The 57671-nt window shown below is 70.4% G+C and carries 42 protein-coding genes, 1 tRNA gene and 4 pseudogenes (1 of these 47 running past the window's edge); 29 read left to right on the top strand and 18 right to left on the bottom strand.

Features of this window, described 5'->3' with window-relative positions; all coding sequences use genetic code 11:
- Window positions 1-323, top strand: the 3' portion of a protein-coding gene (locus ADK36_RS43470) for a GatB/YqeY domain-containing protein (protein ID WP_030053725.1). The gene continues 142 nt to the left of window position 1, outside the view; the window shows 323 of its 465 coding nt (coding positions 143-465); its start codon lies beyond the left edge, outside the window; it ends in the stop codon at window positions 321-323.
- 162 nt (window positions 324-485) lie between these two features.
- Here ADK36_RS43470 and ADK36_RS43465 read toward each other — a convergent pair whose 3' ends face one another.
- Entirely contained in the window at window positions 486-2780 is a 2295-nt protein-coding gene (locus tag ADK36_RS43465; RefSeq protein WP_048585621.1) for a transglycosylase domain-containing protein, read from the bottom strand.
- A gap of 563 nt (window positions 2781-3343) precedes the next feature.
- Between ADK36_RS43465 and wblA the strand changes: the two genes are divergently transcribed.
- Window positions 3344-3682: a transcriptional regulator WblA gene (gene wblA / locus ADK36_RS43460; RefSeq protein ID WP_048585622.1), complete on the top strand. Its 339-nt coding sequence runs from the start codon at window positions 3344-3346 to the stop codon at window positions 3680-3682.
- Between the two features lie 61 nt (window positions 3683-3743).
- On the opposite strand, the gene ADK36_RS43455 is transcribed toward wblA, so the two are convergent.
- Window positions 3744-5141 carry an ArsA family ATPase gene (locus ADK36_RS43455; protein WP_048585623.1) on the bottom strand — a complete coding sequence of 466 codons (1398 nt, stop codon included), beginning with the start codon at window positions 5139-5141 and terminating at the stop codon, window positions 3744-3746.
- A gap of 52 nt (window positions 5142-5193) precedes the next feature.
- Complete coding sequence (locus ADK36_RS43450; protein WP_048585624.1) at window positions 5194-6171, bottom strand: ArsA-related P-loop ATPase; 978 nt, start codon at window positions 6169-6171, stop codon at window positions 5194-5196.
- A gap of 106 nt (window positions 6172-6277) precedes the next feature.
- Here ADK36_RS43450 and ADK36_RS48570 point away from each other — a divergent pair, with 106 nt between their 5' ends.
- The 3 genes from ADK36_RS48570 to ADK36_RS43440 all read left to right on the top strand — a co-directional run bounded on the left by ADK36_RS48570 (window position 6278) and on the right by ADK36_RS43440 (window position 7804).
- Window positions 6278-6439, top strand: coding sequence for a DUF4177 domain-containing protein (locus tag ADK36_RS48570; RefSeq protein ID WP_003975360.1), 162 nt, complete (start codon window positions 6278-6280; stop codon window positions 6437-6439).
- On the top strand, window positions 6436-6903 hold the full coding sequence (locus ADK36_RS43445; RefSeq protein WP_048585625.1) for a RidA family protein: 468 nt from the start codon (window positions 6436-6438) through the stop codon (window positions 6901-6903). The genes ADK36_RS48570 and ADK36_RS43445 overlap by 4 nt, the downstream gene beginning before the upstream one ends.
- A 79-nt stretch (window positions 6904-6982) precedes the next feature.
- Window positions 6983-7804 (top strand): nucleotidyltransferase domain-containing protein, encoded by an 822-nt coding sequence (locus tag ADK36_RS43440; protein WP_048585626.1) that lies wholly within the window; start codon window positions 6983-6985, stop codon window positions 7802-7804.
- A 51-nt stretch (window positions 7805-7855) separates the two neighbouring features.
- Here ADK36_RS43440 and ADK36_RS43435 read toward each other — a convergent pair whose 3' ends face one another.
- From ADK36_RS43435 to ADK36_RS43425, 3 genes are all read right to left on the bottom strand, one after another.
- Complete coding sequence (locus ADK36_RS43435; RefSeq protein ID WP_048585627.1) at window positions 7856-8686, bottom strand: MBL fold metallo-hydrolase; 831 nt, start codon at window positions 8684-8686, stop codon at window positions 7856-7858.
- 49 nt (window positions 8687-8735) lie between these two features.
- Entirely contained in the window at window positions 8736-9608 is an 873-nt protein-coding gene (locus tag ADK36_RS43430) for an NUDIX hydrolase (RefSeq protein WP_053201544.1), read from the bottom strand.
- A gap of 356 nt (window positions 9609-9964) precedes the next feature.
- Entirely contained in the window at window positions 9965-10639 is a 675-nt protein-coding gene (locus tag ADK36_RS43425) for a Crp/Fnr family transcriptional regulator (protein ID WP_030046018.1), read from the bottom strand.
- A 341-nt stretch (window positions 10640-10980) separates the two neighbouring features.
- Between ADK36_RS43425 and nth the strand changes: the two genes are divergently transcribed.
- The 3 genes from nth to ADK36_RS43410 all read left to right on the top strand — a co-directional run bounded on the left by nth (window position 10981) and on the right by ADK36_RS43410 (window position 14106).
- Window positions 10981-12009 (top strand): endonuclease III, encoded by a 1029-nt coding sequence (gene nth / locus ADK36_RS43420; protein ID WP_078942562.1) that lies wholly within the window; start codon window positions 10981-10983, stop codon window positions 12007-12009.
- A gap of 105 nt (window positions 12010-12114) precedes the next feature.
- On the top strand, window positions 12115-12810 hold the full coding sequence (locus tag ADK36_RS43415) for an NUDIX hydrolase (RefSeq protein WP_048587447.1): 696 nt from the start codon (window positions 12115-12117) through the stop codon (window positions 12808-12810).
- A gap of 96 nt (window positions 12811-12906) precedes the next feature.
- Window positions 12907-14106 carry a MarP family serine protease gene (locus ADK36_RS43410; RefSeq protein WP_053201539.1) on the top strand — a complete coding sequence of 400 codons (1200 nt, stop codon included), beginning with the start codon at window positions 12907-12909 and terminating at the stop codon, window positions 14104-14106.
- 52 nt (window positions 14107-14158) lie between these two features.
- Here the strand turns inward: ADK36_RS43410 and ADK36_RS50855 are convergent, their stop codons facing one another.
- From ADK36_RS50855 to ADK36_RS43385, 6 genes are all read right to left on the bottom strand, one after another.
- A complete protein-coding gene (locus ADK36_RS50855; protein WP_078916826.1) occupies window positions 14159-14341 on the bottom strand; it encodes a hypothetical protein in 183 nt (60 codons plus the stop codon).
- A 127-nt stretch (window positions 14342-14468) separates the two neighbouring features.
- Window positions 14469-15419 (bottom strand): alpha/beta fold hydrolase, encoded by a 951-nt coding sequence (locus tag ADK36_RS43405; RefSeq protein WP_048587445.1) that lies wholly within the window; start codon window positions 15417-15419, stop codon window positions 14469-14471.
- Window positions 15416-15919, bottom strand: a complete 504-nt coding sequence (locus tag ADK36_RS43400) for a phage holin family protein (protein ID WP_048587444.1) — start codon at window positions 15917-15919, stop codon at window positions 15416-15418. Before ADK36_RS43400 ends, ADK36_RS43405 begins: the two co-directional genes overlap by 4 nt.
- Window positions 15920-15996: 77 nt before the next feature.
- The gene (nhaA, locus tag ADK36_RS43395; RefSeq protein WP_053201537.1) at window positions 15997-17442 is read right to left on the bottom strand and encodes a Na+/H+ antiporter NhaA; all 1446 of its coding nucleotides are present in this window, start codon (window positions 17440-17442) and stop codon (window positions 15997-15999) included.
- A gap of 245 nt (window positions 17443-17687) precedes the next feature.
- Window positions 17688-19646 carry an acetate--CoA ligase gene (gene acs / locus ADK36_RS43390; RefSeq protein ID WP_053201534.1) on the bottom strand — a complete coding sequence of 653 codons (1959 nt, stop codon included), beginning with the start codon at window positions 19644-19646 and terminating at the stop codon, window positions 17688-17690.
- A 355-nt stretch (window positions 19647-20001) separates the two neighbouring features.
- Window positions 20002-22599 (bottom strand): SulP family inorganic anion transporter, encoded by a 2598-nt coding sequence (locus ADK36_RS43385; protein WP_053201532.1) that lies wholly within the window; start codon window positions 22597-22599, stop codon window positions 20002-20004.
- Between the two features lie 371 nt (window positions 22600-22970).
- Between ADK36_RS43385 and ADK36_RS43380 the strand changes: the two genes are divergently transcribed.
- Window positions 22971-24242, top strand: a complete 1272-nt coding sequence (locus tag ADK36_RS43380) for a lipoprotein (RefSeq protein WP_048587256.1) — start codon at window positions 22971-22973, stop codon at window positions 24240-24242.
- Here ADK36_RS43380 and ADK36_RS43375 read toward each other — a convergent pair.
- Window positions 24232-25242 carry an ATP-binding protein gene (locus ADK36_RS43375; protein ID WP_053201530.1) on the bottom strand — a complete coding sequence of 337 codons (1011 nt, stop codon included), beginning with the start codon at window positions 25240-25242 and terminating at the stop codon, window positions 24232-24234. The two genes, ADK36_RS43380 and ADK36_RS43375, sit on opposite strands and share 11 nt — an antisense overlap.
- Window positions 25243-25343: 101 nt before the next feature.
- On the opposite strand from ADK36_RS43375, the gene ADK36_RS43370 reads away from it, so the two are divergent.
- Complete coding sequence (locus ADK36_RS43370; RefSeq protein ID WP_048587252.1) at window positions 25344-26168, top strand: hypothetical protein; 825 nt, start codon at window positions 25344-25346, stop codon at window positions 26166-26168.
- A 428-nt stretch (window positions 26169-26596) separates the two neighbouring features.
- On the opposite strand, the pseudogene ADK36_RS43365 reads toward ADK36_RS43370, so the two are convergent.
- Window positions 26597-27422, bottom strand: a pseudogene (locus ADK36_RS43365) (HAD family hydrolase).
- Between the two features lie 558 nt (window positions 27423-27980).
- Here ADK36_RS43365 and ssd point away from each other — a divergent pair.
- The 7 genes from ssd (at window position 27981) to ADK36_RS43330 (ending at window position 33872) form a co-directional block, all read left to right on the top strand.
- Complete coding sequence (gene ssd / locus ADK36_RS43360) at window positions 27981-29108, top strand: septum site-determining protein Ssd (protein ID WP_053201528.1); 1128 nt, start codon at window positions 27981-27983, stop codon at window positions 29106-29108.
- Between the two features lie 383 nt (window positions 29109-29491).
- Entirely contained in the window at window positions 29492-30694 is a 1203-nt protein-coding gene (locus tag ADK36_RS43355) for a TadA family conjugal transfer-associated ATPase (protein ID WP_048587255.1), read from the top strand.
- A 141-nt stretch (window positions 30695-30835) separates the two neighbouring features.
- Window positions 30836-31696: a type II secretion system F family protein gene (locus tag ADK36_RS43350; protein WP_053201527.1), complete on the top strand. Its 861-nt coding sequence runs from the start codon at window positions 30836-30838 to the stop codon at window positions 31694-31696.
- 39 nt (window positions 31697-31735) lie between these two features.
- Window positions 31736-32536 carry a type II secretion system F family protein gene (locus ADK36_RS43345; protein WP_053201525.1) on the top strand — a complete coding sequence of 267 codons (801 nt, stop codon included), beginning with the start codon at window positions 31736-31738 and terminating at the stop codon, window positions 32534-32536.
- Window positions 32537-32726: 190 nt separating this feature from the next.
- Entirely contained in the window at window positions 32727-32936 is a 210-nt protein-coding gene (locus ADK36_RS43340) for a DUF4244 domain-containing protein (protein WP_048586722.1), read from the top strand.
- Between the two features lie 70 nt (window positions 32937-33006).
- Window positions 33007-33336: a TadE family type IV pilus minor pilin gene (locus ADK36_RS43335; RefSeq protein ID WP_053201548.1), complete on the top strand. Its 330-nt coding sequence runs from the start codon at window positions 33007-33009 to the stop codon at window positions 33334-33336.
- Window positions 33337-33413: 77 nt separating this feature from the next.
- On the top strand, window positions 33414-33872 hold the full coding sequence (locus ADK36_RS43330; protein ID WP_048586727.1) for an Rv3654c family TadE-like protein: 459 nt from the start codon (window positions 33414-33416) through the stop codon (window positions 33870-33872).
- Here the strand turns inward: ADK36_RS43330 and ADK36_RS43325 are convergent.
- Entirely contained in the window at window positions 33835-36504 is a 2670-nt protein-coding gene (locus tag ADK36_RS43325) for a DEAD/DEAH box helicase (RefSeq protein ID WP_234330095.1), read from the bottom strand. The two genes, ADK36_RS43330 and ADK36_RS43325, sit on opposite strands and share 38 nt — an antisense overlap.
- An 83-nt stretch (window positions 36505-36587) precedes the next feature.
- On the opposite strand from ADK36_RS43325, the gene bldG reads away from it, so the two are divergent.
- The 11 genes from bldG (at window position 36588) to ADK36_RS43270 (ending at window position 53260) form a co-directional block, all read left to right on the top strand.
- Complete coding sequence (gene bldG, locus ADK36_RS43320; protein ID WP_003975386.1) at window positions 36588-36929, top strand: anti-sigma factor antagonist BldG; 342 nt, start codon at window positions 36588-36590, stop codon at window positions 36927-36929.
- A 121-nt stretch (window positions 36930-37050) separates the two neighbouring features.
- Window positions 37051-37488: an ATP-binding protein gene (locus ADK36_RS43315; RefSeq protein ID WP_048586721.1), complete on the top strand. Its 438-nt coding sequence runs from the start codon at window positions 37051-37053 to the stop codon at window positions 37486-37488.
- A 356-nt stretch (window positions 37489-37844) separates the two neighbouring features.
- Window positions 37845-40250, top strand: a complete 2406-nt coding sequence (locus ADK36_RS43310) for a sodium-translocating pyrophosphatase (protein ID WP_048586720.1) — start codon at window positions 37845-37847, stop codon at window positions 40248-40250.
- A gap of 214 nt (window positions 40251-40464) precedes the next feature.
- Window positions 40465-41055 carry a hypothetical protein gene (locus tag ADK36_RS43305; RefSeq protein WP_048586719.1) on the top strand — a complete coding sequence of 197 codons (591 nt, stop codon included), beginning with the start codon at window positions 40465-40467 and terminating at the stop codon, window positions 41053-41055.
- Window positions 41056-41091: 36 nt separating this feature from the next.
- Window positions 41092-42618 carry a DUF7059 domain-containing protein gene (locus tag ADK36_RS43300; protein ID WP_048586718.1) on the top strand — a complete coding sequence of 509 codons (1527 nt, stop codon included), beginning with the start codon at window positions 41092-41094 and terminating at the stop codon, window positions 42616-42618.
- 432 nt (window positions 42619-43050) lie between these two features.
- Window positions 43051-43248, top strand: a complete 198-nt coding sequence (locus ADK36_RS50850) for a hypothetical protein (protein ID WP_048586717.1) — start codon at window positions 43051-43053, stop codon at window positions 43246-43248.
- 249 nt (window positions 43249-43497) lie between these two features.
- Window positions 43498-46332 carry a type I DNA topoisomerase gene (topA, locus tag ADK36_RS43290; RefSeq protein WP_048586716.1) on the top strand — a complete coding sequence of 945 codons (2835 nt, stop codon included), beginning with the start codon at window positions 43498-43500 and terminating at the stop codon, window positions 46330-46332.
- Window positions 46333-46529: 197 nt separating this feature from the next.
- A complete protein-coding gene (tmk, locus tag ADK36_RS43285; protein ID WP_053201524.1) occupies window positions 46530-49790 on the top strand; it encodes a dTMP kinase in 3261 nt (1086 codons plus the stop codon).
- A 218-nt stretch (window positions 49791-50008) separates the two neighbouring features.
- Complete coding sequence (locus ADK36_RS43280; protein WP_048586714.1) at window positions 50009-51214, top strand: DNA polymerase III subunit delta'; 1206 nt, start codon at window positions 50009-50011, stop codon at window positions 51212-51214.
- A gap of 118 nt (window positions 51215-51332) precedes the next feature.
- Complete coding sequence (locus tag ADK36_RS43275) at window positions 51333-52979, top strand: alpha/beta hydrolase (protein ID WP_078942541.1); 1647 nt, start codon at window positions 51333-51335, stop codon at window positions 52977-52979.
- Window positions 52980-53183: 204 nt separating this feature from the next.
- Window positions 53184-53260, top strand: a tRNA-Thr gene (locus ADK36_RS43270).
- Between the two features lie 44 nt (window positions 53261-53304).
- Here ADK36_RS43270 and ADK36_RS51715 read toward each other — a convergent pair.
- The 3 pseudogenes from ADK36_RS51715 to ADK36_RS43250 form a co-directional block, all read right to left on the bottom strand.
- Window positions 53305-55053, bottom strand: a pseudogene (locus ADK36_RS51715) (tyrosine-type recombinase/integrase).
- Between the two features lie 2 nt (window positions 55054-55055).
- A pseudogene (locus ADK36_RS43255) lies at window positions 55056-55901 on the bottom strand (DNA primase).
- A pseudogene (locus ADK36_RS43250) lies at window positions 55898-56128 on the bottom strand (DNA methylase); the annotation flags it as partial. The pseudogenes ADK36_RS43255 and ADK36_RS43250, both read right to left, overlap by 4 nt.
- 621 nt (window positions 56129-56749) lie before the next feature.
- On the opposite strand from ADK36_RS43250, the gene ADK36_RS43245 reads away from it, so the two are divergent.
- Window positions 56750-57394, top strand: coding sequence for a hypothetical protein (locus ADK36_RS43245; RefSeq protein WP_053201520.1), 645 nt, complete (start codon window positions 56750-56752; stop codon window positions 57392-57394).
- Window positions 57395-57671: the final 277 nt, after the last annotated feature.

Genomic DNA, 57671 nt, shown 5'->3' with positions numbered 1-57671 from the left:
CCGACGACGAGGTGCAGAAGGTGATCACCCGCGAGGCGAAGAAGCGCCGTGAGGCGGCCGACGCCTTCGCGCAGGGTGGTCGCGCCGAGCAGGCCGAGCGGGAGAAGGCGGAGGGCGAGATCCTCGCCACCTACCTGCCGAAGCAGCTCAGCGACGACGAGCTGAACCAGATCGTCGCCCAGGCCGTCGAGGAGGCCAAGGCGGCCGGCGCCGAGGGCCCGCGGGCCATGGGTGCCGTCATGAAGATCGTGAACCCGAAGGTCGCGGGTCTGGCCGAGGGCGGCCGCGTCGCCGCGGCGGTCAAGAAGCTGCTGGCCGGCTGACGCTCACGCAGCAGGGCAGGCCGTAGGCGACGAAACGCCACAGCCGACGAGACCCCACAGGCAGCCCAACCCACAGGCAACGGCCCCTGTCCCCTCGTACGAGGGGACAGGGGCCGTTGCCCTGTCACGGACCCGGACTCTCAGGCCGGCCGGGCCACCGCCTCAGTCGCGGCCCCCGTTGGCGTTCCCGTTCGACTGGCCCTGCCACCAGCCCTCGGGGATCGAGAAGGTCGGCGTCGGGAACGTTCCGCCGTCCGTGCCGCCGTTGTTTCCACCGTTGTTTCCGCCGCCGATCAGGCCACCGATGAGGCCGCCGTCGTCGCCGTTGTTCCCGTCGTCGCCGTTGTCGTCGCCGTCGTCGTCACCCCGGCCCTGGTCGCGGTCCTCGTCGTCGGGGATATGGACCCTGTTGAACTGGTCGACGGGCTTGCCCTCAAGGGCGCCGATCATGGCGTCCCGCCAGATCGGCCCGGGGACCCGGCCGCCGTAGACGAGGTCGTGGTACTCGCCGCCGATGTAGATGTTCTGCATCTTGACCTTCTGGGTGGCGCTGCCGACCCAGACGGCGCCCGAGAGGTTCGGCGTGTAGCCGACGAACCAGGCGTTGCGGCGTTCGTCCGTCGTACCCGTCTTACCGGCGCTGTCGCGGTCGGTGAGACCGGCCTCCTTACCGGTACCGGAGTCGACCACGCCCTGCAGCAGGTTGTTGATGGTGTCCGCGGTCTGCTCGGACATCGCGCGCGAGCACGTCGACTTGGGCACCTCCAGCGACTTCTGCTGGCCGGCGACCTTCTGCGAGATCGACTCGATGGCGATCGGCGTGCAGTACATGCCGCGGGAGGCGAAGGCGGCGTACGCGCTCGCCATCGTCAGCGGGGAGAGGCCGACGGAGCCGAGGGCGATGGCCGGGCGCTCGGGGAGCTTGTCGCCGTTGCCCTGGCGGACCTGGAGCTTGTCGGTGATGTTGACCACCGGGCACAGGCCGATGTCGGCGATCATCTGCACGAAGTAGGTGTTGACCGACAGCTCCATCGCCTTCTTCAGGCGGTAGGGGCCGCGTTCCGACTCACTCTCGTTCTCCAGCTTCTCGCCGCGGAGGTTGGTCCACGGCGTGCTGTCGCAGGTCTGGACCGGGCTCGGGTACTCCATCTCGTACGGCGACGAGTACTCCTGCGTCGGCGGCCGGCCCTCCTCCAGCGCGGCCGCGGCGACGAACGGCTTGAACGTCGAACCGGTCGGGAAGCCGAAGTTGGAGCCGCCGTACGCCGAGTCGACCGAGTAGTTGAGCTCGGTCTCGTTCTTGCCGTAGCCGTACGGCTTCGACTGGCCCATACCGAGGATCTTGCCGGTGCCGGGCTCGACCAGGGTGGTCGCGGCGGCGACCTTGTCGTCCTGGTTGACGTGCTCCTTGAGCGAGGCCTGGACCGACTTCTGCGCCTGCGGGTCGAGGGTCGTCGTGATGGTCAGGCCGCCCCGGTTCCAGATCTTGGCGCGGGCCTCGCGGTTCTTGCCGAAGACCGGGTCGCTCTTGAAGACCTTCTCGACGTACTTGCAGAAGAAACTGGCGCCCTTGACCGCGGTGATGCATCCGTTGTGGGGCTTGCTGACCTTCAGGCCCAGCGGCGCCTTCTTGGCCTTGTCGGCCTCCTCCTGGGGGACGTCGCCGACGTCGGCCATGCGCTGGAGGACGATGTTGCGCCGCTTGGTGGCCTCGGCCTCGTCATTGATGGGGTCGTAGCGGCTCGGCGACTGGACGATGCCGGCGAGCAGCGCGGCCTCCGGCAGCTTGAGGTTCTTGGCCGACTTGGAGAAGTAGCGCTGGGCGGCGGCCTCGACGCCGTACGCCTGCTGGCCGAAGAACGTGATGTTCAGGTAGTTCTCGAGGATCTTCTTCTTGCCGAGCTCTTCCTCGACCTGGATCGCGTACTTCAGTTCCTTGATCTTGCGGCCGAGGGTCTGCTGGGTGGCCTGCGCGACCTTCGTCGGGTCGTCGCCGGCCTCCTCGACGAAGACGTTCTTCACGTACTGCTGGGTCAGCGTGGACGCGCCCTCGCTGACGCCGCCGCTCTGGGCGTTGCGGTTGAGGGCGCGCAGGACGCCCTTCAGGTCGACCGCGCCGTGCTGGTAGAAGCGGGCGTCCTCGATCGCGACGATCGCCTTCTGCATGTACGGCGAGATGTCCTTGAGGTCGACCACCGTACGGTCGCGTGAGTAGACCGTGGCGATCGTGCCGCCCTTGGCGTCGAGGATCGTGGTGCGTTGGCTCAGCGGTGGCGTCTTGAGGTTGGCCGGGAGTTCGTCGAAACTCTCGACCGAACCCTTGGCGGCGAGCCCCAGCGCGCCGACTGCGGGCAGTGCGATACCGGCCAGCACGGCTCCCGCGAGCACACTGACACCGAGGAACTTGGCGGCCTGCTGGGTTGGCGACAGACCACCGCCCGAGCGCTTCTTTGGCATGGGGGCAGCCTAAACCGTAGAGATGAGCGAACCGAGGGCCGACCGTGCGGGAGCGTGCGACGGGAACGCAACGGGAAGGCGATGGGAACGGCGAGGCGACGTGAGCCATGGTGGCCATGGCACGCCAAAATCGGCCGCCCACCTGCGAGCGCAGCTCGCTGAATGGATGCAGCCCATTTCCCGGACAGGCGTGCAGGCCTTGGCCTAAGCTGCTCTCAACTGTCACAGCAGTGCGGCCACGTATCAATACGTCCGGCGACCCCGAATCGTTGCGGAGGTTCCCCACTTTTTTGGTGGGCACGTGTCCGAATCCGCCTTGTGTGTCATCCGGCGTCCGTTGTGACTCAACAGAACTGTCCCGGTTTGCCGGGAAGGTCACGTATGTCGCCAGCTCACTCCCCCGGGTGATCTGCCGCTTACGCATAGTCCGTTCGGGCCATTCAAGATTGGGCCCGAAGGGGGTGTTGCGCTGTGCCCACCTTCCGTAACGTCCTCAACTGGCGGCGGTGAATATGCCGCTGCCGCCGTGGGGGAGCCTCGATTCGGGAGAGGACGGCGCCGGTATGGGCTGGGTAGTCGACTGGAGTGCGCAGGCGGCCTGCCGCACTACCGATCCGGATGAACTGTTCGTTCAGGGAGCAGCGCAGAACAGGGCCAAGGCGGTGTGCACCGGATGCCCGGTGCGTACGGAGTGCCTGGCGGACGCGCTGGACAACCGCGTCGAGTTCGGCGTGTGGGGAGGAATGACGGAGCGGGAGCGCCGCGCACTGCTGCGCAGGCGGCCCACCGTGACCTCCTGGCGCCGGCTGCTGGAGACGGCGCGTACGGAGTACGAGCGGGGGGCGGGCATCCTGCCGCTCGACGACGACGAGGTGTACGAGGACTACGCGGCGGTGGGCTGAGGAGCCAGGACCGGACTCCCGGGCCTCCCTGGGCGGGGCCCGCAGGACTCGTCGGACTCCCTCAGGCGTCGGCCGCGGGATCAGGCAGCTCCGGCCGATGGGCCGCGAGCCGGTTTCCGATGTCCCGCAGCCCAGCGAGGTCGTGCACATCGCCGGGCAGCGCGGCTACTTCGGCGACCGCCACCTCGGGGTGCAGCGCGGTGAAACGGTCACGCGTGCGCTGCTCGCGGGAGAGCAGCCGCATGCGGTCGGCGTGCAGCTTCAACAGGCCTGCCGTGAGTTGGTCGACGGACCGCTCGACATGTGGGGTGACGGACTTCGGTTCGTCCGTGGCCGCGGTGCGCTCGGTGTCCGTGGCGGCGGGGGAGCCTGCGTCAGGAGCCGGTGCTTCGGAAGCGGCCGATGCTGAACTGCCGTACGTGTCGGGGGAGTTACGAAGTCCAGCTTTCCCGCCCTCCTGATCCACAATGCGGGGCTCTTCAAGATTTTCCGCGGCGGCGAGCGCCCGCTCGGCGGACAGCCGGTCGGCGCCGCTGCCGTGGACCCGGTTGAGCACGAGACCGGCCAGCGGCATGTCCTCGGCGGCCAGCCGCTCCACGAAGTACGCGGCCTCGCGCAGCGCGTCCCGCTCCGGCGCGGCCACCACCAGGAACGCCGTCCCGGGCGCCTGAAGCAGCTTGTACGTCGCGTCCGCGCGCGTGCGGAAACCCCCGAACATCGAGTCCATGGCCGCCACGAAGGTCTGTACGTCCTTCAGCAACTGCCCGCCGAGCAGCTTGCCGAGCGCTCCCGTCATCATCGACATGCCGACGTTCAGGAACTTCATCCCCGCCCGCCCGCCGACCTTCGCCGGGGCCAGCAGTACGCGGATGAGCTTGCCGTCCAGGAAGGACCCGAGCCGCTTGGGCGCGTCCAGGAAGTCCAGCGCCGAGCGCGACGGGGGCGTGTCGACGACGATGAGGTCCCACTCGTCCCTGGCCCGCAGCTGGCCCAGCTTCTCCATCGCCATGTACTCCTGCGTGCCCGCGAAGCCGGCCGACAGCGACTGGTAGAAGGGGTTGCCCAGGATCGCGGACGCCCGCTCCGGGTCCGCGTGCGCCTCGACGATCTCGTCGAAGGTGCGCTTCATGTCGAGCATCATCGCGTGCAGCTCGCCGGCGCCCTCGACGCCTTTCACCCGGCGCGGGGTGTTGTCCAGCGAGTCGATGCCCATCGACTGGGCGAGGCGGCGGGCCGGGTCGATGGTCAGCACGACCACCTTGCGCCCCCGCTCCGCGGCCCGCAGCCCCAGCGCCGCCGCGGTCGTGGTCTTGCCGACGCCGCCCGAGCCGCAGCACACCACGATGCGGGTCTTCGGATCGTCGAGCACCGGGTCGAGGTCGAGCACGCGCGCGGGGGAGAGGTGCGGGGGGTGGTGGCGGGCGGCGTCGTGCGCGTGGGCCGGTTCCGGACGACTCATGACATCCCCTGCTTCCGACGTACCGCGTACAGCTCCCGACTTGTGAACGGACTCATGACAGGCCCTGTTCCCGCAGCTCGCCCGCGAGTTCGTACAGGCCCGCCAGATCCATACCCTCGGCGAGCAGCGGCAGTTCGTGCACCGCAAGCCCCAACTCGGCCAGGACCGACCGCTGCTCGTGCTCCAGCGCGTACCGCTCGGCGTACTCGTCGGCCTGCGTCAGCAGCGGGTCCACCAGCCGCTCGGCGTTCCCGCCGCGCCGCGCCCCGCCTAGCCCGGCCGAGGACAGCGACTTGGCGACGGCCGCGCGCGGCACACTGCGTACGAGTTCCAGATCGGCCGCGTCCAACACCTCGGGCCGCACCATGTTCACGATGACCCGTCCCACCGGCAGTCGCGCCGCCTGTAGCTCGGCGATGCCGTCGGCGGTCTCCTGGACGGGCATCTCCTCCAGCAGCGTCACCAAGTGCACGGCCGTCTCGGACGACTTCAGCACTCGCATCACGGCCTGCGCCTGATTGTGTATCGGCCCGATCCTGGCGAGCCCGGCGACCTCGTCGTTGACATTGAGGAAGCGGGTGATGCGCCCGGTGGGCGGCGCGTCCATGACGACACAGTCGTAGACGAACCGCCCGGCCTTGTCCTTACGCCGCACGGCCTCGCAGGCCTTGCCGGTGAGAAGTACGTCTCTCAGCCCCGGCGCGATGGTGGTGGCGAAGTCGATGGCGCCGAGCTTCTTCAGGGCCCGGCCCGCGCCGCCCATCTTGTAGAACATCTGGAGGTAGTCCAGAAGGGCCAGTTCGGGGTCGATGGCGAGGGCATACACCTCCCCGCCCCCAGGAGCGACGGCGATCTTCCGCTCCTCGTAAGGCAGCGCCTCTGTTTCGAAGAGCTGCGCGATGCCCTGCCTGCCCTCGACCTCGACGAGAAGCGTCCGCTTCCCCTCGGTGGCGAGGGCGAGCGCGAGCGCGGCGGCGACCGTGGTCTTTCCGGTCCCGCCCTTGCCGCTGACGACCTGGAGCCTGCTCACGCCTTCGAGCCTAACCAGTCGCCGCGCGAGTCACGCGGCAGCCTGTGGATAACTTGGACGTGGTCGGCCGCATGGCCCCCTCCGGGCAACGGATAAAGTCGGCCACATGACCAAGTGGGAATACGCAACCGTGCCACTGCTCGTCCACGCCACGAAGCAGATTCTGGACACCTGGGGCGAGGACGGCTGGGAGCTCGTCCAGGTCGTGCCCGGGCCGAACAACCCCGAACAGCTCGTGGCCTACCTGAAGCGGGAGAAGCAGGCGTGAGCGGGGTCGAGGCGAAGCTCGCAGAGCTGGGCCTGACGCTCCCGGAGGTCGTTCCTCCGCTGGCCGCGTACCAGCCGGCTGTCCAGTCGGGCGTGTACGTCTACACCGCGGGCCAGCTCCCCATGGTGGAGGGCAAGCTTCCGGTCATCGGCAAGGTGGGCGCCGAGGTCACCCCCGAGGAGGCCAAGGAACTCGCCCGCATCTGTGCCCTGAACGCCCTCGCGGCCGTGAAGTCGGTGGCGGGCGACCTGGACCGCATCGCGCGAGTGGTGAAGGTCGTCGGGTTCGTGGCGTCGGCGTCGGACTTCACGGGGCAGCCGGGCGTCATCAACGGCGCGAGTGAACTCCTGGCCGAGGTCCTCGGTGACAAGGGCGTTCACGCGCGCAGTGCGGTGGGCGTGGCCGTGCTTCCGCTGGACGCGCCGGTGGAGGTCGAGGTTCAGGTGGAGCTGACGGAGGCGTAGCCCTTCGGCGGTGGGGACGGTGTGTCGCAGCCTGCCCGGGATCCTCCGGACGGGCTGCGTATCAGGGCACAGTGGCCCCATGGCCGAAACCGTTCTCCACAGAGGGCTCGACGCCCAGGGGTACATCGCGCGCGAAGGGTCCCTCGGGCGGGTTCCCCGTCCGTTCCGGCCCGTCGTCGCCGCCGCGCGGCACCGCCTGCTCGATGTGTTCGGGGCGCGGCTGCACAGCGCCTACCTCTATGGGTCCGTTCCGCGCGGCACCGCGCGCGTGGGGCGCAGCGACCTGGATGTGCTGGTCGCCCTGTGCGAGGAGCCGACCGAGGCGGACCGGGCGGACGCGCGCGTGCTCGACGAGGGGCTGGACACCGAGTTCGCGCAGATCGACGGGGCCGGGACGCTGCTGTACAGCCGCAGGCGGCTGCTGAGCGATCTGGAGACCCACGACCTGGGGTGGTTCGTCGCCTGCCTGTGTACGCCCCTTCTCGGGGACGATCTCGCCGAGTGTCTGCCGCGCTACCGGCCCGACGCGCTGCTCGCGCGCGAGACCAACGGCGATCTCGGCCTCCTGCTGCCCCGATGGCGGGAGCGGATCGCCGGGGTCGATGACAGCGAGGACGCGCGGAGGCCGCTCGTGCGGTTCATGTCGCGGCATCTGGTGCGTACGGGGTTCACGCTCGTCATGCCTCGCTGGAGCGGGTGGACCAGTGACCTGAGGGAGATGGCGGAAGCCTTCGGGGCGTACTACCCGGTGCGGGCCGAGTCGATGCGGACGGCGGCCGTGCTCGGGTACGAGCCCACGGGCGACGCGGGTGTACTCCGGTCCTACGTCGATGATCTCGGGCCGTGGCTCGCGCAGGAGTACGCGCGCGTGCACGGCGTCAAAGCGCCGCGGCCCCTGTGAGGGGGCCCAGCGAGGGGGCTTTCAGGTGACGCGCGGTGGTTCGGCCGCTCGCTAGATGAGGCCGTGCTCCTCCAGATAGTCCAGCTGCGCCCGTACCGACAGCTCTGCCGCCGGCCACAGGGAGCGGTCCACGTCCGCGTACACGTGGGCGACGACCTCGGCGGGGGTGCCGTAGCCGTCCTCGACGGCCGTCTCGACCTGGGCGAGGCGGTGGGCGCGGTGGGCGAGGTAGAACTCGACGGCGCCCTGGGCGTCCTCCAGGACGGGGCCGTGGCCCGGGAGGACGGTGTGTACGCCGTCGTCGACCGTGAGGGACCTGAGGCGCCGCAGCGAGTCCAGGTAGTCGCCCAGGCGGCCGTCGGGGTGCGCCACGACCGTCGTGCCGCGGCCCAGGATCGTGTCGCCGGTCACGACTGCGCGGTCGGCCGGGAGGTGGAAGGAGAGCGAGTCGGCGGTGTGGCCCGGCGTCGGGACGACGCGCAGTTCCAGCCCGCCGACGCTCACCACGTCCCCGGCGGCCAGTCCCTCGTCGCCGAGTCGCAACGCCGGGTCGAGGGCACGCACGCGTGTGCCGGTCAGTTCGGCGAAGCGTACGGCGCCCTCGGCGTGGTCCGGGTGGCCGTGCGTGAGCAGGGTCAGGGCGATGCGCTTGCCGGACTTCTCGGCCGTCGCGACGACGTTGCGCAGGTGTCCCTCGTCCAGGGGGCCCGGGTCGACGACGACGGCCAGGTCGGAGTCGGGCTCGGAGAGGAGCCAGGTGTTGGTGCCGTCCAGGGTCATCGCGGAGGGGTTGGGCGCGAGGACGTTGACGGCGCGGGGGGTGGCGGGGCCGGAGAGAACCCCGCCTCGCGGCTGGCCGGGGAGGGCGGCTGCGTCCGTCATACGAGGGGGCCTTCCGGAGCTGGGGGCGGTGCGGGCGGTGCGGGCACGGTCATGCGGGGGCTCCGCCGGTCGGGATGTGTTTGGTGAACTCGTCGTGACCGGGCCAGGACAGCACGATCTCGCCGTCCTCCAGGCGGGCCCGCGCCAGGACGGGCGTGAGGTCGCGGTCGTGGGCGGCGGCGAGGGCGTGCGCGGCGGTGTCGTACGGGATCAGCTGACGCAGCGTCGCGATGGTCGGCGGCATCATCAGCAGCTCGCCCTTGTCGTACGAGGCGGCGGCTTCCGCGGGGCGGATCCACACCGTGCGGTCGGCTTCGGTGGAGGCGTTGCGGGTGCGCTGGCCCTCCGGGAGAGCGGCGACGAAGAACCATGTGTCGTAGCGGCGGGGTTCGAACTCCGGGGTGATCCAGCGGGTCCAGGCGCCGAGGAGGTCGGAGCGGAGGACCAGGCCGCGGCGGTCGAGGAACTCGGCGAAGGAGACGTCCCGGGCGACCAGGGCCGCGCGGTCCGCCTCCCAGTCCTCGCCGGTGGTGTCGCCGACGACGGAGTCGTCGGTGGGCCCGGCGAGCAGGACACCCGCCTCCTCGTACGTCTCCCGCACGGCCGCACAGACGATCGCCTGAGCCGCCGCCTCGTCGACCCCGAGCCGCTGTGCCCACCACGCGCGCGTGGGGCCCGCCCAGCGGATCGGATGCTCGTCGCGCGGGTCGACGCCGCCGCCGGGGTAGGCGTATGCCCCACCCGCGAAGGCCATGGACGCCCGGCGGCGCAGCATGTGCACGGCGGGACTGGCTTCGGCGTCGGCGTCCCTGAGCAGCATGACGGTGGCCGCGCGCTTCGGGACGACGGGGGTGAGACTCCCGTCCGCGAGCGCACGGATGCGGTCCGGCCACTCCGGTGGGTACCACTGCCCGTTTGCCATGGGCGGAGGCTATCTCCTGGTGTGCGGATGTTCGAGGGGTGGCCGGGGCGGTGGGGGGTGCCTGCGGCGGGCTGGTGCCGGTGTGGTGGGGGTTCGCGGCTGTGCCTGCGGCGCCTGTGCGGGTTGGGTGGGGGTGCGGGTGCGTTGTGGGGCGGGGCCGTGTCGGGGGGTGTCCGTCCTCGGTCCGGTGCGCTGGCGTACTGCCAGGAGGTCCTGTTTCTTGACACCGGACTCTGCGGGCGGACGCCCCCCGACACGTCCCCTCGCCGCCGTACGCGGCTGCCGCGCCGTGGGGGTGGAGGACCAAACGCGACCGGGCCCCGCCTCGTGGTGAGGTGGGGCCCGGTCGCGTACGGCTAGCGTGAGCGCTTGGCCAGGCGCTCGACGTCCAGCAGGATGACCGCGCGGGCCTCCAGGCGAAGCCATCCGCGCTGTGCGAAGTCGGCCAGGGCCTTGTTGACCGTCTCGCGCGATGCGCCGACCAGCTGGGCCAGCTCTTCCTGCGTCAGGTCGTGCACGACGTGGATGCCCTCTTCGGACTGCACGCCGAAGCGGCGGGAGAGGTCCAGGAGGGCGCGGGCCACGCGGCCGGGGACGTCCGAGAAGACGAGGTCGGACATCGCGTCGTTGGTGCGGCGCAGGCGGCGGGCGACGGCGCGCAGCAGCGCGGTGGCCACCTCGGGGCGCGCGTTCAGCCAGGGCTGGAGGTCGCCGTGGCCCAGGCCCAGCAGCTTGACCTCGGTCAGCGCGGTGGCGGTCGCCGTGCGCGGGCCCGGGTCGAAGAGGGACAGCTCGCCGATCAGCTCGCCGGGGCCGACGACGGCGAGCATGTTCTCGCGGCCGTCGGGGGACGTGCGGTGGAGCTTGACCTTGCCCTCGGTGACGACATAGAGCCGGTCGCCCGGGTCGCCCTCGTGGAACAGGGAGTCGCCACGGGCGAGGGTCACCTCACTCATGGAGGCGCGCAGTTCCGCGGACTGCTCGTCGTCGAGAGCCGCGAAGAGCGGGTTGCGCCGCAGAGGGTCGTCCACGAGTTCTCTCCTTGTCGACCTGCTCAGGGGATCTTTCCCCTACGTACCAGGGGACCGTGCTCCCCATTTTGCCGGACGGTCCAAACAGTGTGATCTGTCACAAGGATGCCGCACAGGTGTCCCGAGGTAAGCGGCAGGGGTCCAATTGGGGGCTGATCTTCAGGGGTCAGGGCGGATGTCACTGCCGGGCTCTAGGCTGGCCGGGTGTCCAAATCGCCGGTGAGAGCACAGGCCAAGGGGGCTGGGCGGGTGGTTGTACGTCGTTATTCCGCTGTGGGCGAACAGGGTCCTGGCGGCGGAAAGAAAGCGACAAAAGGGGCAACAAGGCGGCGGGTGAAGTGATGGCAGGTGGCGAGAAAGCGGCGGCGAACGAGGCCTCGGGGGTGGACGAGGCGGCGGGCGTGAGCGAGGCGGCGGCGGTGAAGAAGTCGGCGGCCAGGAAGAGGGCCGCGCCGGTGAAGAAGGCCGCGTCTGCGAAGAAGGCGACCACCAAGAAGGTGAACGCCAAGAAACCCGACGTCGTCCTTGAGCGGGCCACCGCCGTGGTCAAGGGCGCCTCTTCTGTTAGAGCGGCGAGTGCGAAGGGGGTTGCGGCCGAGTCCCGTACCGGGCTCGTGCGTCGTGCCCGGCGTATTAACCGTGAACTCGCCGAGATCTACCCCTACGCCCACCCCGAACTGGACTTCGTCAACTCGTTCCAGCTGCTGGTCGCCACGGTTCTGTCCGCCCAGACCACCGACCTGCGCGTCAACCAGACGACGCCCGCGCTCTTCGCCAAGTACCCCACGCCCGAGGATCTCGCCGTCGCGAATCCGGAGGAGGTCGAGGAGATCCTCCGTCCGTGCGGTTTTTTCCGGGCCAAGACCAAGTCCGTCATGGGTCTGTCGAAAGCGCTGGTGGAGAACCACGGCGGCGAGGTCCCCGGTCGGCTCGAAGACCTGGTCAAGCTGCCCGGCGTCGGTCGTAAGACGGCCTTCGTGGTGCTCGGCAACGCCTTCGGCCGCCCCGGCATCACCGTGGACACGCACTTCCAGCGGCTGGTGCGGCGCTGGCAGTGGACCGAGCAGACGGACCCCGACAAGATCGAGGCCGAGATCGGCGCGCTGTTCCCGAAGAGTGACTGGACGGATCTCTCGCACCATGTGATCTGGCACGGCCGCCGCATCTGCCACGCCCGCAAGCCCGCGTGCGGTGCCTGCCCCATAGCGCCGCTCTGCCCGGCGTACGGCGAGGGCGAGACGGACCCGGAGAAGGCGAGGAAGCTCCTGAAGTACGAGAAGGGCGGCTTCCCGGGCCAGCGTCTCAACCCCCCGCAGTCCTATCTGGACGCCGGCGGCAAGCCCGCCCCGCCGCTGGGGGCGGCCGGATGACCGGCGAGACGGGTGGAGCAGGGCGTCGCCGTACGGTCGTACGGGACGGCCGGAACGATCTAGGTGCCGTCGGGCGTTGGACTGGGCAGGACGACGGGGGTGGCGATGACGCGGGCGAGTGATACGCAGGACGGGCCGGTGATGCTGAGCAAGGACGGGCTGCCGGGCTGGCTGGACCCGGTGGTGCGGGTCGTCGAGACGGTCGAGCCGGTGCAGCTGAGCCGGTTCCTGCCGCCGGAGAACGGCGCGGGGCGGCAGTCCGCCGTACTGATCCTCTTCGGGGAGGGTGAGTGCGGGCCCGAGCTGCTGCTGATGGAGCGGGCCAGCTCGCTGCGCTCCCATGCCGGCCAGCCTTCGTTCCCGGGCGGCGCCCTCGACCCCGAGGACGGTGACCCGCAGGCCGACGGGCCGCTGCGGGCCGCTCTCCGCGAGGCCGAGGAGGAGACCGGGCTCGACCCGAGCGGTGTCCAGCTCTTCGGCGTTCTGCCCAGGCTGTACATCCCGGTCAGCGGGTTCGTCGTCACGCCCGTGCTGGGCTGGTGGCGCGAGCCGAGCCCGGTCGACGTCGTCGATCCGAACGAGACGGCCCGCGTCTTCACCGTCCCCGTGGCGGATCTCACGAATCCGGACAACCGGGCCACGACCGTCCACCCCAGCGGCCACCGAGGTCCGGCATTTCTGGTCGAATCGGCACTGGTGTGGGGTTTCACCGCCGGGATCATCGACCGCCTGCTCCATTTCTCGGGCTGGGAGCGGCCTTGGGACCGCCACAAGCAGGTCCCGCTCGACTGGCGGTCATGACAGGGTGTCTGCCGTGCTGTGTTTTCCCGGGGGTCAACCCCTGGACCCCCGGCCGAGCTGGTGGGACCGGAGAGTGAAGAGGCGAGGCCTGAAGCGGTGAACGTGCTGGACATCCTGTTGCTGGTCGCCGCCGTGTGGTTCGCGATCGTGGGCTATCGCCAGGGCTTCGTCGTCGGCATCCTGTCGGTGATCGGCTTCCTCGGTGGCGGTCTCGTGGCCGTGTACCTCCTCCCGGTCATCTGGGACGCGCTGACCGACAACGCCGAGGTGAGCACCACCGCCGCCGTCGTAGCGGTCGTCGTCGTCATTGTCTGCGCCTCCGTCGGCCAGGCCCTGACCACCCACCTCGGCAACAAGCTGCGCCGGTACATCACCTGGTCCCCGGCCCGCGCCCTGGACGCCACCGGCGGCGCCCTCGTCAACGTCGTCGCGATGCTCCTCGTGGCCTGGCTGATCGGCTCCGCCCTCGCCGGGACGACGCTGCCGACGCTCGGCAAGGAAGTCCGTAACTCCAAGGTGCTGCTGGGTGTCTCGCGGGCGTTGCCCGACCAGGCGGACACCTGGTTCGCGGACTTCTCCTCCGTGCTGGCGCAGAACGGCTTCCCGCAGGTCTTCAGCCCGTTCGCGAACGAGCCGATCAACGAGGTCCAGCCGCCCGACCCCGCCCTGGCCAACAGCCCGGTGGCCACCCGCGCCCAGCGATCCATCGTCAAGGTGATGGGCACCGCGCCGAGTTGCGGCAAGGTCCTGGAGGGCACCGGCTTCGTCTTCGCCGACCGCCGCGTCATGACCAACGCGCATGTCGTGGGCGGCGTCGACGAACCCACCGTCCAGATAGGGGGCGAGGGCAAGAGATACGACGCGACGGTCGTCCTCTATGACTGGGAGCGCGACATCGCCGTGCTCGACGTGCCTGACCTGGACGCGCCCGTACTCCAGTTCACGGCCACCGACGCCCAGAGCGGCGACAGCGCGATCATCGCGGGCTTCCCGGAGAACGGGGCGTACGACGTGCGTGCCGCGCGCGTGCGCGGGCGACTGCCGGCCAACGGCCCCGACATCTACCACCGGGGCACGGTGCGCCGTGACGTCTACTCGTTGTTCGCGACCGTCCGCCAGGGCAACTCCGGCGGCCCGCTGCTCACGCCCGAGGGCAAGGTGTACGGCGTGGTCTTCGCCAAGTCCCTCGATGACGCCGACACCGGCTACGCGCTCACCGCGGACGAGATCCAGGAGGACATCGTCAAGGGGCGTACCGCCAACCAGCAGGTGGACAGCGACAGCTGCGCGCTCTGACGGTCGGTCCAGGCCCGGCGACGCCGGGATGATCCAAACGGCAGGGCCTGGGTCAGCCGCGCGGGTGGCGCAGGCGTACCGAGACCCAGCGGGCCCGGCGGCGCAGAATGCGCGGAATGCCCACCCTCAGGTCCGAGCCCGCCATCTGCGGGGCGCTGCCTCGCTGGTGGGAGCTCAGCCCTCCGGCCGAGCGTCGATTGCGTGCTGCGTCACTGTAGTCGTGCGTCCAGCCCATACCCCGACGTCTGCCCCCGCCCCAAGGTCGATAACCGCCCCCAGGGCCCCCAATTGGCCTATGCGCCAGGCAATTGGCTGTTCGTAGTACACGTGTTCAGATCCGGATACCGGGCGCGTCGGCGCGGTCACCGATCGGGTTCGGGATCTTTCAGCCAATTGATCAGCTCGGTGGAGAAAGCGACCGGGTCTTCCTCATGCGGGAAGTGCCCGAGCCCGTCGAACAGCCGCCAGCGGTACGGCGCTTCGACGTACTCGCCCGAACCTGCCGCGCTCCGGGTGCGCATCACGGGGTCGAGGGAGCCATGCAGGTGGAGGGTCGGCACACGTACCGGCCGCTTCATGCGCCGGTTGAACTGGATGCCGTCGGGGCGGGCCAGCGAGCGCACCATCCAGCGGTACGGCTCGATGGAGCAGTGCGCCGTCGACGGGATGCAGATCGCACGGCGGTACGTCTCCACCGCCTCGTCGTCGGGCAGGCGCGGGCCCGACCAGTCCCGGATCAGCCGTGCGACGAGCGCCCCGTCGTCGGCGGTCAGCTGACGTTCGGGAATCCAGGGCCGCTGGAATCCCCAGATGTAGGAGCTCGCATTCGTCTGCTTGACGTCCGAGAGCATCGCCGAGCGCCAGCGCCGGGGGTGCGGCATGGACGCGACCGCGAGCCGGCGGACCAGCTTGGGGCGCATCACGGCTGCCGTCCACGCCAGATATCCCCCCAAATCGTGACCGACCAGCGCGGCGTCGGGCTCGCCGAGCGAGCGGATCACGCCGGTGATGTCGAGGGCGAGGTTGGCCGGGTCGTAACCGCGCGGTGTGCGGTCGCTGCCGCCCACGCCCCTGAGGTCCATCGCCACGGCCCGGAAGCCGGCGTCGGAGAGGGCGACGAGCTGGTGCCGCCACGTCCACCAGAACTGTGGGAAGCCGTGCAGGAGCAGCACCAGCGGTCCGTCGCCCATCTCCGCGATGTGGAAGCGCGCGCCATTGGCGGCCACGTCCCTGTGCGTCACCTCTTTCCCGCCGGGGACGTCCAGTCGTACGACCGAGGCAGGTTGCGCCGAGGGGGTGGCGGGATCCGTCATGACGACGAGCGTGCCACAGCCTCGATGGCCGCGGGCGCCCGGTCCTCCAGCTCCGGTGTCGTCGCGGGGGCCGGACGCGGATGCGGCTTGGCCTTCTGGAGGACGCCCGCCGTCTCCTTCACCGACGCGGCGACCTTCTGCGGGCCCTTGCTCTTCTTGGCCTTCTTCGCGAAGACGACCCCGACCAGGACGAGAACGAGGGCGATGAGGACGTTCGCCGCGAAGGACAGCAGGAAGCAGATCGCGAGGTTCCAGTCGCTCCAGGTCCGAATCCCGTACGCGAGGGCGAAGTTCAGCATCGGCAGGGAGAACACCAGCACCGCGCCGGCCACCGTGAAGGCGCCGCCGCTCGTCGCGCCGCGCTTGACGTCCTGCTTGAGCTGAGCCTTCGCCAGTGCGATCTCGTCGTGCACCAGCGCCGACATCTCGGTCGTCGCCGACGCGAACAGCTGGCCGATGCTGCGTTCGGCGCCGACCGGGCTGCCGTCGGGTGCGCTCATCGCGGTCTCCCTCGTAGATACGGTTCCGTCTTCTGCCTGACTGCGTACGGTTCCGTCTTTTGTACCGTCCCGTCAGATCATGCCCGACGATGCTCCTCCTCGCCTGCCCCGCCCGCCACTTCGGCAAGCGTGTGGCGTGCGGCGGCCTTCTCCTCGGCGATCCGGCGGTGCTCGGCGGCCTTGCGGTCGTAGATGGCGGCCATCCGCAGGTGGTACTCCGGCTCGTCCTCTTCGTAGATGTCCGGAATGCCGTCCGCATCCTCGTCGCGCTCCTCGGCCTCCCACAACCGGCGGTACTTGGCGTTCCGTATCTTCAGCAGGACCGTCGCCAGGATTGCCGCGGTGAGCGAGCCCATGAGTACGGCCGCCTTGACCTCGTCGGTCAGCGCGGCGTCGCCCACGAAGGCGAGCTCGCCGATGAGCAGCGAGACGGTGAAGCCGATCCCGGCGAGGGCCGCGACGGCGAACACGTCGGCCCACTCCAGGTCGTCGCTGAGCGAGGCCCTGGTGAAACGTGCCGTCAGCCAGGTGCCGCCGAAGATGCCGACCGTCTTGCCGACGACCAGCCCGAGGACGACCCCGAGCGTCTCCGGCTGGGTGAAGACATCGCCGAGCGCCCCGCCGGAGACGGCCACGCCGGCGCTGAACAGCGCGAACAGCGGCACGGCCAGCCCCGCCGACAGGGGGCGTACGAGATGCTCGATGCGCTCGCCGGGCGAGTACTCCTCGTCCTCGCGCCGGGTGCAGCGCAGCATCAGGCCCATCGCCACGCCCGCGATGGTGGCGTGAATGCCGCTGTTGTACATCAGCCCCCAGATGACCAGGGCGAGCGGGACGTACACGTACCACCCGCGTACGCCCTTCCTCAGCAGCACCCAGAAGACGGCGAGGCCGACGACGGCTGCGCCGAGCGCGGCGAAGTTGATCTGTGACGTGAAGAAGATCGCGATGATCAGGATCGCGAACAGGTCGTCCACAACGGCGAGGGTGAGCAGGAAGGCGCGCAGGGCGCTCGGCAGGGAGGTGCCGATGACGGCGAGCACGGCGAGCGCGAAGGCGATGTCCGTGGCGGTCGGGACCGCCCAGCCCGCCGGCGAGCCGTGCCCGGCGACGTTGGTCAGCGTGTAGACGAGCGCGGGCACCGCCATTCCGCAGAGCGCGGCGACGACCGGCAGTACGGCTGCCTTGGGGTCCTTGAGGTCACCGGCCACCAGCTCACGTTTGAGCTCGATGCCGGCGACGAAGAAGAAGATCGCGAGCAGCCCGTCGGCGGCCCAGTGCTCGACGGACAGGTTCAGGCCGAGGGCCTCGGGGCCGAGGTGGTAGTGGCCCACGCTCTCGTAGCTGTCGTGCAGTGCGGGGACGTTCGCCCAGACCAGCGCGGTGATCGCGGCGACGAGCAGCAGCACCCCACCGACGGTCTCGGTGCGCAGCGCCTCCGCGACGAAGTTCCGCTCGGGGAGGGACAGCCGTCCGAAGACCTTGCGGGCGGGGGCGGGGGTGGGGGTGCGGGGCGCGGCCACGGGGGGAGACCTCCGGTCGGTGGGCAGGACAGAGCACATTGCCGACCAGACTTCCCGGCGCACCTGAGGTTGAGAGTGCTTTTTGGTTAGTTTACCTAAGGGTGCGCGGAGGTGCATCCGTCGATCTCCACGGTACGTACCGACCGTACGCATGCGAAGGGCACCCGGCGCGCTTGTCGCCGGGTGCCCTCGGTGCCGTACTCGGTCGTCAGCCGTGCTCAGTCGTGCTCGGCCATCGGCCGTGCTCAGTCCTCGCTCGGCGCCGCCGGGAGCTTCGCCTGGATGAGGTCCATGACGGTCGAGTCGGTCAGCGTCGTCACATCCCCGAGCTGCCGGTTCTCGGCGACGTCGCGCAGCAGACGGCGCATGATCTTGCCGGAGCGGGTCTTGGGCAGCTCGGCCACCGGCAGGATCCGCTTCGGCTTGGCGATCGGGCCGAGGGTGGCGCCGACGTGGTTGCGCAGGTCGTTGACCAGGCCTTCGTCCTCGGCGTTCGCCGTGCCGCGCAGGATCACGAAGGCGACGATCGCCTGCCCGGTGGTCTCGTCGGCGGCACCGACGACGGCCGCCTCGGCGACCGAGGGGTGGGAGACGAGGGCGGACTCGACCTCCGTGGTGGAGATGTTGTGGCCCGACACGAGCATGACGTCGTCGACGCGCCCGAGGAGCCAGACGTCCCCGTCGTCGTCCTTCTTCGCCCCGTCACCGGCGAAGTACTTGCCCTCGAAGCGCGACCAGTACGTGTCGAGGAAGCGCTGGTCGTCGCCCCAGATCGTGCGCAGCATCGACGGCCACGGCTCGGTCAGCACCAGGTAGCCACCACCGCCGTTGGGCACCTCGTTCGCCTCGTCGTCGACGACGGTGGCGGCGATGCCGGGCAGCGGCGTCTGGGCCGAACCGGGCTTGGTCGCGGTGACACCCGGCAGCGGCGAGATCATCATCGCGCCGGTCTCGGTCTGCCACCAGGTGTCCACGATCGGGGTGCTGTCGGCGCCGATGTGCTTGCGGTACCAGATCCACGCCTCGGGGTTGATCGGCTCACCCACGGAACCCAGCACCCGCAGGCTGCTGAGGTCGAACTTCGCGGGGATGTCGTCGCCCCACTTCATGAACGTACGGATGGCGGTCGGCGCCGTGTACAGGATCGTCACCCCGTACTTCTGCACGATCTCCCAGAAGCGGCCCTGGTGCGGGGTGTCCGGCGTGCCCTCGTACATGACCTGCGTCGCGCCGTTCGCCAGCGGCCCGTACACGATGTACGAGTGGCCGGTGACCCAGCCGACGTCGGCGGTGCACCAGTACACGTCCGTCTCCGGCTTGAGGTCGAAGACGGCGTGGTGGGTGTAGGCGGTCTGGGTGAGGTAGCCGCCGGAGGTGTGCAGGATGCCCTTCGGCTTACCCGTCGTGCCCGACGTGTAGAGGATGAAGAGCGGCTGCTCGGCGTTGAAGGCCTCGGGGGTGTGCTCGGCGGACTGCCGCTCGACGATCTCGTGCCACCAGACGTCCCGGCTGTCGTCCCAGGCGACGTCCTGGCCGGTGCGCCGTACGACGAGGACGTGCTCGACGTTGTCCACCTTGCCGACCGCCTCGTCGACGGCCGGCTTGAGCGCGGAGGGCTTGCCGCGCCGGTAGCCGCCGTCGGAGGTGATGACGACCTTGGCGTCCGCGTCCTGGATCCGGGTGGCGAGGGCGTCCGCCGAGAAGCCGCCGAAGACGACGGAGTGCGCGGCGCCGATGCGGGCGCAGGCCAGCATCGCGACGGCCGTCTCGGGGATCATCGGCATGTAGACGGCGACCCGGTCGCCCTTCTGAACCCCCAGCTCCAGCAGGGCGTTGGCGGCCTTGGAGACCTCGTCCTTCAGCTCGGCGTAGGTGATCGCGCGGCTGTCGCCGGGCTCGCCCTCGAAGTGGATGGCGACCCGCTCGCCGAGGCCGGCCTCCACATGCCGGTCCACGCAGTTGTACGCGACGTTGAGCTCGCCGTCCTTGAACCACTTCGCGAACGGCGGGTTCGACCAGTCCAGTGTCTCCGTCGGCTCCTTGGCCCAGGTCAGCCGACGGGCCTGCTCGGCCCAGAAGCCGAGCCTGTCAGCCTTGGCCTGCTCATACGCCTCCGCGGTGACGTTGGCGTTCGCGGCCAGGTCGGCGGGCGGCGCGAACCTGCGCTCCTCGCGCAACAGGTTGGCCAGGCTTTCGTTGCTCACGACATCTCCCTTTCCCAGGGTGTCCGTTGTGTCCCAGGCCACAGCTCATCAGACCCGGGGGCCCGATGACAAGGGTCGACGGAAAATTGGTTTAGACCTGTCGGCGGGGTTGGGGCCGGGGGTGGCCCGGAGGTGCTTTTCGGCGCCGGGGTCATCCGTTCCCACGGACGCCGGACGGACGCGGTTCAGGTCTGTAATCCCTTTCACATTCAGACCCGGGCCAGGTGAGACACCACCCAAGGGAAGCCGGCCCCCAGAGGAAGGCGGCTCCGAAGGGAGCGCGGCTCCGAGGGAGCGCGGTTCCCACAGGAAACGCGGCCCCGCGCCGAACGGGGCCGCGCTCACCTTCCCGGCGTCATGCCGACAGATTCGCCACCCCCACGTGGTCGAACACGTCGTCCTCACTCTCCCCGCGCTCCTCGGCGAGCAGATACGCCTGCGCCTCGCCCACGTGGAAGTACATCCCGTGCAGCTCCAGCATCCCTTCCCGCAGAGCCCGGCCCACCGACTCGTGGGCGCGCAGATGCTCCAACTGCTGGACGACATTGGTCAGGCAGAGCTGCTCGACCGCGTCGGCCGGTGCGCGCCCGGCGAGTCTGGCCCACGGCCGGCTCTCGTCGGACAGCCGCTCCAGGCTCGGCTGCCCATGCCGCAGCCACCTTCTCAGCGGGGTCTGCGGGTCGTCCGGCTCGGAGCTGAGCAGCGCCTGCATGGCTCCGCATCCGGAGTGCCCGCACACCGTGATGGACCGCACCTCCAGGACGTCCACCGCGTATTCGATCGCGGCGGCCACCGAGTCGTCCCCGCTCTCCTGGCCGGGCAGCGGAACGAGGTTGCCCACGTTGCGCACCACGAACAGGTCGCCGGGGCCGCTGGAGGTGATCATCGACGTGACCACCCGTGAGTCCGCGCAGGTGAGGAACAGCTGGGAAGGCTGCTGTCCCTCACGTGCCAGCCGTGCCAGCTCACCCCGCACCAGGGGCGCCGTATTGCGCTGAAACGCGCTGATGCCCCGGGCCAGTTGATGCGTGCTCGGCCGGCTCCCGTCCGTCCCGCCTGCCCCGTCGGCCGAGCTCTCACCGAGTCGGCCGGACTCGGCGGGGCCTTCGGTGGCGGTGGTGTCGTCGGCACCACCGGAACCGCCCGAGCCGGAGGTTCGGTCGGCCGGGTCGAGCTCACCGGTGCTGCCGCAGGCGTCGTTGGCACCGGGGGTGTTGGCCCGGGCGGTGCTGTCGGATCCGGGCGCACGCGTTTCCCCGGGGCGACCGTCGCCGGATGCGACGGACTCCGGGATCTCGCACTGGTGATTGCGCCAGGGCGTCCAGGGGTGGCAACGGCAGTCGGCCGTATCGGCCATGGCCGTCCCCGAGTCGAGATGAAGGCCGACCGGTCCTGTCGGCTCGCCGATCCGGACCCCGGACCTGCGGCCGATCAGCTCGACGGTCCCGCCGTGCGCGGTCTGCGTGTTCTGCCAGTCCTGCAGTGACTCGTACGCCGCGTGGTCCATGAACGACCCGTCCAACTCCACGACGGCGTGGGCGCCTTGGGGTACGAGATGCAGGGCCCGGCTGAGCCGCGGTACCGCGAGGAATGTCAGCTGCCCTCGTACGCGTACGTGATGGACTCCTTCCTTCTCGTCATGCGTGATCCGGGTGCGGGTGAGGCGGTGCAGGGCGACGGCGACGGCCATGGCGATCCCCAGCGTCACGCCCTCCAGGACGCCGAAGAACACCACGCCGAGGGTCGTGATGGCGTAGACCAGCACTTCTCGGTGGCGGGTCACCGTGCGGATGTGGTGCAGGGACACCATCTGGATGCCGACGGCCATCACCAGGGCGGCGAGTGAGGCGAGCGGGATGAGCTCCAGGATCGGGACCATCAGCAGCGCGGCGACTACTACGAGAACGCCGTGCAGCATCGTGGAGTTCCGGCTGACGGCACCGGCTTGAACATTCGCGGAACTGCGTACGGCCACCCCGGCGACGGGCAGCCCGCCGAGCACGCCGGAGACGACGTTGGCGGCGCCCTGCCCGAGCAGCTCACGGTCCAGGTCGGAGCGTCCGACGCGGGCGGACACCTCGGGTCGGGTGGCGACCAGCTTGTCCACGGCGACCGCACCCAGCAGCGACTGCACGCTGCACACCAGCGTGATGGTGAGCACCGCGGCGACGAGGCCGAGCACCGGGCCCTCGGGGAAAGCGGCCAGTGCGTGGCTGCTCCACGACGGCAGGTCGACCTTGGGCAGGCTGAGTCCGGTGAGGGACGCGGTCGTACTGGCTCCGGCGACGGCGACGAGCGGGGCCGGCACCTTGCGCAGGAGTCGGCCGGCGCGGCCGGGCAGCCGGGGCCAGACCAGCAGCAGGGCCAGGGTCAGCGCGCTCACCGACAGAGCGGCCGAGTGCACTCCGGCCAACTGGGCGGGCAGGCCGCGCATGTTGTCGAGCACCGAGCTGTGCGGGGTGCCGCCGAGGACGATGTGCAGCTGGGCCACGGCGATGGTGACGCCGATGCCGGCGAGCATGCCGTGCACGATGGCGGGGCTGACGGCGAGCGCGCTGCGTGCCACGCGCACGAAGCCGAGGCCGAGTTGGGCGATGCCCGCGAGGACGGTGATGGCGCAGGTCGTACGCCATCCGTACTGCTGGATGAGTTCGGCGGTGACGACCGTGAGGCCGGCGGCGGGGCCGCTGACCTGGAGCGGGGTGCCGCCGAGGTAGCCGACGACGAGTCCTCCGACGGCGGCCGCGACGAGGCCGGCCTGGAGGGGGGCGCCGGTGGCGAGGGCAATGCCCAGGGACAGCGGGAGTGCGATCAGGAAGACCGCGATCGAGGCCGACAGATCGGCGCCCTCGACGCGGGGTCGGCGGGACCGGGTCGGCGGTGGGCTGTGGGGTTCGTGGATGCGCTTCTCTCGACTCGGTTCATCGGCGCGGGTGGGAACGAAGGCTGACATGTTTTCCCGTCTCCTCCGGGGCAGCGCGGTCGCGGATCTGGTGGTCCCCCGCTCTCTGGCGAGGGGTCGGGTCGCGGCCGTGTGGTCACGGCATGCAGCGGCGGGATGCATCAACAGTCGGTAAACAGACCGTAATGCAGAGTAAAGGGCGGGAATAGTTTTTCCGAGCAAATGGACTAATAAATCCCCCTGAAGGGTGAAGTGGCCGATTAGTCGGCTTGTCGTACTAATTCCCTCTCTGTCCCGTGCGACCTTGGCGGCGCTGTCGGCACCCGAGAGAAGGAAGAAGGTGGACGGACATGGCCGCCACCCGCAGGAACGCCGCCCCCCGCACGGTCGCCGTGACACACGGGGCCGCCGCGACGCAGCGGATCGCACCGGCGCACAGGATCGCTGCGGGCACCGCGATCGCCGCGGTCTGTGCCGCATCGCTCGCCGGTTGCTCGACCGGCGACGATGCCCGGGAGGGGGCGCCCGGACCACCGAAGGCGAAGCCGGCGGCACCCGCGCCGCAGAGCGTTGTGCGTCTGATCGGCGACGGTTCCACCGCGTACACCGGAGCGCAGCCGCATCTGCCCAGACCCGAGCGATTGAAGCCCGGTCAGAAGCCGCCGCAGTTCGTGGTGTTCTCCTGGGACGGCGCCGGCGAGGACAGCCAGAAGCTGTTCTCCCACTTCCGCGCGGTCGCCAAGGCGAACAACGCGACGATGACGTACTTCCTCAGCGGCGTGTACATGCTGCCGAACCACAGACGCGATCTGTACCGGCCGCCCCAGCACTCCCCGGGCCGCTCCGACATCGGCTTCAACGACGAGGAGGGCATCGCCGCCACCGTGAAACAGCTACGTCTCGCGTGGCTCGAAGGCAACGAGATCGGCACCCACTTCAACGGCCACTTCTGCGGCAGCGGCGGCGGGGTCGGCGAATGGTCGGTGGAGGAATGGAAGGACGAGATCACCCAGGCGAAGAAGTTCGTGAAGTCCTGGAAGACCACCACCGGCATGACGCGGGCGGCCCCCCTGCCATTCGACTACGACAAGGAACTCATCGGCGCCCGCACGCCCTGTCTGGAGGGCCGCAAGAACTTCATCAAGGCCGCGCGTGAGCTGGGCTTCCGCTATGACTCCAGCGGTGTCAACAATCAGGTCTGGCCCACCAAGAAGGCGGGACTGTGGGACCTGTCCATGCAGCTGGTGCCCTTCCCGGGGCACTCCTACGAGCAACTCACCATGGACTACAACTTCATGGTCAACCAGTCGGGCACCACGACCCAGGGCGATCCCGCCAAACACGACTTCTGGGGCGACCAGATGCGGGACGGTCTACTCAAGGGCTTCTACCGGGCTTATGACGGCAACCGTGCGCCCCTGATCATCGGCAACCACTTCGAGTCCTGGAACGGCGGCACCTATATGCGCGCCGTCGAGGACGTCGTCGAGGCTGTGTGCAACAAGCCGGACGTGCGCTGCGTCTCCTTCCGTCAGCTCGCCGACTGGCTGGACGCCCAGGACCCGGCGACCTTGAAGAAACTGCGCACTCTGGAGGTCGGCGAGGCCCCGAAGCAGGGCTGGGCGTCCTTCCTGTCGGGACGCCCGGCCCCGGCTCCGAAGGGAGTGCCCGGGGCGCCGGCATTCAAGCAGTAGGAGTCAGGCGGGAGTTGGCCTCGGTGAGGCCGAGGGCGCTCTCGCCGAGGACGAACCCGGGGTCGATCTGCGCAGCCAGGTCGGCCCCGGTGCGCTCGTTGCCCCAGGACTGGGCGTTCTTCAGGTGGAAGTGCACCATCTGGCGGGTGTAACGCTCCCAGTCCCGCAGCTCGTGGGTGGCGTCCACGGCCGTGCGCAGCCGGCGCAGGGCGAGCTGGTTGGCATCCTCCAGGAACTCGAACCGGGGCGGGCGGCCCTTCTCCATGGAGCGCACCCAGTCCGAGTGCCCGATGGTCACCAACAGGTCGTCCCCGACCTCGGCGCGGAGGAAGTCGAGGTCGTCCTGGCCCTGCACCTTGTTGCCGACGACCTTCAGGATGACGCCGAAGTCGCGGGCGTACTCCCTGTACTGGCGGTAGACGGAGACCCCCTTCCGGGTCGGCTCGGCTACGAGGAACGTGATGTCGAAGCGGGTGAACATGCCCGAGGCGAAGGAGTCCGAGCCCGCCGTCATGTCGACCACGACGTATTCGTCGGGGCCGTCCACCAGGTGGTTCAGGAACAGCTCCACCGCCCCTGTCTTGGAGTGGTAGCAGGCGACCCCCAGATCGGAGTCCGTGAAAGGGCCGGTGACCATCAAACGGACGGCGCCGCCGTCGAGTTCCACCGGTCGGGCGCAGGCGTCGTACACCGGATTGTTCTCGCGCACCCGCAGCAGCCGCGACCCCTCGCCGGGGGGCGTCGTCTTGATCATCGTCCGGGCGGAGTCGATCCGCGGGTTGGATCCGCGCAGGCAGTCCTTGATCAGCGACAGCCGCTCGCCCATCGCGGGCAGCGCGGCGGCCTCCGCCTCGTCGAGGCCGAGGGCGGCTCCCAGGTGCTGGTTGATGTCGGCGTCGACGGCGACGACGGGCGCACCGGCGGCGGCGAGATGGCGGATGAACAGGGATGACAGGGTCGTCTTGCCGCTGCCGCCCTTCCCGACGAAAGCAATTTTCATGTTCACGAAGGGTAGTCGCGTGATAGCTGTACGTGGCAGGTGTGCGTGAAGAAGGCCACTCGATCGTGGGGTGCGGGCCCGGGGTGCGTAGTGTCGTACTCATGAGTACGACAGGCGCGGCCGCCGATCCGCTCGCGGCCCTCGGTTCACTGCCCGGAGTGCCGGAGTCCGTGGAGTCCGTGCGCAAGGCTGTGGACCGCACGTACGGGCACCGGATCATGCGGCGTCGCAGCAACGAGATCACCTCCGAGGCGGCCCTGCGCGGAGCCCGTGGCTCCGCGGCGCTGTCCGGGGCCGACTGGGCGCTCGAAGAGGTGCGTCGGCGTACCGACTTCAGCGGTGACGACGAGGCGCGCGTCATGGGCGCGTCCCTGCGGCTGACGGCTGAGGCGGGGCAACTGCTGTCCATCTGGCGGCAGTCGCCGCTTCGGGTGCTGGCCCGGCTGCACCTGGTGGCCGCCGCGAGCGACGACGACCGGGTCGGACGTCCGCGGCAGGGGGGCGAGCCCGTCGACGAGCCGCTGGTCGAGCTGCCGCTGCCGAGCGCGGCGGAGGCGCATGGCCGGCTGGAGGGGCTTTCGGAGCTGATCATCGCCGGCGGTTCGGCGCCCGCGCTGGTGACGGCCGCCGTCGTGCACGGTGAACTCCTCGCGCTGCGGCCCTTCACCTCCCACAACGGCCTGATCGCGCGCACGGCCGAACGCATCGTCCTGGTCGGCAGCGGCCTTGACCCGAAGTCCGTCTGCCCGGCCGAGGTCGGCCACGCGGAACTGGGTCGCGCGGCCTATCTGGCGGCGTTCGACGGCTACGTCTCCGGCACCCCCGACGGCATGGCCGCCTGGATCGCCCACTGCGGCAAGGCGGTCGAGCTCGGGGCACGCGAGTCGACGGCAGTCTGTGAGGCGCTGCAGCGTGGCGCGGCGTAAAGCACGCGTGCGTGGGGTGTCGTAAAACGCGAAAAGCCCCGCGTGGGGGCTCATAAGAGCAGGGGCTCGTAAGAGTTGCGGCGGTACGAGGATTCGTACCGCCGCTGGCATGTTCACCGGGTTACCAAGCGTCCTCGATATGTTGCCCATCAGGTCGGGAACTTTGCCCGTCACCTGGTGCGGCTGGCCCGTAATCGACGGGTCGACGTCGCGTGGGTGCCCAGTGTTCATGCTCGGTCCGTGGGGCCAAATGCGTATTAAAGGTGATCCTCTCGGATGTCCTTGGTCTCGCGGGCCGTTGAGTCCTTTGTACTCCAGGACCCAACCAAGCGGAAGGTCTGGCTGCAGTTCTTTACTTTTGCTCGCAAAACGGAGGCAAACGGACTCCGGTGTGTCGAACGAGGCGCGCGGAACTCGGGAAGTGCGGTTCAGGCGAGCGCGGAACGGCGTCGGCTGGCGTACCAGACGAGGCCCGCGGTGGCGGCCGCGGCTCCTATGGCCGCGGCCGCGACAAGGGCGGGGCGCGGCGGTACGGAGAAGGACGGAAGCCGCTGCTTGAGCCGAACGGGGCGATGGAAGTCGAGAATCGGCCACCCGCGCGCGAGCGCCTCGCGACGCAGCGCGCGGTCGGGGTTCACGGCGTGCGGGTGGCCGACGGACTGAAGCATCGGCAGGTCGGTGGCGGAATCGCTGTAGGCGTAGCAGCGGGAGAGGTCGTAGCCCTCGGACTCGGCCAGCTCCTTGATCGCCTCGGCCTTCGTGGGGCCGTACGCGTAGTACTCCACCTCCCCGGTGAAGCAGCCGTCGTCGCCCACCACCATGCGCGTGGCCACCACACGGTCGGCGCCGAGCAACTCGCCGATCGGCTCGACCACCTCGGCGCCCGACGTGGACACGATCACCACGTCGCGACCCGCGGTGTGGTGCTCCTCGATGAGGGAGGCGGCCTCGTCGTAGATGATCGGGTCGATCAGGTCGTGCAGCGTCTCGGCGACGATCTCCTTGACCTGCTGGACGTTCCAGCCGCGGACGAGCGCGGAGAGGTACTCGCGTGTGCGCTCCATCTGGTCATGGTCCATACCACCCAGGCGGAAGACGAACTGGGCATATGCGGTTCGCAAGGCGGCCCGACGGTTGATCAGACCGCCTTGGTAGAACGACCGTGAGCGTGCTCGACTTCGCAATGACCGTCTTGTCCAGGTCAAAGAAGGCCGCTGTGCGGGGCAAGGAGTGGTTTTCCACGACCCTGAGCATAGGCGCAGCCCATTCGGCGTAAGGTGGGCGCGTGGGTTTGCCTGAGAGGGCTCTCGGGTACACCATGGAAGTCACGGATCGTTCGCGACCGTGCTAACCCGGTCCGACTCCTCCCCCCCCGAGTCGGCCGTGGAGACGACCCCCGCTCTCCCCCCCGGCGGGGGTCGTCGCATGTCCGGGTGGGTTTTCCGCTTTTCAGCGCGGCCACAGGGCCGAAGTGAGGCGTCTGTGGGCGCCCGTTCGGCATGCCCATGATTCGTCACTGTGTGTAGCTGTCGCGCTGCTCTGCGGAAGTCGCACAGGGGTCGGTGCGGGGGTCACCGGTTTGGGTGACGGCGATATTCACAACCACCGAGTTGTCCACAGTTATCGACCAAGATCCACACGATTTCCGGGATCGCTGCACCGTGATTCCAACGCGCACCGCTCAGGCCGACTTCATGGCCGGTTCTGGTTAGTCGGGCGTGTTTGGCCGGTTCGTATCGGCCGTTCATATGGAGGCCGGTTGCCGGTTCTTCACACGTTTGGGAATCGCGGGGCCGCAGGGCTGCGCGAGTGATGCAGCGAAGGGGGACGGAAACCGTGACCGCAGTCGTCACAGACGATCCGCAGCCCGCCGCCTCCGGGCGGCCGGGCAAGCCGTTGATCGTCACGGAAGACGCCGAACTGCTCGACGACCTGCTGCGCCTGTGCGCGGCGGCCGGCGCCACACCCGAGGTCCACCACGGAGTGCCCGAGCCCAGGGGCAGCTGGGAGGCCGCGCCGCTCGTCCTGGTCGGCGAAGACGCCGCACGCCGCGTGCGCGGGGTCGCCCGCAGACGGGGAGTGGTGCTCGTCGGCCGGGATCAGGACGACTCCGGGGTCTGGCGCCGGGCCGTCGAGATCGGCGCGGATCACGTCCTGATGCTGCCCGACGGCGAGCAGTGGCTGGTCGACCGCATCGCCGATGTCGCCGAGGGTGTCGGCCGCCCTGCCCTCACCGTCGGCGTCATCGGCGGACGCGGTGGGGCCGGAGCTTCCACGCTCGCGTGTGCCCTCGCCGTGACCGCCGCGCGGGAGGGGCTGCGCACGCTGCTCGTGGACGGCGACCCGCTGGGCGGCGGACTCGACGTGGTCCTCGGCGGCGAGGCGGCCGACGGACTGCGCTGGCCCGCGTTCGCCGGTTCACGCGGGCGGCTCGGCAGCGGCGCCCTGGAGGAGTCGCTGCCGAAACTGCACTCCCTGCGGGTCCTGAGCTGGGATCGCGGCGCCTGCGTCGCCGTCCCGCCACCGGCGATGCGCGCGGTGCTGGCCGCGGCCCGGCGCCGGGGCGGCACGGTCGTCGTCGACCTGCCCCGCCGTATCGACGACGGGGTGACCGAGGCCCTCGCCCAACTCGACGTCGGCATCCTCGTGGTCCCCGCCGAACTGCGCGCCGTCGCGGCGGCTCGCCAGGTGGCCTCCGCGGTCCAGTTGGTCCTGCGGGACCTGCGGGTGGCCGTACGCGGGCCGTACGCGCCCGGGCTCGACGACCGCGAGGTGGCGCGTCTGCTGGAGCTGCCGCTGCTGGGTGAGGTGCCGCTGGAGTCGGGACTGCTGCCGCCGCACGAGAGCAAGGAGCCTCCGGGGGCGGTGGGGCGTGGGCCGCTGGCGCGGTTCTGCCGGGAGTTCTGGGAGCGCGCGGTGCTTGAGGCGAGGGCGGCATGAACGACGGCATGAGTGGCGGCATGGGTGAGGGCATGAGGCCGGGTGCGGGGTTGGACTGGGTGAGCGGTGGCACGGGTGGTTCGGTGCGGGCGTCTCCCGAGCGGTGGCGGTCGTGCGGGACGCCGGGCGGGAGGGCCCGCAGGGCCGCCCCGAAATGGGCGTTGGAGGGCTCGGCGAGCGAAGCTGTCGCGCCGCGGGGGTCGGACGGTTCGGTCAGCGCCGATGCGGCACGGCGGGGGCAGCACGGCTCGACGAGGGCCGTTGTGGTGCGGCGCCGGCCTGAGGTTGCGGCGAGCACGGCCACCGAACGGCGGGAGTCGGCCGATCGAGGCTGGCCCGCGGCTGGGCCATGGGCATCGAACAGGACGGCTGCCGGGGCGGGTATGCCGTCGGGGCTGCTCGACGGGGTGCGGCAGTGGCTGGCCGAGAGCGGCGGCGAGCCCACGCCCGCGCGCGTGGCGCAGGCCCTGCGGGAGCAGGGCAGGGTGCTGGGCGACGCCGAAGTCCTCGGGGCCGCCCAGCAGTTGCGGTCCGAGCTGGTCGGGAGCGGTCCGCTGGAGCCGCTGCTCGCCGATCCGTCGGTGACGGACGTGCTGGTGTCGGCGCCGGACCGGGTCTGGGTCGATCGGGGCGGCGGCCTGGAGCTGACCTCCGTGTCCTTCCCGGACGCCGCGGCGGTACGACGCCTCGCGCAACGCCTTGCCGCGGTGGCCGGGCGGCGACTGGACGACGCGCGGCCCTGGGTGGACGCCCGACTGCCCGACGGGACCCGGCTGCACGCGGTGCTGCCACCGGTCGCCGTCGGCTGCGCCTGCCTGGCGCTGCGGGTGGTACGGCCGAGGGCGTTCACGCTCGACGAGCTGGTCGCGGCCGGCACGGTACCGCCGGGTGGGGACCGGGTGCTGCGGGCGCTGGTCGACGCACGGTTGTCGTTTCTCATCAGCGGTGGGACGGGCAGCGGCAAGACGACGCTGCTGAGCGCGTTGCTCGGGCTGGTCGGGGCGGGCGAGCGGATCGTGCTCGCGGAGGACTCGGCGGAGCTCAGGCCGGAACACCCTCATGTCGTACGGCTGGAGAGCAGACCCGCCAACCAGGAGGGTGCCGGGCTCGTCACCCTTGAGGACCTGGTGCGGCAGGCGCTGCGGATGCGGCCGGACCGGCTGGTCGTGGGCGAGGTGCGGGGGGCCGAAGTGGTCCATCTGCTGGCCGCGTTGAACACCGGCCACGAAGGGGGCTGCGGGACCGTCCACGCCAACGCGGCGGCCGACGTCCCGACCCGCCTTGAGGCCCTCGGCACGGCGGCCGGGCTCGACCGGGCCGCCCTGCACAGCCAGTTGGCTGCCGCGCTGTCGGTCGTACTCCATCTCGTACGCGACCGGTCCGGGCGTCGGCGGATCGCGGAGGTGCATGTGCTGGAGCGGGAGCCGTCGGGGTTGGTGCGGACGGTACCGGCGTTGCGGTGGCGCGCGGAGGGGTTCGTCTGCGAGCGGGGGTGGGAGCGGCTGCGGGGGCTGCTTCGGGGTGAGGGCGATGAGGGGCGCCGTGGCAGTGCGGGCGCGGGCGCGCCGGAAGGGGCGTGGCAGTGAGGGTGCGGGCGGCGGGCCGAAGGGCTGTGGTGATCGTGACGGTCTTGGTGACATGCGGGGTTCGGTGACATGAGGAGTCGGTGGCATGAGGGGTTCGGTGGCATGACGAGCGTCGGTGGCACGAGGGGTTCGGTGAGCTGAGTGGGTGAGGTGTCGTGGGGAGCGGCCGTTGTGTGTCTCGGGGCGGCGGTCTGCTTACTGGGCGGGCCGAACTCCGGGGCGCGACGGGCGCAGTTGCTGCTCGCGGGCGGTGGGGCGGTGGGTGCCGGTCCGCCCGACTGGCGGCAGCTGGCCGGGGAGCTGCGGCGGCTGCGAGGGCGGCTGCGGGCCGAATGGTGGGCGCCGGCTGTTGGGCTGGCGCTGGCCGTGCTGGGCTCGTCGGTGCTGCCGGTCGTGGCGGGGGCGGTCGGAGTGCCGTTGCTGCGGCGGGTGCGGCTGGCGGGGGAGGCGAGGCGGGCGCGGGAACGCCGCGGGGACGCGGTGATCGCGCTGTGCGGAGCGCTCGCCGGGGAGGTGCGGGCGGGACGGCAACCCGGTGAGGCGTTGCTGTGGGCGGCGCGGGACTCCCGTGGGCTCGGTGAGGCGCAGGCCGCGGTGCTGGCGGCGGCGAGGTTCGGCGGAGATGTGCCGGGCGCGATCGCCGCCGCGGGACGGCAGCCAGGCGCCGAGGGCCTGTTGGGCCTGGCGGCGTGCTGGCGGGTGGCCGTGGACCAGGGCGCGGGGCTCGCGGCCGGACTCGACCGGCTGGAAGGTGCGTTACGGGCTGAACGGGACCAACGTGCCGACTTGAGAGCCCAGTTGGCCGGGGCTCGGTCGACGGTGGTGATGCTCGCCGGCCTGCCGGTCCTCGGGCTGCTGCTCGGTGCCGCGATGGGGGCTGAGCCGCTGCATGTGCTGCTGCATACCGGGGCGGGGATCGGGTGCCTGGTGGTCGGCGGGGCGCTGGAGGGGCTGGGGATGTGGTGGGCGATGCGGATCGTGCGGGGAGCGGAGGCGGCGTGAGGACTCGAACCGGTCGGGGCGCGAGAGGGAGGTGACGGTGTGAGTGCGGAGGTTGTCCACAGGCTGGGGACGGCCGTGGGGGTGGCACTGGCCGTGGGGTGGCTGCTGCGTTGGTGGGCCGTGGCCCGGCACGAGCGCAGGGCACGGCGACGGCTCGCCGGATTGATGACGACGGCGGACGTGGTGTCGACCGTGGTGTCGAACCGCCGACGGTCCGACGTCCGGCGCGGCGTGCGGCGCGTGCTGCCCATGGCGGCGGTCGTGGCCGCCGGTTGGGCGCTCGTCGGCGGTGTCGCCGGTCTGGCGGTGGGTCTGGTCGTCGCCGGCGGGCTGTGGCTCTGGCGGCGTCGGCAGGATGCGGTCGGTGCCGTGGCGGAGCACGACGCCGGTGAGGTGGCTCGGCAACTTCCGCTCGCGGCGGATCTGTTGGCGGCCTGTATCGCTGCGGGAGCCGGTCCGGTGATCGCGGCGCAGGCTGTCGGCGAGGCCCTGGGCGGCCCCGTGGGCGACGTGCTGGCGCGAGGCGCCGCGGAGGTGCGGCTGGGTGGTGAGCCGGGTGAGGCGTGGCAGCGGCTGGCGTCGTTGCCACGGGCCGGGGCGCTGGCGCGGTTGCTGGAACGGGCCGATGTGTCGGGGCTCCCGGCGGCCGGACCGGTCGCACGCCTCGCCACGGAGGCCCGCGCCGACTGGGCCCGCACCTCGACGGAACGGGCCAGACGGGCGGCCGTCATGGTCTCCGCGCCGGTGGGGCTGTGTTTCCTGCCCGCGTTCATCGCGGTCGGAGTGGCGCCGGTGGTGATCGGGCTTGCGGGCGGTGTGCTGGGAGGGGGCGGTGGGTGAAGAGGTGACGGCGTGACGGGATGACGGAGCGGCGGGCGGCAACTGCGGCCGGTCAGTAGAGGAAGTTCCGAGTTCGGGGTTGCGAGTTCGGGGTCCGAGTTCGGATTTCGGCCGCAGATGTTCCACAGCCGGCTTCAAGCGCAGGCTTCAACAACTGGTTTCAACAGGACTGAGTCTTACGGGGGCTGAGATGTACAAGGCGGTACGGGCGCGGATGCGTGCCCTGGTGTGCAGGGCGCGGGCGGCGCGGAGCGACGCGGGGATGGTCACCTCCGAGTACGCGATGGGGATCGTCGCGGCGGTGGCGTTCGCCGTGGTGCTCTACAAGGTCGTGACGAGCGGGCAGGTCAGCGCGGAGCTGCAGGACATCGTGAAGCAGGCCCTCGATGCGCGGATGTGAGGGCAGGAGCGGGCAGGGATCGGAGGCACGGTTGGACCCATGGCCGGACCTGCGCTCGGACCGGGGGTTCGTGACGGCGGAGTCGGCTGTGGTGCTTCCAGTCCTGGTGATCTTCGCGATGGCGCTGGTGTGGGGGCTGCTCGTGGTGGCCGCGCAGATCCAGTGTGTGGACGCGGCCCGTACGGGCGCCCGCGCGGCAGCCCGGCAGGATCCGGCCGACGCGGTCATCGAGGTGACCCGTGAGGTCGCACCGCGCGGCGCGACGGTCACGGTGGGGCGGAACGGGGACGAGGTCCGCGTGGTCGTCGTGGCCAAGCCGCCGGTGCTGCGCGGTCTCCCCGTCGAGGTACGGGAGGAGGCCGTGGCGATGGCGGAGGAGAGGGTGGGGGAGGGGACATGAGAAAGGGTTTCTCACGGTTCCGCAGAGCAGTCATCGGCCGACACGCAGCTCAGTGCCGTGCCGTTGGCCGACGTGCAATCCGGTGGCCTGCCGTCGGCCGATACGCCGTCCGAGGCCCTGCCGCCGGCCTCCGCTCCGACCGAGGCTCCGCCACCGTCTGGAGCGTCGGCGCCATCACCGTGCTCTGTGTCGTCTTCGGCGTCGTACTCGCCCTGGGACACGCCGTCGTGACCCGGCACCGTGCGGCAGGCGGTGCGGATCTCGCGGCGCTGGCGGCGGCCGACCACTGGGCGGAGGGCGATACGGCGGCCTGCGGCCGCGCGGAACGGGTGGCTCGGGCACAGGGCGTGCGGCTCGCGCGGTGCGTGCTGGTGGGGGAGGTGTCGGACGTGACGGTGGCGTCGGGCCGGGGGCCGTTCACGGCGGAGGTCAGGGCGCGGGCGGGGCCTGCGGGGCCGCCGGGGTCGAACCTGCCGACGGGGCCTCCGCCGTTCGGTCCTACGGGAACGGACGACCGGCCGACGGACGGTCCGTAGACGGACGACCCGCAGACGGGGAGTCCGGCGTTCGGCCCAGCGGTGACAAACCGTTGGACGCCGGGTCCTGGACCGGTTGTGTGGCCACCGTCGGCTCCTCTCGCCGCTCAGGAGCCGGGGCGGGCTCCCCCTCCTGGTCCAGGACGGGCTCCCCCTCCCGGTCCAGGGCGGACTCCCCCTTCCCCTCCGGTGCTCCCCGCAGCAGCACAGTGAGCAGCCGCACGGCCCCCCGCTTGTGCAGCGGATCGTTCCCGTTGCCGCACTTGGGGGACTGGATGCAGGACGGGCAACCGGCGTCGCACTCGCAGGAGGCGATGGCCTCACGGGTGGCCGTGAGCCAGGTGCGGGCGGTGTGGAAGGCACGTTCCGCGAAGCCCGCGCCGCCGGGGTGGCCGTCGTAGACGAAGACCGTGGGGAGCAGCGTGTCGGGGTGCAGCGGGATCGAGACGCCGCCGATGTCCCAGCGGTCGCAGGTAGCGAAGAGGGGCAGCAGGCCGATCGAGGCGTGCTCGGCGGCGTGCAGGGCGCCGCCGAGGATCTCCGGGTTGATCCGGGCCTCGTCCAGCTGGTCCTCGGTGACCGTCCACCACACCGCACGGGTGCGCAGCGTACGAGGAGGGAGGTCGAGTTTCGTCTCGCCCAGTACTTCGCCGGTGATCAGCCGGCGGCGCAGGAAGGAGACCACCTGGTTGGTGACCTCGACGGAGCCGTAGCACAGCCGGCCGTCACCCCACGGGACCTCGGTGTCCGTCTCCAGGACGGAGATCGACGTCGTGTCGCGGGCGACCGTCGAGTACGGCGGGGCTGCCTCCTCGACCAGGGCGACCGAGTCCTCCAGGTCGAGGGAACGCACCAGGTACGTACGGCCCTGGTGCAGATGGACCGCGCCCTCGTGGACCGTGCCGTGCGCGGCGCCCGCGTCGACCGTGCCGAGCAGCCGGCCCGTCCCGGACTCGACCACCTGGACCGGACGGCCGCCCCCACCGCGGATGTCGGTCAGGTCGGCGGCCCGCTCCCGGCGCGTCCAGTGCCAGGCCTTCGTGCGGCGGCGCAGCAGCTTCGCGGCCTCCAGCTGCGGCAACAGCGCCTCGGTCTCGGGGCCGAACAGCTCCAGGTCCTCGTCCGTCAGCGGGATCTCCGCGGCTGCCGCACACAGGTGCGGGGCCAGGACGTACGGGTTGTCGGGGTCGAGGACCGTCGACTCCACCGGGCGGTCGAACAGGGCCTCGGGGTGGTGGACGAGGTAGGTGTCCAGCGGGTCGTCACGGGCGATCAGGATGGCCAGCGCGCCCTGCCCGGAGCGGCCCGCCCGGCCCGCCTGCTGCCACAGGGACGCGCGCGTGCCCGGGTAGCCGGCGATCAGGACGGCGTCCAGGCCGGAGACGTCGATGCCGAGTTCCAGGGCGGTGGTGGCGGACAGGCCGAGGAGTTCGCCGGAGTGGAGGGCCTGTTCCAGGGCGCGGCGCTCCTCGGGGAGGTAGCCGCCGCGGTACGCCGCGACACGCCGGGCGAGGGAGCGGTCGACCTCGGCGAGGCGTTCCTGGGCGATGACCGAGATCAGCTCGGCGCCACGCCGGGAGCGGACGAAGGCGACCGAGCGGATGCCCTGGACGGCGAGGTCGGTCAGCAGGTCGGCCGTCTCGGCGGTGGCGGTACGGCGGACGGGCGCACCCTTCTCACCCTGGAGCTCGGTGAGCGGGGGCTCCCAGAGGGCGAAGACCAGTTCGCCGCGAGGGGAGGCGTCGTCGGCGACCTCGACCACGGGAAGGCCGGTGAGACGGCGGGCGGCCACCGCGGGCTCGGCGGAGGTCGCGGAGGCCAGCAGGAAGACGGGAGAGGCGCCGTAGCGGGCGCAGAGGCGGCGCAGACGGCGCAGGACCTGGGCGACGTGGGAGCCGAAGACACCGCGGTAGGTGTGGCACTCGTCGATGACGACGTACTTCAGCGACTTGAGGAAGGAGGACCAGCGGGGGTGGGACGGGAGTATGCCGCGGTGCAGCATGTCGGGGTTGGTGAGGACGTAGTTGGCGTACTGGCGGATCCACTCGCGTTCCTCGAATGGAGTATCGCCGTCGTACACGGCAGGGCGAACAGAATTGCCCAGCGGATGTGAAAGTTCCTTCACCGAACGGCACTGGTCCGCCGCAAGGGCTTTGGTGGGGGCCAGGTAGAGAGCGGTGGCGCCGCGGCCGTTCGGCGCCTCGGAGCCGTCCAGAAGCGTCGACAGGACCGGCACGAGGTAGGCCAGCGACTTGCCGGACGCCGTGCCCGTGGCGACGACCACGGAGTCGCCGTCCAGGGCGTGCTCGGCGGCGCGTGCCTGGTGGGCCCAGGGATGTTCGATTCCCGCCGTCTGCACCGCGGCGATGATCTCCGCACGGATCCGGTCGGGCCAGACGGCATGGCGACCCTCCCGCGGGGGCACATGCTCCGTATGAGTGATGCGCGAAGCCCGGCTCGGCCCCGAGGCGAGTCGGCCCAGCACCGCGCCCGGGTCCACCCGGGAACCGGGGCCCGTCGGGGATCGATCGGATCGGTGATTCTTGGCCATCGGCACCGAGTGTGTCACTGGCGTGACGGACAATGGGACCAAGGCGTCGTGCACGCCTGCCGGTAAGTGATTGAATGCCATCGCGGCTGGCGAACCGTCCTGGGGGCTGCAAGCCGAGGTGTCCCGAGGGGCGACCGCTCGATTAGCAAGGTGCTGGAGGATCCGTGGACCTGTCCCTGTCGACCCGTACCGTCGGCGATCGTACGGTCGTCGAGGTCGGTGGCGAAATCGACGTATATACCGCGCCCAAGCTGCGCGAGCAGCTGGTCGAGCTGGTGAACGACGGGAGTTTCCACCTCGTCGTAGACATGGAGGGCGTGGACTTCCTCGACTCCACCGGGCTCGGCGTGCTGGTCGGCGGCCTGAAGCGTGTGCGTGCCCATGAGGGCTCCCTGCGCCTGGTCTGCAACCAGGAGCGCATTCTCAAGATCTTCCGTATCACCGGTCTCACCAAGGTGTTCCCGATCCACACCTCGGTCGAGGAAGCGGTGGCGGCGACCGACTGACCACCGGACCCGGGCCCGCCGCAGGGCGTGCCCGGGGCGGCAGAAGTTGAAAGCGAAGGGGGTTCGGGCTTTCGGCAGCCCGGTCCTCCGGACAGCACGCCCGTAGTTCCGAGGGGGATGCATGGCCACCGTTGAACTCCGCTTCAGCGCGCTGCCCGAGCACGTCAGGACCGCCCGGTTGGTGGCGGCAGCGGTGGCGCGCAGGGCCGGAGTGGACGAGGCCGTCCTGGACGAGGTCAGGCTCGCTGTCGGCGAGGCCTGCACCCGTGCCGTCGGACTGCATCAGAGTGTCGGCATCACGGCGCCGGTGAAGGTGTCGTTGATCGAGGAGGAGAAACAGTTCTCCATCGAGGTCGGCGATGAGGCGCCGCGCTCCGTTCCCGGTGAGCGGGCAAGCGGTGCCGCGGGCGACGACGGTGAAGTGGATGCCGAGGAGGACGAGATGGGCCTCGCGGTCATCAGCGGCCTCGTCGACGACGTGGAGGTCTCCGCGGGGGAGCACGGCGGGTTGATTCGTATGACCTGGCCAACCACACCGCCGGCCGTGGTGCTCACCTGACGACCTGCCGACCCGACTCACGCTCGACACGACTCACGCTCGACCCGAGTCACTCTCAACCCGAGTCACTCTCAACGCGAAGGGGCCCTGCTCAGCAGGGCCCCTTCGCGTTTGCGCCATCGACGCAGGGGAATTCGTGAAGGAATTCACGATCAATCTACCGGTAATTTGATCAAGTAAATGCGGGCGTCAATGGTTTTGAGGCATTAGCGCTTTCGGGTTCAGTGGCGTGATGTCGATCATTTGCTGAACGGCATGTGAAGGCTAATTCCGTTTACCGCGCTCTGTTTTGATCAGGTTCGGGTACCTAGAATCCGTCCACATCTTGAGCTCAGCCCAAGCGTCAAGGAGGACGAATGGCGGGGCTTTCTACCCCTCATCAGCTTGACCACCCCACAACCCTCGCAGCCGCAGTGCTCACCGACGACAACCGGATCATCATCACGGTCATCGGCGTTGTCGCGCTGGCAGCGCTCGTGGTCGCCGGCGTTCTCGTGCGCCAGGTGCTCGCGGCGGGCGAGGGCACCGACAGCATGAAGAAGATCGCGACGGCCATCCAGGAAGGCGCCAACGCCTATCTGGCCCGGCAGTTGCGCACGCTCGGCGTATTCGCCGTCATCGTGTTCTTCCTGCTCATGCTGCTGCCCGCGGACGACTGGAATCAGCGCATCGGCCGATCGGTGTTCTTCTTGATCGGCGCCGCGTTCTCGGCGGCCACCGGCTATATCGGCATGTGGCTCGCCGTACGCAGCAATGTGCGTGTCGCCGCGGCCGCACGGGAAGCGACCCCAGCGGAGGGCGAACCGGAAAAGGATCTCACCGCCGTCTCGCACAAAGCCATGAAGATCGCTTTCCGCACGGGCGGCGTCGTCGGCATGTTCACAGTGGGGCTCGGTCTGCTGGGCGCCTCCTGTGTGGTGCTGGTCTACGCGGCCGACGCGCCGAAGGTGCTCGAAGGATTCGGACTCGGTGCCGCGCTGATCGCGATGTTCATGCGTGTCGGCGGCGGCATCTTCACCAAGGCCGCCGACGTCGGCGCCGACCTGGTCGGAAAGGTCGAGCAGGGCATTCCGGAGGACGACCCGCGCAATGCCGCGACCATCGCCGACAACGTGGGCGACAACGTCGGCGACTGCGCGGGCATGGCGGCCGACCTCTTCGAGTCGTACGCCGTGACCCTGGTCGCCGCGCTGATCCTCGGATCGGCGGCGTTCGGTGACTCCGGGCTCGCCTTCCCGCTGATCGTGCCCGCGATCGGCGTGATCACCGCGATGATTGGCATCTTCGCGGTGGCCCCGCGCCGCAGCGACCGCAGCGGCATGACGGCGATCAACCGCGGGTTCTTCATCTCCGCGGTGATCTCGATCGTGCTGGTCGCGATCGCCGTGTTCATCTACCTGCCGTCGTCGTACGCCGACCTCGAGGGCGTCACCGACGCGGCGATCGCGGGCAAGGACGGCGACCCGCGGATCCTCGCGCTCGTCGCCGTGGCGATCGGCATCGTGCTGGCCGCCGTCATCCAGCAGCTGACCGGCTACTTCACCGAGACCAACCGCCGCCCGGTCATGGACATCGGCAAGACCTCGCTCACCGGTCCCGCCACCGTCGTCCTCGCCGGTATCTCCGTCGGTCTCGAATCGGCGGTCTACACCGCCCTGCTGATCGGCCTCGGCGTGTACGGGGCGTTCCTGCTCGGCGGCACATCGATCATGCTGGCGCTGTTCGCGGTGGCGCTGGCCGGCACCGGCCTGCTCACCACGGTCGGTGTGATCGTCGCCATGGACACCTTCGGTCCGGTCTCCGACAACGCGCAGGGCATCGCCGAGATGTCCGGCGACGTCGAGGGCGCGGGTGCTCAGGTGCTCACCAACCTGGACGCGGTCGGCAACACCACCAAGGCCATCACCAAGGGCATCGCCATCGCCACCGCCGTCCTGGCGGCAGCGGCGCTCTTCGGGTCGTACCGCGACGCCATCACCACCGGCGCGCGGGACGTGGGCGAGAAACTCAGCGGCGAAGGCGCGCCGATGAACCTGATGATGGACATCTCGCAGCCCAACAACCTCGTCGGCCTCATCGCGGGCGCGGCGGTCGTCTTCCTCTTCTCGGGCCTCGCCATCAACGCCGTGTCGCGGTCGGCGGGTTCCGTGGTCTACGAGGTGCGGCGGCAGTTCCGTGAGCGGCCCGGGATCATGGACTACACGGAGAAGCCGGAGTACGGCAAGGTCGTCGACATCTGCACCCGGGATGCCCTGCGCGAGCTCGCCACGCCCGGTCTGCTCGCCGTGTTGGCACCCATCTTCATCGGGTTCACGCTCGGTGTCGGCGCCCTGGGCGCGTTCCTGGCGGGCGCGATCGGCTCCGGCACGCTGATGGCGGTGTTCCTGGCCAACTCCGGCGGTGCCTGGGACAACGCCAAGAAGCTCGTCGAGGACGGCCACCACGGCGGCAAGGGCAGTGAGGCCCATGCCGCCACGGTGATCGGCGACACGGTCGGCGACCCCTTCAAGGACACCGCCGGTCCCGCGATCAACCCGTTGCTGAAGGTGATGAACCTGGTCGCGTTGCTCATCGCGCCCGCGGTCATCCAGTTCAGCTACGGCGAGGACAAGAACACCGGCGTACGGGTCGTGATCGCCGTCGCCTCGCTCCTCGTGATCGTCGGTGCGGTCTACGTCTCCAAGCGGCGAGGCATCGCCATGGGTGACGAAGGCAACGCCGACAGGGTGGCCAAACCGGCCGATCCCGCGGTGGTTTCGTAGGCGGTCTTACGACGGCCCAGCTCAAGAGGCGGGCGGGTGGCGCGCGTTGGCGTGCCGCCCGCCCGCCTTGTGCGTGTTCACGCCCTAGCCGTGACCCTTCTCTCACATGGTGTAAAGAGTCTTATAACGTCACTAATGCTGCATTCGGTGCATGGCTGTCTTCCGTACGGCGTGTAAGGTCCGTTGGCCGAGAGCCACGGAAGGGACCGAACCGGTGAACAAGAAGCTCGCGGCCGCACTGTCCGGCGGTGCGGTACTGGTGCTGGCACTGACGGGATGCACGAGCGACGAGGGCAACCCGGAGCTGGACGCCTGGGCCAAGCAGATCTGCGACACGGCGCCGACGCAGAACGCGAAGATCGCGGCGGCCGACAGAGCGATCACGAAGGCGGCCAAGGACAGCCCGCCCGAGGAGCTCCAGAAGGTCGACGCCAAGGCTTTCCAGGACCTCTCCGACGGCTTCAAGGCGCGCGCGACCCTGCTCGCGGACGCCGGAGCACCTCCCGGCGTCGAGGACGGCGCGAAGAAGCAGCAGGACGCCATCAAGAAGCTCACCGCGCTCTCCGCGAGCTACGCCGACCTGAAGAAGCAGATGGACGGGCTCAACACGAAGGACCAGGGGAAGTTCGCGTCCGGGTTGAGCAAGGTCGGCAAGGGCATGAAGGACGTGGTGAGCCAGCGCAAGAGCGCGCTCGACGCCCTGAAGAAGCTGGAATCGAGCGGCGACACCAAGCAGGCACTGCTGAAGCAGGAGGGCTGCAAGCAGGTGGCCGCCTCGGCGTCCGCGGCGGCCACCGACAGCTGAGCCACCTTCGGAGCGGGCGCGGGTCACAATGAGGGCGTGAGTTACTCCAGCCTGTCTGCCCTGCCCGCCTCCGACCGTCCCGATGTCGCCGCCCGGCTGCGGGAGGCCCTGCTAGCGGCCTCCTTCACCGCAGACGGGCTGCTCGAACTGCTCGGTGCGCCCGCGTACGCGGCGCTCGCACGCAGCGAGACCGTGCCCGCGCTCCGGGCGACCCGGGGAGACACCCCGCTGGAGGCGCTCGTACGGCTCTTCCTGTTGCAGCAACCCGTGCCGCACGCGCGCGTGGCGGGCGTTCTGCCCGTCGACGCCTGCCTGGAGAGCGGTTGGCTGCTCCGGGCCGGCCAGGACTCCGACGATGTCGCCGCGACCGTGGACGTACGGCCGTACGGCGGGCCCGAAGGCGAGGACTGGTTCATCGTGTCCGACCTGGGCTGCGCGGTCGGAGGAGCGGGCGGCATCGGCAGCAAGGACGAGGGGGTCGTCCTCGGCGTCGGCGGCGCGTCCACGACCCTCGCCGGCATCACCGTCCGTACGCCTGTCGCCTCCGCCCTCGACCTCGGCACCGGTTCCGGCATCCAGGCGCTGCACGCCGCGCAGCACGCCACGCGCGTGACGGCGACCGACCTCAACCCGCGCGCGCTGCACATCACCGCGCTCACGCTCGCGCTGTCCGGCGCCCCGGCCGCGGATCTGCGGGAGGGCTCGCTGTTCGAGCCGCTCAGGAACGGCGAGACGTACGACCTGATCGTGTCGAACCCGCCCTTCGTCATCTCGCCCGGCGCCCGGCTGACGTACCGCGACGGCGGGATGAGCGGGGACGATCTGTGCCGCTCGATCGTTCAGGGGGCGGGGGAACGACTGAACGAGGGCGGGTTCGCGCAGTTCCTCGCCAACTGGCAGCACGTGGAAGGGGAGGACTGGCAGGACAGGCTGCGGTCGTGGGTGCCGCGCGGGTGCGACGCCTGGATCGTGCAGCGCGAGGTCCAGGACATCACGCAGTACGCCGAGTTGTGGCTCAGGGACGCCGGTGACCACCGGGGTGACGTGGCCGAGTACCAGGCGCGGTACGACGCATGGCTGGACGAGTTCGAGGCGCGCAAGGTGAAGGCCGTGGGCTTCGGGTGGATCACCTTGCGGAAGGCGTCGGCCGCCGTGCCCTCGATCACGGCGGAGGAGTGGCCGCATCCGGTCGAGCAGCCGCTCGGGGAGGCGGTTCGGGAGCACTTCGACCGGCTCGACTATCTGCGTGCCCGCGACGACGCCGCCCTGCTGGAGGACCATTTCAGGCTCGTCGGCGAGATCGTGCAGGAGCAGATCGGGCTGCCCGGCGCCGAGGACCCGGAGCACGTGGTGCTGCGCCAGCATCGCGGCATGCGCCGGGCGACCCAGGTGGACACGGTCGGCGCGGGCTTCGCGGGCGTGTGTGACGGCTCGCTGAGCGCGGGTCGGATTCTGGACGCGATCGCCCAACTGATGGGCGAGGACCCGGTGTTGCTGCGCGACCGTACGCCCGCGCAGATCCGGCTCCTGGTGGAACAGGGGTTCCTCAAGCCGACACGGTAAGCCCTGCCGAGGGCTCCGCCGAGAGATCGTCCGCCCGTGTAAAAGTGGCCGACCACCCGGCCGGAACTGTCGGCGAGAGGACTCACCCGTCCCGTTGATCGACCGCGTCGCCAAACCGCGCACCGGCCGGCGCCTAGACACGATCAAGCGTCCGGCGAAATGAGCCACAGGAAGAGCCCCGAGTACGTCACCGTGGCTGTGAGGCGACAAATTCAGACGATCTCCGGTGCCGGGTGGGACTTGCCCGGCCACGGAGGTCGGTGAGGGCGTCGGGTTCTGTGGGGCTGCTGTGACTACTGCGGTCCCAGGGCCCGGAGAGTCCACAGCCGCGTCGATCGCGCGTTCACCTGAGGTTCGCCCGTGCGCCGCCCTTGCGTGACAGTCTCGCCGGGCTGGGCGCTCACGGACGGGAGAAAAGGGGCGAGCGGAACCATGGAAAGTGGACCGGCGATCTTCGTTGGGGTCGTGTTCGCCCTGTTCGGAGGCGGGCTGCTGGCATGGACCGCGGTCCGGGTCCGGCAGCGCCGGCCCGTCGCTCACGGTGTGAGTCCCGTCGCATCGGCGACGCTCGCGGGCCTCGGCTCGGTGATCGCTCTGATCCTCGCAACGTGGTGCTTCACCCGACTCTGAGAACGGCCCGCGAGCTGCGCGGCGGATAATTGGGAGGGCCTCTTCCGGAAAGGCTCGAAAAGACCGGTGGGCACTCCGGGCGGCAGGAATGACGGAAGTCGGGTTACCGTTCGAGTGGCCGTTGCGGGCTTTTCCCGTTTGACAACGGGGCGGGATGTACCGTCACACTCCGCAGCGTCACCACCACCCGACCCCGGGATCCGATCGACTCCGGGGAGGCCCCAGCGTCGACCGGAGAGAAGAGCGAAGTTGTCCCCGACCAGCGAGACCGCACAGGGCGGCCGCCGACTCGTCATCGTCGAGTCGCCTGCCAAGGCGAAGACGATCAAGGGCTACCTGGGCCCCGGCTACGTAGTCGAAGCGAGCGTCGGGCACATCCGCGACCTCCCCAACGGTGCCGCGGAGGTGCCGGAGAAGTACACCGGCGAGGTCCGCCGCCTCGGCGTGGACGTCGAGCACGACTTCGAGCCGATCTATGTCGTCAACGCCGACAAGAAGGCACAGGTCAAGAAGCTCAAGGACCTGCTGAAGGACTCCGACGAGCTCTACCTCGCCACCGATGAGGACCGCGAGGGCGAGGCCATCGCGTGGCACCTCCAGGAAGTGCTCAAGCCCAAGGTCCCGGTCAAGCGGATGGTCTTCCACGAGATCACCAAGGCCGCGATCCAGGCCGCCGTGGCCAACCCCCGCCAGCTCAACCAGAAGCTGGTCGACGCCCAGGAGACCCGCCGCATCCTCGACCGCCTCTACGGCTACGAGGTCTCGCCGGTCCTGTGGAAGAAGGTCATGCCGCGCCTGTCGGCCGGCCGTGTCCAGTCCGTCGCCACCCGACTCGTCGTGGAGCGGGAACGCGAGCGCATCGCGTTTCGTTCTGCTGAGTACTGGGACCTGACGGGCACCTTCGCGACCGGCCGCGCGGGGGACTCGTCGGACCCGTCGTCGCTGGTCGCCCGCCTGCAGACCGTCGACGGCAGGCGGGTCGCGCAGGGTCGCGACTTCGACTCCCTGGGACAACTCAAGAGTGCGAACACCCTCCATCTCGACGAGGCGAACGCCCGCGCCCTCGCCGCCGCCCTGGAGCAGACACGGTTCGCCGTCCGGTCGGTCGAGTCCAAGCCGTACCGCCGCTCGCCGTACGCCCCGTTCCGTACGACGACGCTGCAGCAGGAGGCGAGCCGCAAGCTCGGCTTCGGCGCGAAGGCCACCATGCAGGTCGCGCAGAAGCTGTACGAGAACGGCTACATCACCTATATGCGTACGGACTCCACGACGCTGAGCGACACCGCCGTCGCGGCCGCCCGCGCGCAGGTCACGCAGCTCTACGGCGCCGACTACCTGCCGTCCGCCCCGCGGACGTACGCCGGGAAGGTCAAGAACGCGCAGGAGGCGCACGAGGCGATCCGCCCCTCCGGCGACCGCTTCCGCACCCCTGCCGAGACCGGACTGACCGGCGACCAGTTCAAGCTCTACGAGCTGATCTGGAAGCGGACCGTCGCCTCCCAGATGAAGGACGCGACCGGTAACTCCGTCACGGTCAAGATCGGCGGCACGGCGGCCGACGGCCGGGACGTCGAGTTCAGCGCGTCCGGCAAGACGATCACCTTCCACGGCTTCCTGAAGGCCTACGTCGAAGGCGCCGACGACCCGAACGCCGAGCTGGACGACCGCGAGCGCCGGCTGCCACAGGTCAACGAGGGCGACGCGCTCAGCGCCGAGGAGATCACGGTCGACGGGCACGCCACCAAGCCCCCGGCCCGCTACACCGAGGCCTCGCTGGTCAAGGAGCTGGAGGAGCGGGAGATCGGCCGCCCGTCGACGTACGCGTCGATCATCGGTACGATCCTCGACCGCGGCTATGTGTTCAAGAAGGGCACGGCCCTCGTGCCGTCCTTCCTGTCCTTCGCCGTGGTCAACCTCCTGGAGAAGCACTTCGGGCGGCTCGTCGACTACGACTTCACCGCCAAGATGGAGGACGACCTCGACCGCATCGCCCGCGGCGAGGCCCAGTCCGTGCCGTGGCTGAAGCGGTTCTACTTCGGCGAGGGCACAGGTGAGGGCGGCGCCGCCGACGCCGGCAACGGCGACGGGGACCACCTCGGAGGCCTCAAGGAGCTGGTGACCGACCTGGGCGCGATCGACGCGCGCGAGGTGTCCTCGTTCCCGGTGGGCAACGACATCGTGCTCCGCGTCGGGCGCTACGGCCCGTACATCGAGCGCGGCGAGAAGGACACCGAGCAGCACCAGCGCGCCGACATCCCGGATGACCTCGCGCCGGACGAGCTGTCCGTGGAGCTGGCCGAGGAACTGCTGGCCAAGCCGAGCGGCGACTTCGAGCTGGGCAACGACCCGAAGACCGGCCACGCGATCGTCGCCAAGGACGGCCGCTACGGCCCGTACGTCACCGAGGTGCTCCCCGAGGGCACCCCGAAGACCGGCAAGAACGCGGTCAAGCCGCGTACGGCCTCGCTGTTCAAGTCGATGTCGCTCGACACGGTGACCCTTGAGGACGCGCTCAAGCTGATGTCGCTGCCGCGCGTCGTCGGCACCGACGCGGACGGCGTGGAGATCACCGCACAGAACGGCCGCTACGGCCCGTACCTGAAGAAGGGCACGGACTCGCGGTCGCTCCAGACCGAGGAGCAGCTCTTCACGATCACGCTGGAAGAGGCGCAGGCGATCTACGCCCAGCCCAAGCAGCGCGGTCGCGCGGCCGCCAAGCCGCCGCTGAAGGAGCTGGGCACCGACCCGGTGAGCGAGAAGCCGGTTGTCGTGAAGGACGGTCGTTTCGGGCCGTACGTCACCGACGGGGAGACCAACGCGACCCTGCGCTCCGGCGACAGCGTCGAGACGATCACCCCGGAGCGCGGGTTCGAGCTGCTCGCCGAGAAGCGGGCGAAGGGGCCCGCCAAGAAGACGGCGAAGAAGGCACCCGCGAAGAAGACGACCGCCAAGAAGGCCGCCCCGGCCAAGAAGACGGCCGCCAAGAAGACCGCGGCGAAGACGACGACGGCCGCGAAGAAGACGACGGCGAAGAAGACCACCGCGAAGAAGACGGCGGCTTCGAAGTCGGCGAGCGAGGACTGAGCGGTCCTCTCCGCGGCGAGCCGCGAGGGCCGATCGTCGCAACGAGGTCCAACCGGGCTCTTTCGGAGCCCGGTTGAGGGCCCGGTTCTTCACTTTCGGTTCGCAAAACGAACGCCTCGGCATCAGTTTGGTGTCGGGGCGTGCGTACGTTCGGGCGCGCGCGCCGGGCTGTCGGTGGGTCCCGATAGGCTGAAAGCATGACGCGAGCCGAGCAGCCAACGGCCCCCAACACCACCTCCGACGACGCCCTCGCAGCGGACTCCCGCGAGCGCGCCGTCCGCGCCCTGCTGCGCCGACCGCAGCTCAAGCGGCTGTGGAGCGCACAGTTGGTGGGAGGTGTCGGCGACACTCTCGCCCTCCTGGTGCTGATCCTGCTGGCCCTTCAGGCGGCGATCGCCGAAGGGTCGTTCGGCGGTGGGTACCGGGGCGTGGCGTTCGCAGTGGCGACCGTCTTCGGGGTGCGCATCCTGGCGACGCTGCTCTTCGGCGCCGTACTCCTCGGCCCACTGACATCGCTCACCTCCCAGGAGGGCCCGCTCGACCGGCGCTGGACCATGGTCGGCGCGGACGGCCTGCGGGCCGCCCTGCTGATCGTCGCGCCCCTGTGGATCGACTGGACGCCGGACAACGCCCTGGCCGTCCTGCTGGTCACGGTCTTCGTGACCGGCGTGGCCGAGCGCTTCTGGACGGTGTGCCGGGAGAGCGCGGCACCCGCGCTGCTGCCGCCCCCGCCGCCGGAGGGCGCGACCGTACGACCGCTGCCGGACCACATGGACGCCCTGCGCCGCCTGTCACTGCGTACCGGTTTCGTGGCGATCCCGATGGCGGCCGCCGCGCTCGTCGCCGCCGCCCTGCTCAACAACCTGCTCGGTACCGGACTCGACTGGTTCGACCAGCACCAGGCGGCCCTCGCGTCGTACGTCGCGGCCGGACTGTTCGCCGCCTCCCTGTCCGTGCTGACCTTCCTGGAGCTGCCCGACACGCGCACCCCGCGCGCGCGGTCGCCGCTCGAAGGCATGCGCCGCCCCAAGACGGGGTCGGGCGTCGACAAGGGCCGTACCGGCGCGATCCCGCTGCTGGTGACGGCGTGCGCGGCCGTGGCCGGGGCGGTGTCCGCCGGGGTGGCCGTGGCAGTGCTGCACGCCAAGGACCTGGGCGGCGGCCCGGTGCTGTACGGCCTGCTGGTGCTCGCGCTGACCGGCGGAGTGGTCGTCGGCATCCGTACGGCCCCCTCCGTGCTGCCCGCCCTGTCGCGGCGCCGGCTGCTGGCCCTGGCGATCGCCTTCACCGGTGTCGCGCTGCTGGCCGCGGGACTCGTCCCGGACGTCACCACCGTGCTGCTGATCATCGCGCTGGCCGGGATCGGCGCGGGCGTGGCCGCCAACACCGGGCACACCCTGCTCGACCAGGAGGCCGAGGAATTCCGGCGCCCGCGCACGACGGAGCACCTCCACGCGGTCGTACGCGTGTGTGTGGCGCTCGGCGCGGTGATCGCGCCGCTGGTGGCCGCGCTGATCGGGCCGCACCGGCTGGAGAGCGGCAAGTTCGTCTTCGCGCACGGCGGTGCGGCGTTCACGCTGATGCTGGCCGGGGCGTTGCTGCTGCCGGTGGCCGCGCTGGTGCTGGCCAAGGTCGACGACCGTTCCGGCGTGCCGCTGCGCCAGGACCTGCGGGACGCGCTGCTCGGCGGGGACGACCCGGAGCAGGTGCCCATGACGTCCGGCTTCTTCATCGCCCTGGAGGGCGGCGACGGCGCCGGTAAGTCCACCCAGGCCGAGGCGCTCGCCGAGTGGATCCGGGGCAAGGGCCACGAGGTCGTCGTCACGCGCGAGCCGGGGGCGACGCCGGTCGGCAAGCGACTGCGGTCGATCCTGCTGGACGTGTCGAGCGCGGGCCTGTCGCACCGCGCGGAGGCGCTGCTGTACGCGGCGGACCGCGCGGAACACGTCGACACGGTGGTCCGGCCCGCGCTGGAGCGCGGCGCGGTCGTCATCTCGGACCGGTACGTCGACTCCTCCGTCGCCTACCAGGGGGCGGGCCGCGACCTGTCGCCGACGGAGATCGCCCGCATCAACCGCTGGGCGACGAACGGACTCGCACCCCACCTGACCGTGCTGCTCGACGTCTCGCCGGAGATCGCCCGCGAGCGGTTCACCGAGGCGCCGGACCGGCTGGAGTCAGAGCCGGCGGAGTTCCACGCGCGCGTGCGCTCCGGGTTCCTCACGCTGGCCGCCGCCGACCCCGGGCGCTACCTGGTGGTGGACGCGGGCCAGGAGCCCGAGGCGGTGACGACGGTCGTCAGGCACCGGCTCGACCAGATGCTGCCGCTGTCCGAGGCCGAGATCCAGGCCCAGGAGGAAGCGCGCCGCAAGGCCGAGGAGGAGGCCCGCCGCAAGGCCGAGGAAGAGGCCGCCCGCAAGGCCGAGGAGGAGCGCCTGGAGCGCGAGCGCCAGGAGCAGCTCGCCCGGCTGCGTGCGGAGGAAGAGGAGCGCAAGCGGCGCGAGCTGGAGGAGGCGCAGCGGCGCGAGGCCGAACGGCAGGCGGAGGAGGCCCGGCAGCGGGCCGAGGAGGCACGTCGTCGGGCCGAGGAAGAGCGGCAGCGGCTTCTCGCCGAGGAGAAGGTGCGCGCCGAGGAGGAAGCGCGCCGCAAGGCCGAAGAGGAACGCCGCCGCAAGCAGGCCGAGGAAGAGGCCCGGCTGCGGGCCGAGGCCGAGGCACTGCGCCTGGAGAAGCAGCGCAAGGCCGAGGAGGCCCTGCTGCGTGCCGAGGAGGCCCGGCGGCTCGCGGAGCAGGCGGCCGCGCAGGCCCAGGCGGGACCGAGGCCCACGGCGCCTGACGCCGGGGCTGCCCCTGGGGACGCGATGACGGTTCCGACTCCGGTGGTGACGCCGGGAAGCGCGCCGAGCAGGGCGTCGGACGAGACGACCGTGCTGCGGCCGGTGCGCGGTCAGGAGCCGCGGGAGACGGGTGACGAGCGCTCTTCCGGTGACGGCCCTTCCGGGGAGCGAGCTACCGGTGGCCGCGCTGGTGGCCGGGCTTCCGGGGAGTCCGAATCCGAGGTGACGGCGAAGCTTCCGCAGCCGCCGGTGCCTTCGGGGGCGGCTGACGAGACGGCGGTGCTTCCGCCGGTGGTGCCCGGTGCAGCCGACGAGACCGCTGTGCTGCCGCCGGTTCCTCCGGGGGCGGCCGATGAGACGGCGGTGCTGCCTTCCGTGTCGGGGGAGGAGCGTGCGGATCGGGTTCCGCCGGAGTACTTCCGCGACGAGGTCCGCGGCGAGGAACGTACGCGCGAGATGCCGCAGGTCGACGAGGCGGGGGCGCCCCGGCGCAGGGCTCGGTCCGACTGGGCCGAGGAGACGCCGCTGGATGATCTGCCCACGCTGGCGGACGAGCTGCTGGGGCCGCGCGAGGACGAGTACGACGAGGACGGGGGCCGCGGGCGGGGCCGCCGGCGCTGAGGTCGGTTGGTACCGGGGTTTGGGCGCCGCTGAGGTTGGGCGGCGCTGCGGCCGGTTGCTGTCAGCTGGGCGGGGTTGACGACCGGTGCGGTGCGGCTGGTCGCTCCTCGGCTCGGCTGGGTCGCTCGCCGGGCCGGCCCGCTCCGGCGCCCGTTGTCAGTGCCGCCCCGCACAATGGATCCCGCACCGCGAAATGTGAACGAAGGGCGGCGTGACCCATGAGTGTGTGGGACGACCTGGTGGGGCAGGCGAGGGTGAGCGAGCAGCTGGATGCCGCCGCTCGGGACGCCGATGCGCTCGTCACCGCCGCTGCCACCGACGTGCCGCCCCCCGAGGCGTCCAAGATGACGCATGCCTGGTTGTTCACGGGCCCGCCCGGCGCGGGGCGGAACCAGACGGCGCGGGCCTTCGCCGCCGCGCTGCAGTGCGTCAGCCCTGACCGGGCGCTGGGCGGTGCCCCCGGATGCGGTTTCTGCGACGGATGTCATACGGCACTCGTCGGCACGCACGCCGACGTCACCACCGTCGCCGCCGTCGGCACCCAGATCCTCGCCGACGACATGCGGGACACCGTCCGCAAGTCGTTCACCTCGCCGGCGAACGGGCGCTGGCAGGTCATCCTCGTCGAGGACGCCGAGCGGCTGAACGAGAAGTCGGCCAACGCCGTCCTCAAGGCAGTGGAGGAGCCCGCCCCCCGCACGGTCTGGCTGCTCTGCGCCCCGTCCATCGAGGACGTCCTGCCGACCATCCGCTCCCGCTGCCGCCACCTGAACCTGAGCACGCCCTCGGTCGACGCCGTCGCCGACATGCTCGTAAGGCGGGAAGGTATCGAGCCCGCCGTTGCCGCCGCCGCGGCCCGCGCCACCCAGGGCCACGTCGACCGGGCCCGCCGCCTGGCCACCGACCCGGCCGCTCGCGAACGCCGGGCCGCCGTCCTCAAGCTGCCCCTCCGGCTCGGCGAGATCGGAAGCTGCCTGAAGGCCGCCCAGGAGCTCGTGGACGCCGCCGCCGAGGACGCCAAGCAGCTCGCCGAGGAGATCGACGTCAAGGAGACCGACGAGCTGAAGGCAGCGCTGGGCGCGGCCCAGGGCGGCCGGATGCCGCGCGGCACGGCTGGCGTGATGAAGGATCTGGAGGACAAGCAGAAGCGGCGCCGTACTCGGACGCAGCGCGACAGCCTCGACCTCGCCCTGACCGACCTCACCGCCTTCTACCGCGACGTCCTCGCCCTGCAACTGGGCTCCCGTGTCGCCCTCGCCAACACCGACGCCGAGGACGCCTTGGAGCGCCTCGCCCGCGACAGCGCCCCCGAGTCCACACTCCGCCGTATCGAGGCGATCGCCGCCTGCCGTGACGCCCTCGACCGCAATGTGGCGCCGCTGTTGGCGGTGGAGGCGATGACCATGGCGCTGAGAGCGGGCTGAACGCGGGCGGAACGGGTCCGGGGCCGCTGTGATCAACAGGAGGTTGACCGTGTAACACGTACGAGCCGTGGCGTGCACGCAGGGCATTCAATCCGCTGCGCAGAGTTACGCTCGCCTGATGTACACCAGGTCCAGCTCTCCAGCCAGCCCAGACCCGGGCGCCAGCGGGCGAGGCCCGCGCAACCGTCGCTCGAACGTCCGGCGCAACGGCACGGTCGGCACGCTCCTCGCCGCAACCGCAGCCGCAGCCGCACTGCTCGTCTCCGCCTGCACCTCCGGCGGTGTGACCAGCGCGACGAAGTCGGGGGGCCCGGTGGCCGGGGCGGCACTGGCGGCGCTACCGAGGTCGACGCCGGCCGCGCTCGCGCCGTACTACGCGCAGAAGCTGACCTGGCGCGGCTGCGGGGCGCCCGGCTTCCAGTGCGCCACGCTGAAGGCGCCGCTCGACTACGCGAAGCCGGACGCCGGGGAGACCCGGCTCGCCGTGGCCCGCAAGAAGGCGACGGGACCGGGCAAGCGGCTGGGGTCGCTGCTCGTGAACCCCGGCGGTCCCGGCGGTTCGGCGATCGGCTACCTCCAGCAGTACGCGGGGATCGGCTATCCGGCGGAGGTGCGTGCGCAGTACGACATGGTCGCGGTCGACCCGCGCGGAGTGGCGCGCAGCGAGCCGGTCGAATGCCTCGACAGCCGGGCGATGGACGCGTACACGCAGACGGACTTCACGCCCGACGACGCCAAGGAGGCCGGTCGGCTCGTCGACGCGTACAAGAAGTTCGCCGAAGGCTGCGGCACGGACGCGGCCGGACTGCTCCGGCATGTCTCCACCGCCGAGGCGGCCCGGGACATGGACCTCCTGCGGGCGGCGCTGGGTGACGAGAGGCTGACGTATGTGGGGGCGTCGTACGGGACCTTCCTCGGGGCGACGTATGCCGGGCTCTTCCCGGACCGGGTGGGCCGGCTGGTCCTGGACGGCGGGATGGACCCCTCGCTGCCCGCCCGCCGGTTGAACCTCGACCAGACGGCCGGCTTCGAGACGGCGTTCCAGGCGTTCGCCCGGGACTGTGTGCGCCAGCGGGACTGCCCGCTGGGCAAGAAGGTGAGCGACGTCGGCAAGAACCTCAAGGCCTTCTTCAGGGAGCTGGACGCGAAGCCCATCCCGACCGGCGACGCGGACGGCCGTAAGCTCGGCGAATCCCTCGCCACGACGGGCGTGATCGCGGCGATGTACGACGAGGGCGCCTGGGCGCATCTGCGGGACGCGCTGTCCGCGGCGATGCGGGAGAACGACGGAGCGGGCCTCCTCGTCCTCTCCGACAGCTACTACGAGCGCGACGCCGAGGGCCGCTACACGAACCTGATGTTCGCCAACGCGGCGGTGAACTGCGTGGACCTCCCGCCGGCCTTCTCCACCCCCGAGGAGGTCCGCAGGTCCCTCCCCGCCTTCGAAAAGGCGTCCCCCGTCTTCGGTGAGGGCCTCGCCTGGGCCACCCTGAACTGCGCGTACTGGCCGGTGGCGCCCACCGGCGAGCCGCACCGCATCGAGGCGAGGGGCGCGGCCCCGATCGTCGTGGTCGGCACCACCCGCGACCCGGCGACCCCTTACCGCTGGGCCCAGTCCCTCTCCCGCCAGCTCTCCTCCGCCCGCCTCCTCACCTACGAGGGCGACGGCCACACCGCGTACGGGCGGGGCAGCTCCTGCATCGACCGGACGATCAACGCGTATCTCCTCCGGGGGACGCCGCCGAGCCGGGACAAGCGGTGCTGACGGCCGGTGCCCGGCAGCCGGTACTGATGAGCGGGGCCCACGGCCGGTACTGATGAGGGCCGACGGCCGCCGCGAACCGCCCCGGAGCGCCGCGCTCCGGGGCCGGGGGAGGGCTGGGAGGGCCCTGGAGGGGTTGGTACGGAGCACCTCGGAAACTGTGTAGACTTACCGACGTTGCTGATCGCACCATAGTGCGGACGGCGCGCCGCCTTAGCTCAGATGGCCAGAGCAACGCACTCGTAATGCGTAGGTCTCGGGTTCGAATCCCGAAGGCGGCTCCACTCAAACCCCAGGACGGATTAGCTCCGGCCTGGGGTTTCGTCGTTCAGCGGACGTGGCGACGACGCCGGGCGCGCTCCGCACGGGTATCGGCGGTCTCAGTTCTGGTCTCAGTTGGGCCCGGAATCGGCGTTGATGGCGCGGGTATGAAGAACTCGCCCATGCGCCGCATGGCGTCCTTCGACAGGTGAGATCGGCCCTTCACGTACCGGCGGGTCTGACTGATCTGGGTGTGCCGCAGGATCTCCATGATCGTGGGCATGTCGACGCCGAGCTCATTCAGGATTGTGCCGGCAGTGTGGCGGCTCCCGTCGTACAGGCGGCGGTCGTCGATGCCTGCCTCCCTGAGTAGCTCCTTGAACTCCTCGTAGTCGGCGCGCGGGTCGAGCGGGCGCCCGTCCGGCCGAGAGAACACGACGTCGTGCTCTTGCCACAGTTCCCCGGCGGCGGCCCGCATCTCCTCCTGCTGGGCCCTGTGGTCGTGCAGGAAGGGGGTGAAGACGGGTGGGATCGGGACGGCGTTCCGGCTCTTCTTGGTCTTGGGGCGAGTGAAGACAAGTCCGCCCTCCTTGCGTTCCGGGCAGGCGCTCGCGTGCTTCGTGCAGGTCTTGGTGCACGGCTTTGGGCAGCCCCGCTTACAGCCCTTGTGCGTGGTGCAGTCCGGAGGGCACGGCTCGAAGCGGTGCAGGCGCGCCCCACAGGCGTGCGGGTCGTCGCAGCCGTGTCGCCAGGTGAGGCGCTGTAGCTGCCACTCCGGGCGGAACAGCTCCGCTTCCAGGTCGACGTGCGACCACCGAAGGCCGAGCGTCTCGCCCTGTCGGAACCCCATGCCGACACCCGACGATCCAGCGCATGAAGGTCGGTCGCTTCGAGACGGCTTCGAGGAACGCCTTGGCCTCTTCCTTGGTGAAGGGGTTGGCCTCGGTGTCGTCGATGCTTGGCGGGTCCACGAGCGTTGCGACGTTCTCGCCGACGATGCGGCGACGGTGGGCAATTTTCAGGGCGCGGGAAAGGATGCGGTGCACCTTCACGACGTGCGACGGGGCGTGACCGGCGTCGAGCATGGCCCGGTACATCCGCTCCAGGTGCTCAGGCTGCAGCTTGTCGATGCGGTGCTTGCCGACGCCGGGATGATGTCGTTGCGGGTCTTCGACCAGTAGTCATCGAGCGAGCGCGGCTTGAGCTTCAAGCTCGCGATGTCGGTGAGGTAGGTCTCCATCCACGCGGCGACCGTCGGCTTGCGGCCTGCTGCGGGCGCGCGCCCCTGGTCGCGCAGGCGCTCCAACTCCGCGTTGGCGAAGTTGCACAGCCGCAGCAGGAGATCGATGCCTTTGCCGTCGGTGTCCTTGGCCGGCAGGGGCGGTTCCCCGGTGAGCTGGGTGCGCCGCCAGCACACCTCGCGCGGGTCCGGGATGGCGATGTCCCAGCCGGTGGGGTGGATGCGGACGGACCGCCCGTCACTGCGGCCCAGGTCCAGCCATGTCGCCCCGTCGAATCCGGGGGCCACGCGGATGTGGACGGGCTGCACTTCCTCAGACAGCGCGAGCGCTTCGATCAAGTCCAACGCCTCCTTGAGCGCGGTCCCGTTGAACATGCCGACCCCGTCCTTGAACAGCCCGACCATGAGCTCTTGCCGGTGGCTGCCCGTCGTTCCCTGGGAGCGGATCGGACGGGCCACAGGGTGGCCATTCCTCTGCGCGTACACGGTTCCCTCAGCGGTGCGGAAGTACCGGAAGTGCTGCTGCGCGTAGTCGGCGATGACCACGCGCGCCGGAGTCTTCTCGTCCTCGGACATGGCTACAGTCCCAACCTGGTACGGGCGTTGGTCCATGAGTCGGTGCAGTGTCGAGGCGATTCGCCCTTGGCCTGAGCGGCCCTGAACAGCCGCGCGATGTGGGCCTCGGTGAGACAGCCGCAGCGGCCATGTGTGGACAGCACGGCGAGGAAGGTCCGGTAAGCCGTGGTGTGGATCGCCTCGCGGGCTTCGGTGATGCGCTGCTCGGCCATGGCGATGCCACGCTCCAGGTAGGCGGGCGTGCGGTGACGGCACTCCCCGCCACCTGCCGGTGCGGGCACGGTGAGGCCCTGCGGCGCCGGCCGGAGCGGGGCGGGCTTCACGGCCAACGCGCGCACGGCGTCCGGCAGGGCAGTCGTGGTGCCGGTGCCGGGTCCGAGTCAGCGGGCGTAAGCCATTGTGGACTTGATGTCGACGCCCTCACGGACGGCGTTCGCGGAGCGCATGGTGCCTCGGTAGATCCAGTGCTCACCGCGGGTGGTGCCCACGGTCTGGGTGGCGGGCAGTGTCTCGCGGGCCCAGGCGATGGCCGCCGCGTTGTCGAGGTCTACGACGGTGAGGTCGGCGCCGCCGGGGTGGTAGGCGACGGCCACCGCTTCACGCCAGGCCGATGCCCACGCGGGCGAGGTGAGCACGGTCGGGTCGGTGGTGGCGGCGGCCCAGCCGTGGCAAGGCGCCGGGCAGGTGCAGGGGCTGGGGTTCTTCATGTTCGGCCGCCCGCCGCAGGCGCCGTCCGCGCAGTTGCGGCAGTTGCCGAACGGAACCTTGCCCTGCCGCAAGGGAAGCGGCGGCACTCCCGCTTCGGCGAGCATCAGAGCCGTGCGCAGGGCAGCGGACATCGCGCTCATGCCGCCACCTCCAGCGTGGGGGCGAGAGCGGCGAGGTAGGCGCGGCCGATCCATTCGGTGTAGGCGGGCGGGAGGGCCTCACGCAGCCGCAGATGATCGGTGGACCAGTCGATGCCCTTGGCCCACCGGATGTCCTCCACGGTGGCCTTGCCGCCGCCCTTGCCGTACGCGGCCACGTAGGGGCCGTCGTGGTACTCGCCGTGACGCCAGCCGCGCACTCGCCCGCGGCCGGGCTCTACACGGACCCCGGACATGTGATGCAGTACGACGACGGCAATTCTCGGTGTAACGCTGTGTTATGTCGCCGTGTGTGCTGCCTCGCCGTTCGTCCAGCCGAGCTCGCTGACGATGCTCGGGGCGAGCGCGTAGGCCTCCTCCGGCGTGGGCCACGGCCAACTGGAAGCCGAAATGGCCGCCGACTTCCGCGCCTACTTCGTCGGCGACGGCTCCGGCGCCCGGATCATCCGCAGCGTCTACGTCGACGCCCCGAACGTCGACCGGATCGCCCGGCGGGCCCGCAAAGCACGCGTCGCGGCGAGCGCGTCGGCGGACGCCTGCACGAGGTTGCGGGATCTGCCCCGATCTGCGCCTTCACTATCTCCGCGACCTGCAAGAAGGTCCCCCGAGGGCTGGCCTGCTGAGACACCCGCGCTCCCTCCACGTCTCACGTCGTCTGGCTCAAGCTTCCCGTGCTCGGCGCCGGGCCCGGTGGCGCACGCCGAGGGGGTGTGGCCACCCTGGAGGAGAGGGGTAGTACGAGAAGGGGCAAGATCATGACTGCCTGGCCCAGAACCCTGGCTCTACTTGCGTGCGCAGCGACACTGGGGGCTACCAGCTTCGCAGGGACCATGACGGGGCAGGACCCAAATGACATCGAGGACCTTCCTGCCGAGGAGATCGCCCTAGAGGCGCACAATGCCACTGAGGTCGTAGGCCTCCGAGCAAAAGGCAAGATGACGTTCTGGTCAGAGCAGATACGAATGGACCTTGCCTTGAGCCCTCAGGGGGACTGCGCGGGAACAATTGAGCAAGGTGGGAACACGGTCGAGTTGATCAGGGCTGATGACGCCTCGTACCTGAAGGGTGACGCGGACTTCTGGAAAGCGGCTGACGTCGATAGCGACATGGTCAACCAATTCGCGGATCAGTGGGTGAAGATCTCCGACCAGTTGGAAGGAGCGGAGGACTTGGTTGAATTGTGCGCCTTGGACAGCATGCTTGAGCCCGTCGTGCTCAGCGATCTCATAGTCGGTGGTCCTGGGGTGGCCAAGGGCGAAGTCCACAAGATCGATGGGAAGTTGGCGATTCCAGTCACAGCGAAAGACGGCGATGTCATGGTGAGAATTGAGGTGGCAACAGAGGGTGAACCGTACATCCTCAAGCTCACCGAGACCGGCAGCGACGAGCCCAGGGATGTGGCGTTCAGCGAGTTCAACAAGCCGATCAAGGTAAAGGCACCAGACGTCGAGGACGTCATCGATCTAGTGCCGTGACCGCATAGGTTCGCCAGGTTGCCCGTAGGGATGGGTGGCCCTATGCGCTCTCGCCGCGGTAAGGGCACGAGGGCAGCGTCTCGTCGGCGTGCGGTGCAGATGCGGCTGGATCAGTTTTGATGGAGGCTGGGGCTATGTTGGCTTGTGCGTCGATGCCCTATCGGCTGGGCGGCTGGGAAGAGGGCGTCGAGTTGGCCTGATTCCTTGGAGGGCTGCATGGCCTTTGACGCTTCAGGGGAGTCGCCCGAACCCGTAGGTAGGTCACCAGAGCCACCAG

Origin of the sequence: Streptomyces viridochromogenes (genome assembly GCF_001270495.1) — a bacterium.
GTDB lineage: Bacteria > Actinomycetota > Actinomycetes > Streptomycetales > Streptomycetaceae > Streptomyces > Streptomyces viridochromogenes_A.
Note: the sequence above shows the minus strand (reverse complement) of the source record. Positions and strands in the feature narration are given on the sequence as shown.

Coding starts and splice junctions, on each gene's coding strand:
- ADK36_RS43465 (WP_048585621.1), bottom strand. CDS start 2,780: ATGCCAAAGAAGCGCTCGGGCGGTGGTCTGTCGCCAACCCAGCAGGCC.
- wblA (WP_048585622.1), top strand. CDS start 3,344: ATGGGCTGGGTAGTCGACTGGAGTGCGCAGGCGGCCTGCCGCACTACC.
- ADK36_RS43455 (WP_048585623.1), bottom strand. CDS start 5,141: ATGAGTCGTCCGGAACCGGCCCACGCGCACGACGCCGCCCGCCACCAC.
- ADK36_RS48570 (WP_003975360.1), top strand. CDS start 6,278: ATGACCAAGTGGGAATACGCAACCGTGCCACTGCTCGTCCACGCCACG.
- ADK36_RS43440 (WP_048585626.1), top strand. CDS start 6,983: ATGGCCGAAACCGTTCTCCACAGAGGGCTCGACGCCCAGGGGTACATC.
- ADK36_RS43435 (WP_048585627.1), bottom strand. CDS start 8,686: ATGACGGACGCAGCCGCCCTCCCCGGCCAGCCGCGAGGCGGGGTTCTC.
- ADK36_RS43430 (WP_053201544.1), bottom strand. CDS start 9,608: ATGGCAAACGGGCAGTGGTACCCACCGGAGTGGCCGGACCGCATCCGT.
- nth (WP_078942562.1), top strand. CDS start 10,981: ATGGCAGGTGGCGAGAAAGCGGCGGCGAACGAGGCCTCGGGGGTGGAC.
- ADK36_RS43415 (WP_048587447.1), top strand. CDS start 12,115: ATGACGCGGGCGAGTGATACGCAGGACGGGCCGGTGATGCTGAGCAAG.
- ADK36_RS50855 (WP_078916826.1), bottom strand. CDS start 14,341: ATGGGCTGGACGCACGACTACAGTGACGCAGCACGCAATCGACGCTCG.
- ADK36_RS43405 (WP_048587445.1), bottom strand. CDS start 15,419: ATGACGGATCCCGCCACCCCCTCGGCGCAACCTGCCTCGGTCGTACGA.
- ADK36_RS43400 (WP_048587444.1), bottom strand. CDS start 15,919: ATGAGCGCACCCGACGGCAGCCCGGTCGGCGCCGAACGCAGCATCGGC.
- ADK36_RS43385 (WP_053201532.1), bottom strand. CDS start 22,599: ATGTCAGCCTTCGTTCCCACCCGCGCCGATGAACCGAGTCGAGAGAAG.
- ADK36_RS43375 (WP_053201530.1), bottom strand. CDS start 25,242: ATGAAAATTGCTTTCGTCGGGAAGGGCGGCAGCGGCAAGACGACCCTG.
- ADK36_RS43370 (WP_048587252.1), top strand. CDS start 25,344: ATGAGTACGACAGGCGCGGCCGCCGATCCGCTCGCGGCCCTCGGTTCA.
- ssd (WP_053201528.1), top strand. CDS start 27,981: ATGCAGCGAAGGGGGACGGAAACCGTGACCGCAGTCGTCACAGACGAT.
- ADK36_RS43355 (WP_048587255.1), top strand. CDS start 29,492: ATGCCGTCGGGGCTGCTCGACGGGGTGCGGCAGTGGCTGGCCGAGAGC.
- ADK36_RS43340 (WP_048586722.1), top strand. CDS start 32,727: ATGTACAAGGCGGTACGGGCGCGGATGCGTGCCCTGGTGTGCAGGGCG.
- ADK36_RS43325 (WP_234330095.1), bottom strand. CDS start 36,504: ATGGCATTCAATCACTTACCGGCAGGCGTGCACGACGCCTTGGTCCCA.
- ADK36_RS43315 (WP_048586721.1), top strand. CDS start 37,051: ATGGCCACCGTTGAACTCCGCTTCAGCGCGCTGCCCGAGCACGTCAGG.
- ADK36_RS43310 (WP_048586720.1), top strand. CDS start 37,845: ATGGCGGGGCTTTCTACCCCTCATCAGCTTGACCACCCCACAACCCTC.
- ADK36_RS50850 (WP_048586717.1), top strand. CDS start 43,051: ATGGAAAGTGGACCGGCGATCTTCGTTGGGGTCGTGTTCGCCCTGTTC.
- tmk (WP_053201524.1), top strand. CDS start 46,530: ATGACGCGAGCCGAGCAGCCAACGGCCCCCAACACCACCTCCGACGAC.
- ADK36_RS43280 (WP_048586714.1), top strand. CDS start 50,009: ATGAGTGTGTGGGACGACCTGGTGGGGCAGGCGAGGGTGAGCGAGCAG.
- ADK36_RS43275 (WP_078942541.1), top strand. CDS start 51,333: ATGTACACCAGGTCCAGCTCTCCAGCCAGCCCAGACCCGGGCGCCAGC.
- ADK36_RS43245 (WP_053201520.1), top strand. CDS start 56,750: ATGACGGGGCAGGACCCAAATGACATCGAGGACCTTCCTGCCGAGGAG.